The organism is Enterococcus sp. AZ197 (genome assembly GCF_050556405.1).
GTDB lineage: Bacteria > Bacillota > Bacilli > Lactobacillales > Enterococcaceae > Enterococcus > Enterococcus faecalis.
In genome coordinates, this window is sequence record NZ_CP187873.1 from 1815245 (window position 1) to 1872915 (window position 57671).

Sequence of the window (57671 nt, forward strand, 5' to 3'; positions counted from 1 at the left end):
GTCGTTACTTTATTTGGCAACCAAACGTCATCTTGATCTGCTAAAAATATTACTTCGCCTTTCGTATGCGTAAGCGCAAATGCAAAATTAGCAATCACTCCTTGCCCTGGACCTTGTAACAATTGAATTTGGGGATAATTCGCTGCATACGTTCTCAAAATTTCCAACGTATGATCAGTAGAACCATCATCTGAAATAATTAGTTCATCTTCTTCACTGACTTGTAAAAGAATACTATCTAATTGTTCCGCGAGATATTTTTCTCCATTATATGTCGCAATACAAACTGAGATCATAGATTATCCTTTCATTAACTTGAGAAATTCTGCCAATGTTTGCCGCCAAATTTGGCGATTTTTGACAGTTAAAAATTGCTTACTACTGCGTAAAAATAAATGGCGTCGATGATGGGAAAACTTTTCTTGATCATATCGACGATAAAATAACGTTTCTGCTTCAATAATAGAGCGATAACGTTGAGGACTCATTGTACGATAATCTAAAACAGACAATTCTTGTTTTAGGTGGATTGGTAAGACTTCAATCTTTTTATTGGCTTGATTCAATTGATAAAAGAACCAATGGTCTAAATAGTCCAAAGGAAATTCTTCCGAAAATCCTTCCAACCAGCGCAGTGTTTCTGCCGTAATGACTGTACCAGAATTGATAGCCATCAACGGTTGGTTGGCTATCCCTGCTGTTGGCTTTGCTCCTTTAAGTCCAACATATTGATCACTATAAACTGGCGAAATTTGTTGTCCATTTGCTTCTACAATTGGAACATAGACTGCCACAGTCGGATCTAACGGCATGATGATCAACGTATCAAAATAAGAAGCTGGCACTTCTGTGTCTTGGTCAAGGAGCAACAATAATTCACATTGATTCGTTTGACTAAAAGCAATCGCTTCATTATAAGCGGTCGCTAGTCCTGGATTATCAGGATTATGTCGATAAGTAACATTTTGTTGTAAAAATAATGCATCTTCTTGAGGAAGTGGGCTGTTGTCATAAATAAATAAGTGCAATTCGGGGTGATCTACCACTTCTTTTAATAACAAATAATTCGGCGTATCAGCCATTTTCATTTGATATAAGACGATGACTACCGCTAATCTTTGACTCATTAAAAGAACCTCCAGCCCCATTTGTTAAAAAATTTCCCCATTGATTGCATAAAGATTTTAAACAATTTTCGACTTTTATGGGCGCCCTTTTCATACATGTGAACAACCGTTTCAAAAGGCGTATAGAGAATCCGATAGCCTGCTTTGCCAAAACGTAAACATAAATCGTTGTCTTCAAAGTACATGAAGAAACGTTCATCGAACCCACCAATTTCAACGAATTTTTCACGATCAATCAACATAAAACAGCCTGAGCCCATTTTAATATCCGTTGTTTCTGTATCCGACAAATCGCGACATTCATAAATACTCAAACGTTTATCAAAAATTTTCTTTACAAATTGAAAGGGAATAAAACGTAACATATAATCGAAAACATCTAATTTTTGACGAACTAAATATTGCGTCGTGCCATCTTCATTTAGCACTTTAGGGCTAACGACTGCAATGTTCTTATCTATTTTGATACGGTCTAATAGACGATCAAGCACGTCTTTAGTAACCAAAACATCGGGATTAAAAATAATTGCATACTTTGTCGAAGCATTGAATAACACTTGATTATGACCATGACCAAACCCTTGATTTTCTTCAGCGCGATGGATAGTAATAAATGGTTCATATGTTGTTAATTTTTCAAGATACGCTGTTTCAGAATGATTGTCATAGATATGAATATCATAGATACTATCAGTACCCAGTTCGGCTTTTAATTGGTCTAGTACATTAAAAATGTAACGACTATTATAAGTGACAATCGAGATTGTTACCATTTCTTGCATGCTCATTTCTCCTTACTACTGAAACATCGTCTTAAAAAAAAAGCATATGTTTCACACATATACTTTTTTAAGTTTAATGGAATTATATCATAGGTTTACGCTCTCGCAAAGCAACCTAAAGATTTCTTTACTTTCTCTTAGAATGCTTGCCAAGTCGCTTTTTCATTTGCTCCTGACGATATTCACGATTCCCTAAAATCCGTAACAAATACATCAACGGTTGATGTCCTTCGCCAACTAGACCGATTAGTTCAATGAATAGTTCTAAGCCAATTAAACAAAAGACAATTAATAAAATTGATGCTACTGTACTTGAATAGCTGAACAATAAAGAGACAAAGGAAAAAACTAACGCTAATGCATAAATAGTCATGACCGCCCCTTTATGGGTAAAACCTAAAGATAACAAGCGGTGATGCAAATGCATTTTATCTGCTGAGGAAATGGGCTTCTTGTTCAATAGCCGTCGAATAATTGCATAAACCGTATCCGTAATTGGCACACCTAAAATCACCATTGGCGTAATTACCGTGATAAACGTAGCATTTTTTAAGCCCTGTAACGACATTACTGCAATCATAAACCCGAGGAATAACGCCCCGGTATCTCCTAGAAATATTTTAGCTGGATAAAAATTGTATGGGAAAAATCCCGCAATGCTCGCAACTAAAATAAAAATAACAATTGGAATATAGACCGTTTTAGCATGTAGGAAAAAATACCCTGTAATACCAATCGTGGTTAATCCAATAATGGATACGCCTGATGCTAAACCATCCAAACCATCAATTAAATTTACTGCATTCGTAATCGCTAAAATCCACAATAAAGTTAGTGGTAAACTAAACCAGCGCAAATCAATCATTCCAACAACTGGCAACGTCACAAAATCTATCCGAATTCCAGCAACAAAATAAATAACTAATGCTGCTAACAAAATACCGATTGTTTTTTTCATTGGAGTAATCTCTTTAATATCATCAATGAGGCCTGTCAAAACAACCATTCCACCAGCCAAAATAATCGGCCAAATATAATCTTGTGGGATAATCGAACGAAAAATCAATAAACATGAACTAGCAAAAGCAATGTAGATTGCAAGTCCTCCTGCTGTAGGCATATTTTTGGTATTGATTCGTCGCTCTCCTGGTGCATCATAGGCGCCAATCCGAAACGCTAGAAGCTTAACAAGTGGTGTTAATAGCAAAGATAAGATAAATGTCATAAATAAACGTATCAAAACTTCATAAATAAATAGTGACATAGTCGAACCCACTTTCTTCTCGTTCAGGGTATATTATACCGTAAACTGAAGCATTTACAAGCTGAAACATGTGTTCTGGCAACGGTTTAGACTTTTTTAAAGAAATCTATTTATTTTTCTTTTTAAACCATCTAAACAAGCGTTGTTCAAAACTTGGTTGTTTTTTTTCTTTATCTCCAGATAAGTATTCATCGACGACAGCGTTGACAATTGCTCCTAAAATAATAATCGTGGCAGCAAAATTCAGCCATAACATCAAGATGATAAAACTCCCGATGATTTGATAACTTGCGATTCTAGAACTAAAATATTTTACGTACAAACCAAAAATTTGTGATAATAGCATCCAACCGACTGTCGAAAAAATAGCCCCTGGCAAAATAGAACGTAACGATAATTTCCGATTAGGAACGACCGCATAAATCAAACACATAATCACTAATAAAATAACGGTCGTTAACGGCCATTTTAACGCTTGGAAAGTATCGATCACAGATGTTGAGTAATGGAAAATTGGTTGCAGTAATTCAATAATGTACTGACCCAGACCTAAAATTACTACTACACCAACAATCGCTACCATAAATAACAAAATAACTAAAAATGAGACCACTCTTACGAGAATAAAATTTTTCCTTTGTTCGACACCAAAAGCTTTATTCATCGCGTTTTGTAGTGCATTAATACTTTGACTGGCACTCCAAAATGCTGCTAAAGCGGAAACAGAAAGCAACCCGCCTGAACGTTGAGTCAGTAGTGAACGAATCGCTGGTTCTAAGTTCTTATAAACATCTTTCGGAATCGCCTCTGCAATATAAGGCAACACAGAATTAGGGTCGATTCTTAAATAAGGTAAGACATTACCTACCGCAATCAGTAATGGAAACAGCGAGAGTAATAAATAATAGGCAACAACCACTGAGCTGTTGCCTATTTCGGCTGTGACCATGTGACTTTGCGTTGTCTCAATAAAACGCATCAAAGATTGATTCTTTTTGATGTTGTCGAGAAACTTCATCACACACTCTCCTTATTAATAAGTCAATTCTTCGCCTTGTGACGTTAAGATTCTTGGACCTTCTTTCGTAATCGCTAATGAATGTTCATATTGACAACTTAGACCGCCATCTTCAGTATAAGCAGTCCAACCATTTGGGTCCATTTTCATGCGCCAAGTTCCTGTGTTAACCATTGGCTCAATAGTAATAACCATTCCCTCTTTTAAACGTAGTCCTTTACCTGCTTCACCATAATGAGGGATCATTGGACTTTCATGAATAGTTGGGCCAATGCCATGACCTACAAAGTCGCGAACTACCCCGTAGCCTTCTCCTTCTACATACGTTTGAATTGCATGACCAATATCGCCAATTCTATTTCCTACTTGTGCTTGTTCAATCCCAAGATATAGCGCTTTTTTGGTTACTTCCATCAAGCGATCAATTTCAGGTGTTGATTCACCCACGACATAAGACCAGCATGAATCAGAGATTGCGCCCTTTAAGTCGACACACATATCTACTTTGATTAGGTCGCCATCTTTTAATACTTTTTTACGAGGAAATCCGTGGCAAATTTCGTCGTTGATACTACAACAGGTAGCATATTTGTAACCTTCATAGCCAATTTGAGCCGCCACGCCACCATGACTTTCAATAAAGTCTCTCACAAATACTTCAATATCCCAGCTTGTAATGCCAGGTTTAATAAACGTCCGTAAATGACGGTGAACATCCGCTAATAATTCCCCTGATTCATCCATCATTTCAATTTCTCGTGGTGATTTTAATGTAATCATACTATCTCTCCTAAACTTGTTTCATTCAAATTATTTTATCACATTTTTTGCAAAAAAGATTGTTCAAACACCAATTTTCAAAAAGTCCCTTAATAAAAGCACTCGCTAGTCTTTTATAAGAAATGCGCATCTGCTATAATAAGTGACAGAATTGTATGAGGGGGAAGAAAGTTTATGACGTTAGCTAAAATTGTGTATGCAAGCATGACTGGGAATACAGAAGAAATTGCCGACATTGTTGCAGAAGCATTTGAAGATTTAGAATTAGAGGTCGAAATTGATGAGTGTACGCAAGTCGATGCCGCTGATTTTGAAGAGGCCGATATCTGTGTAGTAGCTACATATACGTATGGCGATGGCGATTTACCTGATGAAATTGTCGACTTTTATGAAGACTTACAAGAGATTGATTTATCAGGAAAAATCTTCGGCGTTTGTGGTTCAGGAGACACGTTTTATGATGATTTTTGTAAATCGGTGGACGACTTCGAAGCAGTCTTTACTGAAATTGGGGCAAAAAAAGGCGCCGACAGCGTTAAAGTTGATTTAGCCGCTGAAGAAGACGACATCCAACGTTTAGAAGAATTTGCGAAAAAATTAGCAACTGCCGCAGAATAACTACGTTGAAATAAATAAAATAAACACCAGAAAAAAATGGCTAGTTCCCATTTTTCTCTGGTGTTTTGATATTCCTAATTTAAAAATAAAATACTGTAATTTAATGCTGCCGCAAAAGTAACCCAAAGAATATAAGGAATCATCAACCAGCCACGCGTTATTAATTTATAACGCAAGTAGTCCCACTGTTGAACTATTAATAATAGCCATAACAATGAGATATCAATCACAGATAATAAATTATTTTGTAAAGAAAAAAAGAAAAATGTCCAGAAAAAATTCGCAATAAATTGTAAAATAAATAGCGTAATCATCCGTTTTTTCTGTTGTTTATTTGGATGAACTAAGATGAAATAAAAAGTAATGCCCATAAAAATATACAACACCAACCACACTGGTCCAAATAACCAGCCTGGCGGAGCAAAACTTGGTAATCTCAACGCTTGATAATATTCTCTCGCATTTACTGAAAATAAGCCCGACAAGAGCCCTAGTCCGGTAATTCCTACAATACTTAGCCATAAACGCTTATCTTTCACTCGGTTCATGTTTTTTGCCCCTTTCTATTTCTCTTCTTTACTGTAGCATGGTTGCGAATAATCTACCATTAATACACTTAACAAAAAAAGACCGTTCTTTTAAGAAACAGTCTTTTGCTGTAACCTCACAGAAGTTATCAGCATGAGGTTACACTTTTTTTAATTTTTATAGGTCAATATCAATTGGTTCATCTCGTTCAAGAATTGCTTCAATACTATCTTTCATTAAATGAATGATTTGTTCTTCTGAAGGATGGATAATTCCAGAAGTCATCAATGCAGCCACACCAGTAGCGACCACCCATGTTCCCATGTGTAAAGAGTCAATTTGAACATCGTTTAAATTAGCATACTCAGGATCAGCTTTTACCGCTTCAGTAAAATAGTGATAAGAGAATTCTTGCATTTTTTTGCCGCCACCATATTCTTCTAAATAAAGCGCACGGTATAACTTACTTTCACTTGTCGCAAAATGAATATAGTTTAAAGCCAAATCAACAATTGTATTCCCGGTATGTTTTACTGGAAAGACTTCTTTCGCTAAGTATTTATGAATTTTTTGGAATAAAGCATCGCGTAAATCATCCATGTTTTTAAATTCCAAATAAATCGGTTGGGTGGAACATTTCATTTTATTAGCAATATTACGTGCAGTGAACTTCGAAAATCCTTCAGTGGCGACTACTTCATAGGCAGCTGTTAAAATCTGCTCTTTCGTAATGGTTTTTTTTCTTGCCATAATTCCCTATCCCCTTTATTCATTCATATACAACGCTTCCAAATAAATGCTTATGGTTATTGTAACACGATTTTTCTATTATGCAAAATTAGAACAACTCTTTGTACAAAAGTTCACTGAGCGGGAGCACGACAACTTTTACCCCAACTTAAAATAACAGTTGATAAAGGCTTTATTTCGTTGAGTTCCCTGCTCTTCCGTGTTATGATATGAGCAGTCATTACCCATGAAAATGAAGGAGGAATCACGAATGACCTTAGAGAATTTTAATGAAAATCTAAAGAAATATGCACGTTTAATTGCTGAAACGGGTGTCAATGTTCAGGACAATCACACGGTTGTTTTACAAATCAGTGTCGATCAAGCGCCCCTTGCCCGCTTAATTACGGAAGAAGCTTATCGCTTAGGTGCGGCCGAAGTAATTGTTCAATGGAGCGACGAAACCATTCAACGTGAATTTTTAGCTCATGCTGCAACTGATCGTATTGAAAATGTTCCTCAATATAAAATTGATCAAACCGATGATTGGATTGCCAAAGGCGCAAGCCGAATTAGCGTGGTTTCTTCTAATCCTGATGCATTAGCTGGCGTGGATGCACAACGTGTAGCAGCTTTCCAAGCGGCTAATGGGAAAGCATTGGTCAACCTACGAAAAGCAACACAAGCCAACAAAGTAAGTTGGACTGTTGTAGCTGCTGCTAGTGAAGGCTGGGCAGCTAAAGTCTTTCCAGAATTAGCAACAAGTGAAGAACAAGTTGATGCACTTTGGAATGAAATTTTCAAAACAACACGAATTTATGAAGAAAACCCAGTCATTGCTTGGGATATCCATGATAAAAAATTACAAGAAAAAGCGGCTGAATTAAACGAACAACAATTTACTGCTTTACACTACACAGCTCCTGGGACAGATTTAACGATTGGTTTGCCTAAAAACCATTTATGGGAAGGCGCTGGTAGTTATAACGCTCGTGGGGAAGAATTCATGGCTAATATGCCAACAGAAGAAGTTTTCACCGCCCCAGATAGTCGCCGCGTTGATGGTTATGTTTCTAGTACAAAACCACTAAGTTATGCTGGCACAATCATTTCGGGAATGAAATTTACATTTAAAGATGGAAAAGTTGTTGACTTCTCAGCTGAACAAGGCGAAGAAGCATTGAAAAATCTCTTAGCTATTGATGAAGGTGCCAAACACCTAGGGGAAGTTGCTTTAGTACCTGACCCTTCACCAATTTCACAATCCGGTTTGATTTTTTATAATACATTGTTTGATGAAAATGCCTCTAATCATTTAGCCTTTGGTTCGGCCTATGCCTTCAACTTACAAGGTGGCACGGAGATGAGCGAAGAAGAATTAGCTGAAGCTGGTTTAAATCGTAGCCAAACACATGTGGACTTTATGGTAGGATCTGACAAAATGAATATTGACGGCATTAAGGAAGACGGGACGATTGTTCCAGTTTTTAGAAATGGCGATTGGGCATAGTCCTATCAAATGTTGAAACCAAAGTTTTTAGCTCCAAGAAATAAGAAGAAACTGCTTTTATTCAGTAGGTTCTTTTAAAATTTAGAAAGTGAGGCCTAAGTTGCAGCGATTTAGGCCTCACTTTCTTATGCTAAAAAATCAATTGCATTCGAAGGACCTTTAACGTTATAATTAAATTGAAAGCGGATTCTTTTACACGATATAAGTTTACTTTTAAATAAAAGAATTTTTTCAAAAAAGTAGAATTGGAGAATTAACATGGGATTATTTGATGGATTATTAGGGAATGCAACACAAAATAACAATGAAACAGCTGAAAAAGAATTACGGGATGTTTTAATCCCTAACGAAAAAGTAGATATGGCCTTCACTTTAGTAAGAGATTTAATTGTCTTTACAGATAAACGCTTAATTTTAGTCGATAAACAAGGAATCACAGGTAAAAAAGTTGATTATAAATCGATTCCCTACAAAGCTATTTCACGCTTTTCTGTTGAAACTAGTGGACATTTCGACCTAGATGCAGAACTAAAGATATGGATTTCAAGTGCTGAGTTACCTTCAGTAAGTCTTCAATTTAGAAAAGATAAAGATATTGTTGCTATTCAACAAGCCTTAGCAGCTGCTGTATTATCTTGAATCCACAAAAAAAGACAGGAAAGCGACCAACTTTCCTGTCTTTTTAATTTTAGATAAAATAAAAAAGGCTTCTCAGCCTTGATGCGTTCCTTATTCAATCAGACACATGGCGGCACTTGCTTAGTGCTGCTTCCTTCCGGATCTGACACAATTCACTAGCCCGCCATTGTCCTAGCCTTTCGGCAAAACCTAGTATAACGTATTTTTATTCTTTTGACTAGTCTTTCTTTTGATTTTTTAAAAGTTTCTCTTCTTTTTTCTTTGCCCGTAACTTTTTAAAGAACTGAACTAGCAATAAGCGACACTCTTCTTCTAAAACGCCTGCTTCGACATAGGCCACATGATTGAAGCGTTCATCTTCTAATAAATTCATCAATGTGCCAGCAGTGCCTGCTTTAGGATCGGTTGCGCCATAATAAACTTCTGGAATTCGTGCTAAAAGCATCGCCCCACTACACATTGGACAAGGCTCTAAAGTTACAAATAATTGGGTTTCTTCTAGACGCCAATTTTCTATCCCGCGACACGCTTCCTGGATTGCATACATTTCTGCATGCGCCGTTGCTTCTTGCCGTGCTTCTCTCAGATTATGCCCGCGGCCAATAATTTCCCCTTGCCGAACTATCACAGCTCCAATAGGCACCTCAGCCAAACCTTCTGCTTTTTTCGCTTCTGCAATGGCTTCTCGCATAAAAAATTCTTTTTCTTCTTGTGTTAACGTTGTTTCTTTTTTTCCCAATTAATTTCCACCTTTCGGCTTTTTCCCACTAAACTTCTGTCTTGCTTCATGGTACAATAAATCAGTGAGGTGTGTCTATGATTATTGAAAATTTATCTCAGCTTTATCCCAAAGGCTATTTATCAAAAACAATTGGTTCCGAAGCCACCTATTCAATTCCTGTTGACGACCAATTTTTCATTGTGAATAAAGCTTTCTTAAGTATTAAAGAACAGCATTTATTGGAAGCGCTTTTCCCAATTTCTGAAAACCCAACAATTACTGGTAACCATCCTTGGTTCAGTTACTTATTTCAACAGGCAAAATTACCTGCCGAAGGGACCTTTCGTATGTTGCAAATTCAAACGAATGTCACAAAAGAATTACAAGCTGAATGGCAATTTAATTTAACAAAGATGTTTCCAGATACAGTTGATTGTTTCAGTCCAAGTAATAATATGTATATTTTAGTTGAAGAACAGTCAAAAAATACCTTTCAACAAGAAGAAATTCAAGGGATCTTTTTAACATTAGATACAGACTTTGATTGCACTAGTGCTGTATTTGTTGGCAATTTTTATTCCTCTGAAGACATTCTCCGGCGTTGTTTCCATGAAGAACAACGTATTTTTTCAGAAGAACTTAATTCCTCTAGTCGGACGACTGTTTTTAGTTTAACTGATGTTGCCCTCCACTATTTTACCAAAGAAGCCATGAGCCAAAATGTACTTGTTGAGTATTATCGTCGTTTATTAAATAAAGACACCGATATTCAGCCAATCATCAGCGCTTTGTGGAAAAATCAAGGCAATATCAGCTCCACTGCAAAAGATTTATTTATGCATCGAAATACTTTACACTATCGGTTGGAAAAGTTTTTTGAACAAACTGGCTTATCTTTAAAAAAAATGGATGATTTAATCTTTTGTTATTTGTTATTAAGAAAGTAGTACGTCCATTTTTTACTCGTATGTTTTTTATTCCCAATTAGAAAGTAGGCGTTCCAATGAAAATTACCGCATATGTCGCTAGTGCATTTAGTAAAAACCACGAAGGTGGCAACAAAGCAGGCGTTGTTTTTATGACACAGCCCTTAACGAGAACCCAAAAAATGGCCATCGCCAAAGAACTAGGATTTGCAGAAACTGCTTTTATTTCAGACTCAAAGATTGCTGATTTCCGCCTTGAATATTTTACACCAAAAGAAGAAGTCGACTTATGTGGCCACGCGACAATTGGCGCTTTCACCATTATGAAGCACTTAAATAAATTATTGCAAACAGAATATACAATCGAAACGAACAGCGGTTTGCTCGCAATCACGGCGAACGGTGAACAACTATTTATGGAACAAACTGTCCCAACTTTTTATGATACGCTCACTTTAGAAGAATTGAGCGGCTGCTTTGATTTAAACGCAGTGGCAACTGCTTTTCCTATCCAGATTGTGTCAACGGGCCTAAAAGATATTTTGGTTCCCATTAAAAATGCGCAATTATTACAGGATTTACAACCAAACTTTGAAAAAATTAAGTTACTTAGTCAAAAGTATGGAGTTATTGGGATGCATCTTTTTGCTTTGTCTGAAAAAAATATCATTTGTAGGAATTTTGCACCCCTTTATGACATCGATGAAGAAGCCGCTACTGGTACATCAAATGGTGCGTTAGCTTGTTATCTGTACCATCACCAAATTTTACAAAAAACCAATTACACCTTTGCCCAAGGTTATACCTTAAACGCTCCTTCAGAAGTCTTAGTGCGTTTGAACACTACATCCCAAAAGACAATTGATCAAGTTCTAGTTGGTGGCAGAGGCTATTATGTTGAAACAAATGAATTATTTTTATAAAAAAAAGATGGCCTAGGCCATCTTTTTTACTTCATTGCATCTTCAATAAATGTGAAAAAGCGTTCTTTTAAAGAATCTGTATTGTCTTTAACTTTTTCGCCATATTCAGCTAATTTTGAACCGCCATCTTTCACACGATCCACAACATTTAAAACAGAATCTAATTCATCATCAGATAAATCATCGACAATCGATAATAATTTTTGGTTTCCATCAAATTTATCGTCTACAAACTTTTTAACTTTATAACGATTGGAAACATGAGATACCTTCTTAATAATTTTTTCAGAAGCGATGACTGCAACAGAGACACTTGCAACTGCAGCAATGCTTAAACCGATACCAATTTTTGTTGATGCTTTCATTTCCTTCAGCTCCTCTGTTATTTTCTACTTTAATCATAACATATTATTACTTTTATGCGTAATAGAAAGACCTTTACTAGCACTTAGTCTCGTCGGTTATTGCCACCAAATAAAATAACCAAACGTAAAAGTTGTAAAAAGGTCGAAAGCGCCGCTGCTACGTAGGTAAGTGCAGCTGCAAAAAGAACTTTTCTGGCCATTGGGACTTCTTCTTCTGTTAATAACCCACCTTCAGAAAGAATACTTAATGCACGTCTAGACGCATTAAACTCCACCGGTAAAGTCACCAATTGAAAAATCAAGGCTAATGAAAAAGCCAAAATTCCAATGTTGATTAATGTTTGATTCCAACTAAATAAAACACCAATCAAAATTAGTGGAAAGGAAATGGTTGAACCGATGTTGGCAACTGGAACAATAGCTGCACGAAGACGTAAAGGCACATAGTTCGTATGATCTTGTACCGCATGTCCGCATTCATGAGCCGCCACGCCAATAGCCGCGACCGATGTCGATTGAGCAGTGGCTTCGGATAAGCTCAACATTTTGTTTCCAGAATTATAATTGTCAGTTAAATCACCAGCAATTTGCTGAACTCCAACATCATTAATTTGTTCTTTTTGTAAAATATATTGTGCTGCCTGCGTGCCTGTAACATGTTTACTGCTTCGTACTTGATCATATTTACGAAAGGTACTGTTAACATATGCGGAGGCCGCACCAGAAATCGCAATTCCGATAATTACCAATATATAGGTTGGATCGATTCCAAAATAAAAGGGCATCATTGTCCTCTACCTCCATCTTTTTTTCTTTATTGTAGCATGATAGTGAAAAAAAGGGAGCGACAAACGTTGTCTTTTGTTTAAAAAAATGATGAATTTTTCAAGAAAGTGCCGAAACTAACAAAATTGTCACTCAATTAACGGAAAAAAATATGGCAAATTTCCTAAAAAAAAGGCATACTATTCCTTGAGGTGAGGAAAATGAAAACATTACTAAAAATATTAATTCCCATAGTCATTTTAGCCGGTGGTAGCTGGGGCGTTTATAATTACTATTACGGTGGAGAAGCCTATTATACACAAATCACAACATCTGGTGAAAAGAAAGATGAAAAAACAAATTCTGGTGAAGCAATGACCATTTATTACTATCAACAACCTGCGTTTAATAAAAACGGTGAAGAAAAAACCGTGGAATTAAACGAATCCCGTGATCAACCTTTGCGTATGAAAGCCTATCTAAAATTGAAAGTTAATCCCCGTAAAGGCGTGATCAGCTGGAATGAAGTGACAGAAAAAGAAGTCCCTGAAAAAGCTTTAGAAAAATTAAAATAAAGAAAAAACCGTTGGCAAGCGACCAACGGTTTTTTCTTTATAATTGATTACTAATTTTTTCGATATTTTTTAGCATAATGGACACTGTGCCATCTGGATTATTAACAAATTCAATTAAATCGCCATTGCGGTAAACATCTAACGGAACAATTAATTCAATACCGTTATCCATTTTTAACTTCTGTTTGCCAAATTTCTTTTCAGAAATTTCGCGAGATTCTCTGACTGGCGGTGTTTTGTCGACAAACTTCGACTCATTCACTTCTTCTTGGTAAGCTAATTTAGCTGATACATTTTCTTTAAACACTTGCTCAGCAATTTGCTCATTGTCAATCGTTCCCGTTTCCTCAATACTATCATATACCGCTTCTTTTACAGAAGCCATTAGTTCAAACTCATCTTCGTTAAATTTCTTTCCAATGCGTTTGACTGCCTTTTTAATTTCTTTGATATTTTCTTCCATGGAAGGTGCCGCTTGCGTCTCAATCACTTTTTCAGAGAAATACCAGATTTTTTCTCCTGAAAATTCATATCTTTTCTCTAGTAATTCAAACGCTAATGTATCTAAGTCAACCGTAATCCCTTCATCTGGTTTTTGTGATTTTGAAGACAAAATTGCTCGATTGATAATCAGTTTGTTATAAACGGATTCTTCTTCATAGTCGACGTAATGCGTGTAACTTTCTTTATAGTTTAATTTAATCATTGCGACATGTAACACCGTATCTAATTCATATAAAATGAACAAAATATCAGCACTAGGCGCATCTTCGCTTCCTGAATAAACATCATACCAATGTTGGGTAACTTCTTGGCTTTTCTTCACAAAATCACTAGGAATCCCACGTAACGTGTCAACAAAGGAACTATTTTCCGCCAATGTTCCAGTCTTTGTTTGTGCAGTCGAAAGTTTTGAAATTTTTGCAGTTAAATACGTTCGAATATACTCAGTGGTTAAATCTAGTTCCTTTTCAGAAAAAACCGGCGTCCCAGTTTCTCGATCAATAATGTGTAAAATTGCTTTTTTTAAATAAATATCCATTTTTACGCTCTCCTTTTCTCAACCTTTTTAGTCTAACTGAAAGAGAGAAAAAAGCCAATAGTTTCTATAAAAAGAAGAAGAATTCGTAGACAAATGTCTACGAATTCTTCTTAACTTCAAAAAGCGATTACCCTTCTTCGCTGTATAACATCCCTGTTGCTTCATCAACTGGATCGACTTTATTAAAGATGCCTTTCTTTCTGAAAATATAAGTTAAGCCCATTGGTACGATAATCGCAATCACCATTGCGACTAAAAACGGCAAGTAATATTGTGGCACAATAGATAAAATTCCTGGCAAGCCACCGACGCCGATACTTGTCGCACGAACGCCCATTAAAGTGGCAAACATTCCGGCCATTGCCGAACCAATCATGCCCGCAACAAATGGATAAACATATTTTAAGTTGATCCCAAACATCGCTGGTTCAGTCACACCTAGGTAACAAGAAATCATCGCTGGAATCGAAACTTGTTCTTCTTTTTTGTTTCCACGATGCATAAAGATAACCGCTAAAACAGCTGAACCTTGTGCAATATTTGATAGAGCAATCATTGGCCATAAGTTGGTTGACTGAAAGTCAGCAATCAACTGTAAATCAATCGCATTACTCATATGATGCAACCCAGTGATGACTAATGGTGCGTACATAAAGCCAAAGACGGCGCCAAATAACCAATTAAATGTTGACGTTAATCCTGCATTTACGATATCAGAAACCCAACTACCAATCGTCCAACCGATTGGTCCTAAAATGACATGTGCAGCCAATACTGTTGGTACTAAAGCAAACAATGGGACAAAAATCATTGAAATTGCTTGAGGAATCACTTTTCTAAAGAAAATTTCAAGATAGGCAAGCAAGAAGCCGGCTAACATGGCTGGGATAACTTGCGCTTGATAACCAATCATGTTAACTTGAGCAAACCCAAAATCCCAGAAAGGAATTTCTGCTGCTTTAGTCGTCGCAACTGAATAAGCATTCAGAAGTTGTGGTGAGACTAATGTAATCCCTAGGACAATCCCCAAGATTTGTGTGGTTCCCATTTTCTTCGTAATACTCCACGTAATCCCAACTGGCAAGAAGTGGAAAATTGCTTCGCCGATTAACCATAAGAATGAATTGACTCCATTCCAAAATTGAGAAACTTCCACGATTGTTTGACCATCAAGAAAGCCAAATGGAACCCCTTCCAAAATATTGCGGAACCCTAAAATCAATCCCCCGATAACAAGTGCAGGAATTAATGGTGTAAAAATCTCAGCTAAAACAGAAACAACTCGTTGAACAGGACTCAAATTACTTTTGGCAGCTGCTTTCCCTTCTTCTTTTGAAACCCCTTCTAAACCGGAAATTGCAGAAAAATCATTATAAAATTGTGGGACTTCATTCCCAATAATTACTTGAAACTGTCCAGCATTGGTAAAGGTTCCTTTTACAGAAGGAATATCTTCAATCACAGGTACATCCGCTTTTTTTGGATCTTTTAATACAAAACGCATTCGAGTTGCACAATGAGAAACAGCTGAAATATTTTCTTTGCCTCCTACTGCTTTCAACAACTGTTGTGCATCGCTTTGAAACTTACCCATTTTACATTCTCCTCTCAAACTTGTATATACAATTAAGTTGTATATACATCATACTTGATTATTCTTTTTTTGGCAAGCGCTTTCTTTCAAAAAAATAATTTTATTTTTTTGCAAATCCCTTGTCTTTTCTTAAAGAGTCAAACAGAACGCTTTTTTAGCTGCTTCTTTATTGCTATACTACAGAGGGAAAAAACGAAAAGGAGTATGAAAAATGTTTTTTAAAGAAATTCATCATGTGGCAATCAATGCCTCAAATTATCAAGCAACTAAAAATTTTTATGTCGAAAAGTTGGGCTTTGAAGTTCTTCGCGAAAATCATCGTCCCGAAAAAAACGATATTAAATTAGATTTAAAATTAGGCAGCCAAGAATTGGAAATTTTTATTTCTGATCAATTTCCCGCTCGCCCCTCTTATCCTGAAGCTTTAGGATTACGTCATTTAGCTTTTAAAGTTGAACATATTGAAGAAGTGATTGCTTTTTTAAATGAGCAAGGAATTGAAACAGAACCGCTACGAGTAGATGATTTTACGGGTGAAAAAATGACCTTCTTTTTTGATCCAGATGGACTACCTTTAGAACTTCATGAATAATAAATAAAGGAGAGAAACAAAATGAAAGATACCTTTCGCTTAGAAAACCAGACGATTTATTTTGGTACAGAACGGGCAATTTCAGCCAGCCCTCAAACGATTTGGCGCTACCTGACTGAGACAGACAAGCTAAAACAATGGTTTCCAGAATTAGAAATTGGTGAATTAGGTGTTAACGGGTTTTGGCGGTTTATTCTGCCCGATTTTGAAGAAACAATGCCTTTCACTGATTATGCAGAGGAAAAATATCTGGGCGTGACTTGGGATACTGGTATCATCTATTTTGACTTAAAAGAACAAGCACCTCATCAGACCCTGTTAGTCTTTTCAGAATCTCTCCCAGAAAATTTTACAACACCTCGCCATAAAGATATCGCTGGTTGGTCAATTGTTCTCAACCGCTTGAAGCAAGTAGTTGAAACCCCTGATGCAGCACCAGAAAAAATAGATTTTCCGCAAATAGAAAATCATTACTTGGAAAAATTAACGAATTTAGAAAATTAAAAAGTGTGGCACAACGGGTAAATCACCCTCTGTGCCACACTTTTTAAAAACGCAAGATACGCTGATAAACAAATAAACCTAAATCAATTAAGCAAACAACAAAAATTGCCAATAATACAAAAGAGACCCGCAACTCTGCGGCATACATCCCTCGTAAACTAATTGTTGCCAAACATAACCCAAAAATCGTTGCCATTGTCACTTGTAACACGGTTCCTGGTTTTAGGGCATAAACAAAAATGCCAATCAAACTAGAAACAACGAGGTGTGTCAGTGGCAATTGAAGCCAATTGACAACAAACAGACTAAGGAAACATCCTAAAAGAGTCCCCCAAAAACGTGTCTTAATACGCGTATTCATTTCTGCTTTCACTGGATGCAAGAGTAGAAAAACATTCATCGGAATCCAAATTATTTTAATGCCTCCTACACTCCACATTAAAATAAAACTCAGCGTAATGGTGAAACTCATACGAATAGCTAAACGAAATCGTTGCACCCTTTCGTCAGGACTTTCTAAAAATTGTTTGAAACTTGTAATCCCCAAAAAAGTCTGTTGTAAGTCGTGCCAGAAATTAACAACCGTCAATTTTTGTTGCTTCATATTTAATTGAATACTTTTATGGCCTCTACTCTTTAAGCTGGTAAGCTGACTTAATCCTGTTTGCCACCAAGCGTTTAGTGTTAAAGCCAATAAAAAAAGACCAATTAAAAAGGCCACAACTTGAGATTGCATCAAAAATGTATTTCCTTTAACCTGGATTAACTGACAAAACGTAAACATCATCAAATAACTATGATACCGCATCGGTGTCGCAGATGAATAAAATAAATAAACAATTAAAAATGTCACACTACTATTTAAAATAATAGACCAGCTAAAGGAACTACTAGCTATAAATGCTAAAAAACTGATCACAAATTGCCTGATACTCATTTTGAGCAGCGCTACAAATGAATAATCTTTTTTATAGTTAATTTTAAACATAATAGTAAATACAGGCACCATAATTAAATAGCTTGGGGAAAATAAAAAATCCAATGTATAAAAACTAACCAAAAAAAAGGCGATGACTGGGAAAATGGCCCAAACATACGCAAAAAATTGCTGACTTTTTGTACTAAAAAAATAAATAACAATCACTCCAATATCGATTCCTTATCCATTGTAACATGCTTGTCAATTCCCTCCTCAAATTGAATATACCAATTCGTTAAAAATAAATAAAAAAGCAAATAAATACGCTTTCATTTCTTGTTTTTTGTGCTATAATCAGCCTATATGATATATCATTTAAAACAAAGGAGCTACTTTCATGAATATTCAAGCGATTGATACGCGACACGGAACTGCCAACCAACATAGTTTTTCAAATGGAAATTGTCTACCCTATACTGGCGTGCCATTTGGGATGAATTTTTACGCCCCGCAAACAACTGACCAAAAAGGCAGCTGGTGGTTTCATCCAGAAGATCGAACATTTCAAGGCTATCGAGTAACGCATCAACCAAGTCCTTGGATGGGTGATTTTAGTCATTTATTAATGACCCCTGTCAGTGGTTCATTGTCGGAACTTTCTTTATTCCATGCCCAAAGTTCTTATCGTCCAGAAGAAAGCCTTTTTTCTCCTGTCGAAATTAATTTAACTCAATTACGCTATCAAATAACTTCTCAATTAATCCCAAGCATGTATGGTGGTATCTTAACCATTGATTATCAACAAAAAGATAATCACTTACTACTAACTCTGCCTGGACGTTATCAAGTAAAACAATTAGATGACCATCAAGTGGCTGTAAAAGTCATCAACTATTCTGGTTGTGAAGATCCAGATTTTAGTTTTTATTTTGTTCTTCATTTTGAACAGCCTTTAACCAAATGGTTTGCCCCTTCTTCAGGTGAAGATGGCAAAATCCTTCTTTCTTTTGGAAATATTGCTCAACAAGTTGTTCATTTTAGTAGTTCATTTATTTCTGAAAAACAAGCGCAGTTAAATTTAGCGCGAGAAATCTCTTTGCGTTCTACTGAGATGCTGCAACAAGGAATCGCAGATTGGCATAATTATTTCGATCGCCTTAAAGTAACGCATGAAAACCCTGAACATACTAAAACGTTTTATCATACACTGTATCGAACATTCCTATTTCCGCAAACCTTTTATGAATTGGACGAAAATCAGCAGCCGATTCATTATGATACGTTCTCGCAAACGGTTCGTCCTGGTGTACTATATACCAATAATGGCTTTTGGGATACTTATAAAACGGTCTACCCATTGTTCTCACTAATTGCTCAAGAAAAATACGAAGAGATGCTAGAAGGCTTTTTAAATAGTTACAACGAAACAGGTTTCTTGCCAAAATGGTTATCTCCAGATGAGCGTGGTTTAATGCCCGGCACCTTGATTGACGCTGTCATTGCTGATGCCGCCGTGAAAAAGATTCGTCCTGACTTGATGCCTCAGTTCCTAGAAGCGATGAAAAAAGGTGCCACACAACAAAGCGAACGAGAAAATTATGGACGTCAAGGAACTCTGGATTATCTAAAATATGGCTATGTTCCTTCAACCTATCATGAATCTGTCAATCATACCTTAGACTATGCGTACAGCGATTTCTGTATTTCGCAAGTTGCAAAAACACTGAATGATTCAGAGACCGCAACATTTTATCGTCAACAAGCCTTGAATTATCAACAACTTTTTAATCCTGAAACTGGCTTTATGCAAGCCAAGGACACTGAAGGCAATTTCCGTCCTAACTTTTTAGATATTCGTTGGGGCAAAGATTACGCCGAAGGAAGTGCTTGGCAATCAAGTTTTGCGGTTTATCAAGATTTTGCAGGTTTGATTAAGCTATATGGTAGCGAGTTAGCTTTCGAAAAAAAATTAATTCAGCTATGCAATCAAGCGCCTAACTTTAACGTTGAAGGCTATGGTTTTGAAATTCATGAAATGAGTGAAATGGCGGCAATTGATTTTGGTCAATTAGCCATCTCAAATCAACCCAGTTTCCATTATCCGTTTCTATTCAGCTACATCGGCAAACCAGAGATGGCTCAACCACTTTTAAAACAACTAATGCAAACATTTGATGCTTCACCAACTGGCTATCCAGGTGATGAAGACAATGGCAGCATGTCTGCTTGGTATATTTTTAATAGCTTAGGCTTTTATCCCGTCACACCAGGAACTGGTGAATATGTAATCGGGATGCCTTTAGTCCAGACGGCGGAAGTAAAACTATCAAATGGTAAACAGTTAACCATTCAGACATCACCAAACAAAGTCCAACAACAATTTATTCATGAAATTCAGTTAAACCAAGAAAAACATACTGCGCCTTATTTTACTCATCAAGAACTATTAAATGGCGGGACTTTAGATTATCAATTAGGGATCGTCCCGAATCCACAAACCACAGCAGAACGACCGTTTTCATTAAGTACGGAAAAATAATAAAAAGAAAGATGTTCATAAAAATTGAACATCTTTCTTTTTATTCTTCGACACCTGCGTAATTTGATTGGTATTGCTCTCGAAATTCTTTTGGGGTAATTCCATTTAATTTTTTAAACATTTTTGAAAAATAGTTGGTATTGTTAAATCCTACTTTTTCTGAAATTTCGTTGATTGTATCATCCGTGTACAATAATAATTTCTGGGCATGTTTGGTACGCACTTGATTCAAATATTGAGAAAAACTTCGCTTGGTTTCTTTTTTGAAAATTTGGCCTAAATAACTAGGGTTCAAATGAAGCTCATCCGCCACCGTTTTTAAGTTTAATTCTTCTAAATAGCCTTGTTCAATTCTTTCTACAGCTTGGCTAACACTTTCTGAATATTTTTTTATTTTAGGTTTATTTTTCACTTCTGCCAAGACTTGCTGCATTAACGCATACAGTGTATTAAGATTGTTGCTAGCTCGAATTTCTTCCACGATTTTTTCATAGTTTTCTTCTAACACAGTTGGATACTGACGGGAGATATCTGAAAAAAGTAAGAAGACTACATAGCGTACATATTCTGGCGTAGCGTGTTGTTGACTTAACTGATTGAAAATGGCATCTAATTCCCGTTGAATGGTCTGCATATCCCCAATCATCAAGGCTTGGTTAAACGCTAGGAAAGTAAAATCTTCTGCCGAACGATTCATTTGTTCTTTTTGATTATTTGGCAGAAATTCTTGATAGAACGTTTCAATTGCTTGCAACTGTTTTACTTTCTCATAACTTTCATAAACCGTTTCCCATTCATTCACAGATTCCCCTACAAAAATCTGACCTTGACCAGCTAGAATCGCTTCAATTTCACGAATAAATAAGAACGCTTCTTGTCTGGCCCCTTTATAGATAAGTAACAATTGGTGGTACGTACTCATCCAACTTTCAATGAATAACAGTTGGCCTTTTTTCATAAATAGTTCCTTGATTGTTTCTAAAAATGGCATCTCAGCTTCAACCAATAAAACGGTAAAATCACCTGGTTTTATAGTCGCAAATTGCTGCATTAACTCTTCGTATTCCCCTTCGCTGATTTCATCATTAAGCCAACGCATCAAGCCATTTTCTAGATATAGACGCACGCGGGCATGGGATTTTTTTTGTTGGTCCAATTCTGTTTTAATTCTCTGGATATTGGCTAATAGTTCTTGCTTATTGACTGGTTTCAAAAGATAATCTTGGACCTGCAAAGCCATGCCTTTTTTGACGTAATCAAACTCTTGATAACCTGATAAAATTAAACTAATAAATTGATGTCCTTTTTTCTTTGCTTGCTCAATTAATTCGATCCCGCTCATTTCTGGCATCGTAATATCTGTTAATAAAACATCAATGGATTCTGTTTCTAAAAAAGCCAATGCTTCTTGCGCACTACGCGCTGTTTTAACAATTTCAAAGCCTAACTCTTGCCAAGGAATAATCCATTTTAAGCCTTCTAAAATCATATATTCATCATCAACAAACATCACTCGATACATCTTTTCACCCCTTATGCTACAAACGAAAGACGAATTGTCGTCCCTTCTCCTTCTTTCCCTTCAATGGTTAAACCATAACTCTCCCCAAAAAAGCGTTGTAAACGTTCATGAACATTTCTTAACCCAATGGATTGTTCCGTGTCTATTTCTGTTTGATTTAAACGTTCGCGAATTTCCTCTAACCGATTGGCGGTAATTCCTTTTCCATTATCCACAACAGCCACAATAATTTTTTCGCCTTCTCGGTAGGCGTGGACCTTGATAGCATTGTCTTGTCGTTGATAGTCAATTCCATGCACAAAATAATTTTCGACAAGCGGCTGAATGATAAACTTAGGAATTTCAACATCAGCAATTGCTTCTTCTATTTCGAACTTATAGGCAAATTGGTCGGGATAACGCATTTGATACAAATACACATATTTTTCGCAAAATGAGATTTCCTCTGCCAAGGTCGTGGTTTTTTCTTGGTTAATATTATTCCTAAGTAACGTTGAAAAAGCATAGACAACATCAGCTAGTTCTTCTTGTTGCCGACTCAAGGCATACATGCGAATATATTCCAACGTATTATAAAGAAAATGAGGATTAATTTGCGACTGTAATGCTCTCATGTGGGCATCGCGTTGCTTAATTTCTAAAGTATAAATATCGTGAATGTATTGATCTAAACTGTCTACCATAAAATTAATCGCAGAAGCAATATCATTCAATTCTTCCTGAACTTGATTCGTGTCAATTCGTTCTTTTAAATTGCCATCGCCAATGGCTCGTGTCGCTTCTAAAATTAATTGGACTTGTTGAGAATAGCGTTTAAACAGGCGGTTTAAGCCCACTAATAAAATAACAATCAAAAGTAACCCAATCCCTAAAATGGCCGCATAATTCATAAACAATTGTTGAAATAAGACTCGGCGGCTTGTTAATAAGAGAATGGTACTCCGGCCACTGCTTTCTATTTCCGTAATATCGTAGCGATTATGAAAAACCTGTTGAATGTCACTATCGGTGTGCATTCTTTTATCTAGTTGCCGCTCTTCTTCTTTGGTAAATTGTGCTTTTTCAGAAAAAATTTGATTTCCAGCACTATCATAGATAAACGCATTAATACCTGATTTTTTCAATAAGTCTGCTTGGTTGCCTAGCAACTCTTGACTTGAAAACACAGTGTACAACTCTCCCAGCGGTTGTCCTGTATAAGGATCGGAGATAATTCGCATTAGTTGAAAGCCATGTTTTTTAATTGATGACATATCCATTTTTTTCCCATTTGTAGCTGTGCGATTGGCGAACAAAACCTGATCAAATTCATCTAAGCGAATAATCACTTCTTCTAAGTCAGGAAAGGTGCTAAATAATGTACTTAAATTATTTCCAAAGTGGGTACTGACCCGATCTTCCGACCATTGGCTGTAAGTATAGTCAAAATACTCAGGAGGAGAAAGTTCCATATATTTTCGCATGTTTTCAATTTTACTTGCAGAGCCAGCTAATTCATTAATCATATTCGTCGCCGCATTATTTTTATTCGTTACATAGCTGTCAATTTGGGAAACGGCGTTATTTTTTTGTGAATCAATTGATAAGTTAATTGTATAAGTAACATAAACGCACAAAGCAGCCACCGTTAACAAAATAATACTTGTTAACAGTAGACTGTATTTTTGTACTAATCGATTTAATAAATATTTTTTTTTAAACAGTTTTTTGAAGATTCGCTTCATTTTGTTCCAACTTTCCATCAATAAACTGGCGATTTTTACGCGTGACATAGGCACACCACATCATAATTAAGGCAAACGAAGCAAATAGTAGCAGTCCTTTCATTTTCCAAGTTAAAGCAACGATACTAATTACACCGAATAAGACTTTAAAAAATACACCGAGGTTTAAAAAGATACTGATAAATGAAAGCTTCATTAAATCAATAGTTGAGATAAAATAGCTTCCTTCATATAGTAGCATATAAATGTAAAAAATAACGAGTATTAGGGAAACAAAAAATAAAATAAATGTAATAATTAACCACATTATTCCGGTAAATTGAACGGCTAAATAAATATTATAAAAAACAAATCCTAAAGTGAAGAGAAAAAGTAAAAAATAACAGTTACTTCTTTTAAAATGTGCTTTCCATGATTCAAATGCTCGTTTAACGGTAATTGCTTGATAATTCATACCCTCTTCCAAAATGAAATCAGTCATCATTTGGAGTGCTGGACCAACACCAAAAATAATCCCTCCAGCTAAACTAAATAAAACAAACAGTAAATTTAGTTTGATTACTGTCCAGGAAAGGTAAAACAACCGTTGAATCCCTGTACTTTCCATCTTCCTCTTCCTTTCTATTATGTAAAAGGCTGAGCCAAAAGCGCTCAGCTAATGCCTCAGCCTCCTGTGATTATTTTTGAGATTGGATATATTCGTCTAATTGTGTTTGCATTTCTTTTTGAACTTTATCCCAGCCAGCTGTTTTTAGGTCATCCATTAATTTTGGAAGTGTTTCTTCTGGATCAACAGTTCCTGTATTTAAGCTTGCTGCGTAACGGTTCATAACTGTAGCAACGTTAGTGATTTCAGTTTTCACTTTATCATTTACAAAAGTAAAACCAAGAATTGGTGAATCTTTTGCTTCTTCGATGCTCTTATCACGTTCTTTAACCATTTCTTCAGTGACAGATTCTTCTGGCCAAATGATTAAGTTGTTTCCTGTGTTCCAAGCACTCAAGTGAGTTGTTGGTGTGTAATCTTTCAATAATTTCACACGATCATCGCCAACTTTTTCATATTGTTTGCCTTCTTCACCATAAACAAGTCCGTTTAACAATTCTGGATTGCTGTTTAATAAACCTAACAATTCAACAGCTTTTTCTTTGTTTTTAGACGTGTTTGCAACAACATAGTTAGCCATTTGCGCTTGTGATGTTGTTTTTAATGGTTCTGTTAGTGGACGAGAAACAAGTGGTTTGCCAGCAGCTTGTGTTAAGATTGTATCACCATAATCCATAGGTCCTTGTGTTTCTTGACGCATGAACCAAGTATTGGTATTTAAGTCATATGGTGTTGTACTTGTAGCAGCATCTGTTGGAATCAAGCCATCTTTATACCATTGATGTAAAACTTTTAAGTTATTAATCATGTCTTTGTCGGCATATTGGTTAATAATTTTTGGTGAGCCAGTATCAGTTGTTTTTACTGCAAATGGATATTGGTTACCAATAGGGAAGTCATAATTACCTGTTGCAAAGAATGTTTGGCCGATAGCAAAAGCAGCAATATTTGGTTCTTTTTTATGGAATTCTTTTAGAACTTCCGTTGCACTTTCATAACTACCATCGACTTTACTAATATCTAAATTGTATTTATCGACATATTCTTTATTAAAAGTTAAAACTTGTTGACCGTAAGAGTTACCTAAAATTGGGAACGCATACAGTTTTCCATTGATCGTATTTCCTTTAATATAGTTATCTGGCAATTGATCATAGGCTTCTTTTGCATATTTAGGTGCTAAATCAGTTAAATCAGCATAGGCGCCTTTTTGTGCATTCGTTGCATAATTTTGTGCTAATGAAATATCATAGCTTTCACCAGAAGCAACGATTGTTGACATTTTTTGGTCCCAATCGCCCCAACCAACAAATTCCATTTTTAATTTTGCCCCAATTTTTTTCTCGATAATTTTATTCGCATTATCGATTAATTGGTCATAATTATCTGGTTTGTCCCCAACACGATACATTAATAACGTTGGTGTACTATCATCACCTTTTGACGCTGCATCTTTTGAAGATTTACCGCACGCGCTTAGTCCTACAGCTAAAGCTGCTGCGCCAGCTACGGCTAATCCTTTTTGCCATTTTTTCATTCCTTATTTCCTCCTGTACAATTTTATTCTTTCACGCCGCCGATTGTTAAACCACCCACGAAATATTTTTGGAAAAATGGGTAAGTTAACGCAATTGGTAACGTAGATAAGACAACAATCGCCATTCGAGCCGATTCACTTGGTAGAACGCCTAACCCTTCTTGTGCTGCTGCACCCATATCCGTACTTCTCGATAAGAACTCTAAGTTGTTTTGAATTTTCATCAATAAATACTGTAATGGTACCAAGGTATCTTTTTGAATGTAAAGTAATGCATTGAACCAATCGTTCCAATAACCCAAAGCCGCAAATAAACTAATTGTGGCAATCCCTGGAACGGCTAGCGGTAACACAATGCTGACAAAAATGCGCATTTCACTTGCGCCATCAATACGTGCCGATTCAATAATACTGTCAGGCACGGTTTTCTTGAAAAACGTTCGCATCACTAAAATATTAAATGGTCCTAAAGCTAAAGGCAAAATTAACGCCCAAATTGTATCTTTCAATTGCAATAAGTTTGTCATTACTAAATAGTTCGCAACCATCCCTGGTGAAAATAACATTGTAATTAACGCAAACAATGTAAAGAATTTTTTAAATGGAAAGTTGGAACGAGAAATGACATAGGCATATAATGACGTCATTGTTGCATTGACAATCGTCCCTGTCACCGTAATGAAGACCGTTACCCCTAAGGCATGAATAATGCGTTGACTCATTGCCCCTTGGAAAATGTAACGATAGGCCTCCAATGAAAATTCTTTTGGCCAAAACCGGTAGCCGTTTGCTGCTAATGATCCTTCACTTGTCAATGAAATCATAATAACAAAGAAAAACGGAACCACACAGGAAATAGCAAAAATCGCAATGACAATATTGAAAATCAAATTCGCTGTCGGGTTGAAGGATCGAACGTTAACGCTAGTGACTTTTTTCTTTTTCATAATCCTTCCTCCTAAAATAGTGCTGAATCTGGTTCAATTCGACGAACAACTAAATTCGCAATTAATAACAAACATGCCCCAACGACAGATTGATATAACGCTGCAGCTGCCGTCATGCCTACATCACCAGTAGCCGTTAAGCCATTGTAAATATAGGTATCTAACACACTTGTCACATTGTAAAGCGCACCTGAGTTTCTTGGTACGATGTAGAACAAACCAAAGTCTGCTCTGAAGATACCGCCGATGTTTAAAATTAATAAAACAGACATCATTGGTAAAATTTGTGGAATCGTAACATTTTTTATTTGTTGCCATTTGTTGGCACCATCTACCATCGCTGCTTCATAGTATGTCGGATCAATCCCCATCACAGAAGCATAGTAGATAATACTGTTGTAGCCTAGACTCTTCCAAACATTTAGGAAGACAAAAATTACTGGCCACCAACGTGGATCTGCATACCAGTTAATCATTGTGCCGCCATTACCAGTAATCCATTGATTCAAAATCCCTTTATCTGGACTTAAAAAGGCATAAACAAAATAGTTAATAACCATCCAAGATAAGAAATATGGTAGCAATGACATCGTGTGATAAACTTTAACCAAGCGACGATTTCTTAATTCACTCATAATAATAGCAAAAGCAATCGCGAAGAATAAGTTAAAGGCTAAAAAGACGACATTGTACAAAATGGTGTTTCTAGTAATTAACCAAGCATCTTTTGACGCAAATAAAAATTTAAAGTTTTCAAAACCAACCCAAGGACTTTCTCTTAGACTAGCTAAGAAACCATCTGGTGAAATATGAAAATCTTTAAATGCGACCACATTGGCTAAGACTGGTATATAGAAGAAAAATATAAACCAGATAAATCCTGGTAACGCCATAAGGATTAAGGCCTTATAACGCCATACATTTTGAAAAAACCCGTTTTTCTTCTTCATTCGTTTCGCTCCTTTCATAAATATAATAGCGTTTTCATAATATCTTTTTAAGGAACAAATTATAGGATTTGAGAAACAAATTATAGATTTTGTGTCATTTTAAGGTAAAAATTTACCGAAATGACTGTTCTTTGTGAAAACGTTTATCTGATATTTTTTTTACAACTGTTTAAGAACCTTAAAAACAATTGGCTAAACCTCACTCATAAAGCGATTTTGCTAGCGTGTATTTGTTTTATAAAATCTGAGAACTTGATAGTTTCACAGAGGATATCCTCTAATTATTTTTGAGGAGGACTATTTTTGAATTTTATCCGTAAAAAACACTAGAGCAATTCGTTTAATTGTAGTTTATTTTTTTGCAGTTTTAATGCAAGCTGGTTCTTTATTATTACTAGCTATTTCACTACTATTTTTCTATTTGCCTTTATGCACACACAATATGTTGGATTTCTTGTTATAAATCAAAAAGAGTTGACGACATAGGTCATTTTGACTTATGTCGTCAACTCTTAAATTTTCAGCTAATTAGTCGTTCTAAAACAATCGATTTTGTTTACTCCTCTTTTTCTTTGTTTCTCTTTATAACATAGAGAATTAATACAATTAAGATCAGTCCTACACCCAGATACGCAAATATTTTTTGGACTTTTTCTCCTGTTTTTGGTAAATAGGATGATTTAGACGTTTCTTTCTTGTTTATGGCAATTTCATTTTTACTATTTTTTGTAGGTTTGTTCTGGTCTGTAACAACTTTTTTTGTTTCCTTTTTATTTTTCGCTGGTTCTTCAGGCGTAATGGGCACTTCTGGTTCTTCTGGTGGATTGATGCCATCATCTACTTTGGCTTTGTTGAGAATTGTTTCGCCCGCTTTGGCTTCTTCGTTAACGATCACTTTGAAACGAATACTCCGTTCTTTCGTATCGGTGATACTTGGGTATTCCGCTGTGATTGTGCCGTTAGCTTCTTTCAAGCTGGTTGGTTTTGGTTCATCACCGACACTTGTTAGGCTATCTTTGACATACGTCAGTCCTTTTGGTAGTTGGTCTGTGATAACTACTTTGTTTAGGACGCCGTTTTCGATGGTGTTGCGGAAACTGATTGTGTACTCGATTTCTTCCCCTAGTTTTGGTTTAGAGTTATTAACGGTTTTTGTTGCGGTTAATTTGCCTTCTTTCGCTTCTGGTACCACTGGCACCTCTGGTTCTTCGGGCGGATTAACTGTGTCATCTACTTTGGCTTTGTTGAGAATTGTTTCGCCCGCTTTCGCTTCTTCGTTAACGATCACTTTGAAACGAATACTCCGCTCTTTTGTATCAGTGATACTTGGGTATTCCGCTGTGATTGTGCCGTTAGCTTCTTTCAAGCTGGTTGGCTTTGGTTCATCACCGACACTTGTTAGGCTATCTTTGACATACGTCAGTCCTTTTGGTAGTTGGTCTGTAATAACTACTTTGTTTAGGACACCATTTTCGATGGTGTTGCGGAAGCTAATTGTGTACTCGATAGTTTCGCCTAGTTTTGGTTTGGCGTTATTAACAGTTTTTGTTGCGGTTAGTTTGCCTGCTTTTACTCGAGGTGTGATTGGTTCTTCGGGTGTAATGGGCACCTCTGGTTCTTCGGGCGGATTAACTGTGTCATCTACTTTGGCTTTGTTGAGAATTGTTTCGCCCGCTTTCGCTTCTTCATTAACGATCACTTTGAAACGAATACTCCGTTCTTTCTTATCGGTGATACTTGGGTATTCCGCTGTGATTGTGCCATTGGCTTCTGTCAAGCTGGTTGGTTTTGGTTCATCTCCAACACTTGTTAGGCTATCTTTGACATACGTCAGTCCTTTTGGTAGTTGGTCTGTGATAACTACTTTGTTTAGGACACCATTTTCGATGGTGTTGCGGAAGCTAATTGTGTACTCGATAGTTTCGCCTAGTTTTGGTTTGGCGTTATTAACAGTTTTTGTTGCGGTTAATTTGCCTTCTTTTACTCGAGGTGTGATTGGTTCTTCGGGCGTAATGGGCACCTCTGGTTCTTCGGGCGGATTAACTGTGTCATCTACTTTGGCTTTGTTGAGAATTGTTTCGCCCGCTTTCGCTTCTTCATTAACGATCACTTTGAAGCGAATACTCCGCTCTTTCGTATCGGTGATACTTGGGTATTCCGCTGTGATTGTGCCATTGGCTTCTGTCAAGCTGGTTGGTTTTGGTTCATCTCCAACACTTGTTAGGCTATCTTTGACATACGTCAGTCCTTTGGGTAGTCGGTCTGTGATAACTACTTTGTTTAGGACACCGTTTTCGATGGTGTTGCGGAAGCTGATTGTGTACTCGATTTCTTCCCCTAATTTTGGTTTGGCGTTATTAACAGTTTTTGTTGCGGTTAATTTGCCTTCTTTTACTTGAGGTGTGATTGGTTCTTCGGGCGTAATGGGTACCTCTGGTTCTTCGGGTGGATTAACTGTGTCATCTACTTTGGCTTTGTTGAGAATTGTTTCGCCCGCTTTGGCTTCTTCGTTAACGATCACTTTGAAGCGAATACTCCGCTCTTTCGTATCTGTAATACTTGGGTATTCCGCTGTGATTGTGCCATTAGCTTCTTTCAAGCTGGTTGGTTTTGGTTCATCACCGACACTTGTTAGGCTATCTTTGACATACGTCAGTCCTTTTGGTAGTTGGTCTGTGATAACTACTTTGTTTAAGACGCCATTTTCGACAGTGTTGCGGAAGCTAATGGTGTACTCGATAGTTTCGCCTAGTTTTGGTTTAGCGTTATTAACGGTTTTTGTTGCGGTTAATTTGCCAGTTACTTGTTCGTCTGCAATTTTCGCTTCTACTATATTAGAAGTTTCGTTGACTTTTGCAGATGTTAAAATATCTACTGCCTCAACGGTTGCGCTATTAGGCACTAATTCATTTGCTTTTGCTCGTTCATTTATCTGCGCTTTAAATTCGTAAATTGTTTCAGCTGTATCAGCTTTGTAGCTACCTCCTTGTGTAGCAGTTGCACCATTGCCGACACGGACTATAATTTGTTTATTGGTTTCATCATATTCAGCTTGATCATCGCCTGAAGCATCCGTTTTTTCACCAGAATTTGGTCCACTAATAATTTTTAAAGAGCCTGGCAAATAATTTAAGCGACCATCTAGTGCATCCTTCGAGACTGAATTTATCGCTTCAGAATCAGCTTTTGTATTTTTTAGTGAGACACGATACGTGATTGTTTCACCAACTTTGTAAGTTTCTTTTGGTTCCACAATTTCTTTCTTAATTTCAAATTCAGGCGTTTCTGCGTTTACAGCAAAACCAATCGCATTCGTAGAATAATCGTCACCACTACTTGTTGTTCTAAAATTAATTTGGTTTTGTCCAGCATTTAAAACACCTTCGGGAATTGCCATACGATCGATATCAATATCTAAAAAATTAGGATGATCCGGCGCAAATTTCCCTGGATACTTGTCTACCATATGTTCATCGTTATCTGTCACAGTTGCGTTCATAGCATTGTTAACTGGATTGAGCGTGTTCGAAATATTTACCCAAGTTCCTGCACTATTTTTAATTTGTGCGTTGTCTCCAGTCCAGTATTTATCTCCTTGAACAGTAAACCAGGTCACAATTGGATCAAGATTTCCTTGTTTTGCTGTTAAAAAGTTGCTCATAGTAAATTCATTATTGGTTCCAGCAGCATTACCACGTGCTCCATAGTAAATACTAAAAGCTCTTGACTTACTTGCCTGATCCTTTGTAACAACAAACAAACTCCAACCACTAAAGTTATAATATTGATATTGACCATTTAAACTACTTGTCATAGGAATATCTGCCAACGTATAACTCCCTGTCGCACTTTTATCCCCTTGTAAAATTGAAGTTACATCTGCATAATTAGAAAATCCAGTGTTATTGTACCCGAAACGTTGTCCTGGGTTTGTTGCATCTTGATCGATACGATGGTACCTTTGGGGCGAAACACGCTGTACGGTTCCATTTGGTGTTGTAAATTGAACTGGTGCACTAATTTCTTCATCAGAAAGATTTGTTCCGTAAGCAGGGCCTTTATATCTAGATGCACTCCAAAATAAGCCCGCCCAAGCAATCTCTTTTGCACCATTTAAATCAATATAAGCCCGACTAGAGTTATACGTATTTGGATCATTGTCAACATCTGCAAATTCTAAAGGAAAATTGTTAATTGCATAACCACTACTTGCTCCCCGTGTGTTTAAAAATGTTTGTGCAGCCGCCGTATTTTCATTCGCAATTTTTAAGTTGGTATTTCCCGTTGAAAAAAGTTCTCCTTTATGAACGCTTTGATAAATCGGTGTATTAAACCCCCGACCAGGTGTTGGTGGCACTAACGGACCAGTAGGTTGCGCCTTTAATGGAGGTTGCTCAGGACTTTCGGTAGCCTGCGTTAGTGCTGTCTCTTGAATACTTTCTGTCGACTTTCCTGCTTCAGGCTTTGTTTCGTTACTAGTAGTTGCGGTCATTTCATTTGTAGAAGAGGCTGTTTCGCTTGCCTGATTTTCTCCTTTTGTTTCTGAAGTTTCCTGTTTTTCCTTCGAAACAAACTCTTTATCTGCTAGCATATCTTTACTAGGTAAATCAATTACTAGTGTTCCTTTTTCATTATCTTCTATTAGTACGCTGGCCAATAACTTGCTCGACGCTTTTGTAGTTATTTGCCCATTTATGGTAATCTTTCTTGTCGAATTTGGTTGAAGGTTAAGCAGTTTAATATCGGTTGTTTGATCTTTCTCATTTGTTTCAACCTTTGCTTGTTCTTCTAAAGACGTAGGTCCTCGCTCTTCACTTAAAGTATCTAAAACAAATTTGATTGGACTATCATTGGTATTTTTTTGTTTTAAAATGAGATCTTTGATCGGTACATCTCGTGTATTTGTTACTTCGTAAGTGACCGTTTTAATATCTTCTTGAGACGATGTATCTTCTATTTTCCCTATTACTTTGAGCCCGTCTTTTTCAACAGTCTTCTCAGCATCACTTGTTACTTCTTGAGCAAACGCGTTCATCATTGGTAACAAATTTAAAATAAACAGCATGGTAATCATAAGGTAACTCACAAAATTTTTAACTGCTTTATTCATTTACATTCTCCTTCGTTCTTTTCATTTACTTAAACAAATCATCTTCAAACAACTTTTACAATTACTAATTGTTTCTCAACATCCACCTCCATAAAATACTTTTCAACCTTCAATTCTTTCTTTATTTAGCTACAACAACTTTTTTTAACGTACGATTTTCCGTTTCTCCTTATAATCAAAAAGTAACACATTATATTAGCTAAAAAAAGAAAAAAACCCGATATTTCAACAAAAAATCGTGAATTAAATAACACGTTTTATATGAAGCAAATATATTGACTTTCCCTAAAAAAATACAAACATAGGTAAGTTCTAGCTTTAAGAGTAATTTTTTTATTGTTTTCCCTTTAATAACATTCGTTCTAAATTGTTTTAAAAACTAAAACTTTTTTCATGTAATTTTCATTACATTTACCAAAAAAAGAAACTAGCTTAGCTACATTTGCTATTGCTAGTTCCTTTTTTTAATTGTTTTACTTTTCCCCTAAAATTTCAATCCAACCATAATAATATTCAATATATTGGTTTTCCTCTTCTAGTTGTGTCAAGATATGCTCTCCGACAACGATGCCTGTTTCAAATCCTTGTTTTGCTAAACGCTTTTTTACTTCTTCGATATTATTCAAACGGGTATCTTGTGTATTGACTTTTAAAATAAAGCCTTTGTATTGGCTACTTGATTCTTTGACCCAAATCACTTTATCTAAACTTTTTTTATTCACATGATTTGCCAAACAAATCCCATACGTCAGTTCATTGGATTCACTTAAATCCCCGTAAATACCTAAAGTTGAAATGTGTTCCATGTAAACTTTCATCTCTTCTGGATCCTCAATATCAACAACAACAATTTTATCAAAAGGAATTGGTTCATCTGAAAAAACCAATGTTTCTAAATCAATTAACGCATGTAAATGTAATTTTCTTTTCTTGATTTCTTTGTATTTATGCTGAAGCCTTTTTATTTCTTGCCCCAGTTGTTCTTCTGTTGCTTCCATGGTGGCATAGAGATCGGTAGGTGTCTTTTTATATAAATTCAACATATCTTTGATAGGAATCCCCATTTTTCGATAAAAATCAATATCATATATTTTGAACAAATCTTCTAAATCAAAGGTTCGATATCCGTTTTCTTCATTGCGTGTTGTACTAATCAACCCTTGCTCGTCCCAATAACGAATCGTGGACTTAGGGATATTTAACAACTCAGAAACATCTTTTATTGTGTAATTTTTTTCCATACTGTTCCCTCCATCAAAAAGTTTAGCATTTCTACTGTTGACATTCAAGTTACTTGAACGTGTACAATGACTCTTTGTAACAGCTAAAACGGTATTGTTTAAGGAGGAAATTTCATGAAATTAATGAAAGAGTTTATTAAAGAAAATAAATGGATTGTTCTTGCGACAACTTTAACCATCTGTTTGCAAATCGCAGGAACCCTTGGCGTCCCTAAATTAGTTGGCAAGTTGATTGATGTGGGCATCGTTAGCGGTGACCAACAAGTAATTAAAACGATTGGCATACAAATGTTTCTTGTGGCATTCATTGGAACAATTGCCGCAATTATTTCTAGCTATTTGTCTGCTTTAGTAGCTGCTAAATTTGGTTTTCAAGTTAGAGGATTGTTCTTTAAAAAATTTCAACAATTCTCGATGAAAAATGTTGATAAGTTTGGTTCAAATTCTTTGCTAACTAGAATGACCAACGATGTAGATAATGTTCAAACAATGATTGTGCTATTTTGCCAATTAATCTTTCCAGCGCCTATTATTAGTTTATTTGCCTTAGTGATGACATTTTCTTATTCAGTTTCACTCGCTTGGGTAACATTGGCTTCCATCGTATTTTACTTAGTCGTTGTTTATTTTTTAATGAAAAAAGGTACCCCTTTATCTTTAAAAATTCAACCAAAAATGGATCGAATTACTACGACTTTACGAGAGTTCTTTACTGGAATTAATATGATTCGTGCGTTCAATAATCAAGATTTTGAAGAGCAGCGAACCAATCAAACATTTAAAAATTATGCTGAACGCATGAGTAAAGTGAATCAAATCTTTGCTTGGATTACTCCCGTTGCCTTTTTATTAATGGGCGTTGTGTACGCCTCTATTTTGTGGTTTGGCGGTAATTTAGTTGCAGTAGGCACCCTACAAATTGGCACCGTTACAGCTGTGATTGAATATACGCTTCTAACTTTGGCCTACTTAATGATCGCGGCTATGGTATTAGTTGTCATTCCACGGTCCGTTGCTTCCTTGAATCGCTTGCAAGAAGTTTTGTCAGAAGAAATTGAAATTAGCGATCCTCACACTGAAGCAACCATTGCTTATCATCCTGAGAAAGCCTTGATTTGCTTCGATCACGTCACGTTTCAATACACAGAAACAGCTGATCCTGTTTTAGAAAATGTTAGTTTTGTCATTCCTAAAGGAAAAACAACGGCGATTGTTGGAGCAACTGGCGCTGGTAAAAGTACTTTAGTTAAGTTACTTTTACGAATAAATGAGGTCACAGCCGGCACGATTAGCTATTCTGGCACAGATATCCGCTCATTATCTCAGCAAACGATTCGCCAAGTCATCAGTTATGTGCCACAAAAAGCCTTTCTTTTCAGTGGGACAATCTTATCAAACTTATTAATGGGAAATGCCAAAGCAACTACAGAAGAAATAAGAACGGCACTAGAAATTTCACAATCTTCTGAATTTATCGATTCCTTACCACAAGGGATTGAAAGTTTCGTAGCACAAGGCGGGTCCAACTATTCTGGTGGTCAAAAACAAAGAATGTGTATTGCACGAGCCTTAATCAAACCGGCAGACGTTTATATTTTCGATGATAGCTTTTCCGCATTAGATTACAAAACTGACGCCGCTCTACGTGCCGCTTTACATGCACAAATGTCGGACAAAACTTTACTCATTGTTGCTCAACGGTTAAGTACAATCATGAACGCTGACAATATTATCGTCCTAGATGAAGGAAGGATTGTTGGTCAAGGCACCCACGCTGATTTACTTACCACTAATAGCTATTACCAAGACTTTGCTAAATCGCAAGGTATCTTACCCAAGTAATTAAAGAAAGGATGTGACTGCTTGAAAGAAAGTTTTCTTTTCAAGCCATACAATGAAAAAAACAATGAATCTTCAAAGCTTTAAACGTTTCTGGAAAATGATTAAACCTGAGCATCCAATCTTTTATGGTCTAATGATCTGCAGTTTAATTGGAAACTTATTAATTGTTGCCATGACCTATATTATGGCAATCGGGATTGATAACCTCTTAGAAGCTATCAAGCGTGTCGGGCTCAAAGGTATGACACTTCCTTTAGTTGAAGAAGCGCTCTTAGGTCCCGTCTTACTTTTAATTCTCTTTTCAATCATTAGTAGTATCACTTCTTTTATTCAGGAACGAGCAATGGCTTCTTTAAGCGAACGGGTTACTTTAAGAATTAGAAAAGAAGTGACAAAAAAGTTTAAAACTTTACCAATGGCCTTCTTTGACAATCACCAAGTGGGCGATATCATTAGTCGTTCAACAACTGGCTTAAACCAATTGTCACAAGTTCTTTTAACAGGCATCAACCAATTTTTCACTTCCGTCGTGACTATCCTTTTTGCAGGAATTATGTTGTTCTATATTGATGCAAAATTAACCATTTTAGTGTTGCTGCTAATTGGCGGCAGTACTTTCATGACGACAAAAATCGCGAATAAAAACAAGGTGTTTGCTGATCAAAGTCAAGCTGAATTAGGTCAATTAAATAATAAGATGGAAGAATATTTAGCAGGAAATTTGGTCACAAAGACCTTTAATCAACAGCAAAATGCTGAAAAAACAATTGCTGCTGTTAATCAACAACATTATCGTGCCTTTAAAAAAGCACAGTTTCTAAATTTTGCGATTTATCCAGCTATTCGTTTTATTAATCAGTTGGCTTTTATTATTAGTGCTATCTTAGGCGCAATGCTCGTTTTATCTGGTGGTATTACGATTGGTTTCTTGCAAGCGTATTTGCAATATATCAACCAAATTTCTGAGCCGATTTCTACCGCTTCTTATGTCATTAACTCAATTCAAGCAGCGATGGCTTCCATTGATCGGATTTTTGTTATCTTAGATGAAGCTGATGAACAGCCAGAAGCAACTCATTTAGAAACTATTTCTTCTCCTAAAGGAGCCATTGAATTTAAAAATGTTCAATTTGGCTACACACCAGAAAAAATTTTAATGAAGAATGTTGATTTTTCTGTTCAACCGAAAAAAACAGTGGCCATTGTAGGACCCACCGGCGCTGGTAAAACAACATTAGTCAACTTATTAATGCGTTTCTATGAAATAAATCAAGGTGCCATTACTTTTGATGGGATTGATATTACGAAACTTTCTCGACAAAATCTAAGAAATTTATTTGGCATGGTTTTACAAAACACTTGGCTATTTGAAGGAACCGTAGCAGATAATATTGCCTATGGAAAAAAAGATGCTTCTCGTGAAGAAATAATTGAAGCAGCTAAAATTGCTCAATGTGATCATTTTATTCGGACCCTTCCTCAAGGATATGACACAATTATTTCTAGCGAAAATGGTGCATTATCACAAGGGCAACAACAGTTATTAACCATCGCCCGAATCATTTTAGCAAATCCGCCCGTTGTTATTCTCGATGAAGCAACTTCGAGTGTGGACACACGAACAGAAGCCCATATTCAAAAAGCGATGGAAACTGTCACAGAAAATCGAACAAGCTTCGTTATCGCTCATCGATTATCCACGATTGAAAATGCTGATTTAATTTTAGTGATGAAAAATGGCGATATTATTGAAAAAGGAACGCATCAGGAACTATTACAAGCTCCGACTCTTTACGCCAGCTTATATAATAGTCAATTTCAAACCACTTAAAAAGAACTGGAACAAGTCATTCTTCTTTTGACTCGTTCCAGTTCTTTTATTGCTTAGAAATATTGAATTCCCATCGCTTTTTTGACTTCTGTTAAGGTTTGTGCTGCCACTTTTTCAGCAGCAAGACTTCCTTTATGCAACATTTCCATAATCGCTTCTGGATTTTTAGCCAGCTCTTCACGACGTCGACGAATCGGTGCGAGTTCTTCTTCTAGGACATCAATTAAGTAACGTTTAATTTTCACATCTCCTAAACCGCCATGGCGATAGTGCTCTTTTAATTCTTCAATATATTCTTTATTTTCCCCAAAAACATCCAAGTAAGTAAAGACCATATTTCCTTCAACTTGTCCTGGGTCCTCTATACGAATATGATTTGGATCGGTATACATACTCATTACTTTTTTCTGCACCACTTCAGCTGGATCTGAAAGATAAATACCATTGCCTAAAGACTTACTCATTTTTCCGTTGCCATCAATTCCTGGCAAGCGTCCCATGCCTTTTGGTGGTAACACAGCTTCCGGTCTAACTAAAACTTCACCGTACGTCTGATTAAAACTATGCACAATTTCTTGCGCTTGTTCCAACATTGGTTTTTGGTCTTCCCCAACTGGGACTAAGTTCGCTTGAAAGGCAGTAATATCAGCAGCTTGTGAAACGGGATAAATAAAGAATCCTGTCGGAACACCTTCCCCAAATTTTTTTTGCTCAATTTCTGCTTTGACCGTTGGATTCCGACGAACACGTGACGTGGTCACTAAATTTAGATAGTACATTGTTAATTCAGCTAACTGTGGAATTTGCGATTGGATAAAAATTGTTGTTTTCGTAGGGTCTAAACCAACTGCTAAATAGTCCAAAGCAACTTCTAAAACATTGGCTGAAACTTTTTCGGGATTTTTTGCATTATCTGTCAATGCTTGTAAATCTGCAATCATGACAAATAATTGATTTGTAGGGTCTGCTTGCATTTCTACTCGTTTTTTTAAGGAACCTACGTAATGTCCTAGGTGCAATTTACCAGTTGGACGATCACCTGTTAAGATAGTATTCATTGTCTACACACCTTTATCGTTTACTTTCATTTATTATTTTACCTTGTTTTAAAAAGAATGAATAGTAGGCAATAGAATATTTATTGATTCTAGATAATCGAAGAGACTAGAAAGATTGCAAGCTACAGCAATTCTTGTTCCAGCCTCTTCAAACAGTTTATTTATTTTGTGACTTTAATTGAAAATTGTGCAGTCACTATCGGCAAAACTTTGCTTGTTACTTTGATTTGATAATTTCCTGCAGCAGTCGTTGCTTCTGTCCTAATCAGACCGTTTTCATCTACACTTACTGTATTGCCAGCATCTGGTGTAACCAACTCATACGTTACTTGCGAGCTCCAAGCATCCGTTTCTGTGTGCGGCGCTTGACCAACCACTTTAGATTGAATTTGATAATTTTCACCTGATTTTATAGTAGCTGCTTCTGTAGCAAATTGAATTCTTTCAGGAATCGCATGAGTTTGCACGACTTGGAAGATTTTTCGTTCATCGGGATTCGCAATTCCTATTTTTTCTTCTACTGCAGCAGGGAACTGGTAAGTACCTGGCGGGCTACTTGGCGAATAATTACTAACATCGTCATCCCAAGAAATAACCTTCAATTTCGTTTCGCTACCATCATCTAATTTTGCAATTACTTCAGTTGGCAAATTCAGTTCGCCTCGCGAGGTGCCTGTTAGTCGATCCAGCGTAGGCAATTCCTTGAATCCAACAATATGTTTAGCGGTGACTTTTACATTGGCAATAATTGGCATTGAGATACCTGCTGCTCGTCCTACAACAGTGAATGTTCCTTCTTTTTGATAAGAAGATGCTGGAACTTCTGACCAATTGACAGTCACTTCTCGTTTTGAACCATCCGAATAAAAAATAGTTGTTTTTTCTGGTAGATTAGGGGCTTGACCCGCTTCTGTCGTGACCTCAATCGACTCATGTTTGACTTCGAAAACATTCGATAAAACAATTTTAGGAGCTAAACTATCCTCTGTTAGCTGTTGACCAGTTGGCAAGGTCAATTTGCCTGTTAAAAAGTCTTGATAGGCCTTTTGTGCGCCTTCTTTTGAAAAAGCATCAAACCCAGCATTATCAGAATCATAACCAGGCAAACGACTGTCTGTAATCGCTAATAAGAAACTTAACTTGGCTGGAATTTTCTCACCACTTTGAATTAGCTTCCGTAGATAGTTACTAATATCAATAGAGATTGTATTTTGATTATTCATAATTGAGCTATTTGTAAAAGATTGTCGAGCAACAAATTCTTCATTTGGTACATTTAAATTATTTGGACCATTGTTCCAAGTAATGGTGTTACTCATCCAATTAGTATCTGTTCCATAAACATCTACTTGGAACTGCGTATTTTTCAAACGTTCATCATTTGTATTTCCAGCACCATTCCACGCATCATAACGCATCACATTTAGTTCTAAATTGGCACTTTTTAGTGATTGATAGTTCTTCAATTCTTGTGTATCAATTTCAACGTAAATCCGGCGATTATACCCCGCAGAACTAGCATTTTTTAATTTTAATGCGTAATTGCCCGTATAGTTTACTCCATAAGGATATTTATAGGCGTCTCCTGAACTAATGGCAGCAGTACCGCCTGCTATAGCAGAGTATGCTCGGTTACCATCACTCTTTTGAACATAGGCAGTTTGAGCTGTTTTTAGTTTAACGGTGTCTTTTCCTTCACCAAGTTCACCCTCAAAAGAGACCTTGGCTGTTACTTTGACAGCATCTATCGGTAAGCCGATAACTGTTGCTGCAACTTCAACTGTGCCTGCTGTATTAATTTTTTCTTGAGGGATTGCTTCCCATTGTAACTTAAATTCTTTTTTGCCTGTCGCAACCACTTCTTCATTAACGACTTCTTCGTACGTTAATTCAACTTGCTCTGGCAAATTAGGATACACACCTGTTGCCGAACTAATTTCTAACACTTGATTTTGATAACGAATACTTTTTTCAATTGTGGATGCTTGTTGCGCACCAATATCTAAAACTTTATTTTTCAAGCTATTTCCAAAGAAGTCTTCGGCCGCACTGTTCACTTCCGACAAGCCTTTACCAATCGCTGGAGAGGTTTCTTTTAATTGGAACATTTGTGCTCGCTGACGTAAGCGTTCTTTGGAAGTAAATTCAACCACATTATCTTTTGTTGGTTTCATTGTCGTAAATTCTTGCTCTGCCAACTCTTTCACTTTTTCAGGGTTATCTGTGATTTCTAATTGTGGTTTTTCAAAAATGTTTCCACTTGATACTAATTTTTCAACAGTTGCACCACTTTTTTCTGTAGCAATTTCTTTTGGCCAAATAACATTATTTTTGAAATATTTTTCTGGATTATCGACCATTTTACGTTCAATTGGTTGTGTCCCATTTGTTGGATAATTAGATAAGAATTTTAATTGTCCGGTACCTTCTTTGTATAAAATATTATTGTAAAAATTGGCTACTGTACCACTGTTGTCAGAACTATTTCCTTCACCAAATAATGACGTTGAAATACCGTCGCCAACATAAATCGTATTATTGTGGATAGTTGGCATTGCCGCTCCATCATTTTTCACCCAATAATGGAAAATGCTTTGTTCTTTATAATTGTAGCCACCAGCTCCGCCTGGATTGTCTTTACCTGTTCCTCGGTTACCACCGCCGTCATTAGCTGAGATATTGTAACGAATAACCGAATTTTTTTGATCAGACATAAGCAATAAAAAGCCGCCAGTATTATGATGTGAATAGTTATATTGATAAATAACATTGTTTGACTGCATGTCCACATCATAAGCTTCAGCATCGTTAAATCCATATTTGATTCCGTATACTTCGTTATATTGGAACAGTCCGTCATCTACAGACATTGCCCAAACGCCCGCGTAATTTTGTGTACCATAATCGGCATTGCACATTCGGACAGCAACATTTCCTTCGACGACACCGCCACTTTTGGCTTCTGACAAGACAATCCCGTCGCCAGCAATATCTTCTAAATAGTTATTACGAATCGTAATATTAGAAAACGTTTTGTAGAAAGTGTTGCCTCTTGAGGTATCTGAATCAGCTTTTGTTCGAATTCCTTCAAGTCCCACTCGTTGAATCACATTATTTTCAATCAAAATATCATTAAATCCAGTCGTTGTTCGATGATCATTGGCTGCCGTTACTACATTGCCATTCTCATCAAACCAACTTCCTAAAACAATAATTCCACCTACCGCTTTTAATCGTTTGGTTGCAGTATTCCCACTTAGATTCAAATAATATTCTGTTTGAACATCATGAACATAGTTATTCCGTATCGTGACACTATTGAACGTTCGATTTTGTTCATATCCTAGGACTAATATCCCCGCTCTTTGAGCATCTCCTGGTTTCTTATAGCCTTCGAGATTATCTAGCTCTGGTGTATTTGTCACTTCTAAGTTTGAAATATCCCAATATTCTTGGTTCACTAACTGCACGGCCCCTGAGATTGCACGTTTGAAAGTCCCTGTGCTGTAGGTGCCACCACCGTTAATAATCGGACGCCGTGTTGTTTCAAAAATGGTTTCTCCTTTGTCATTCGTATCATAAAAATCAATGACAATCTTTTGTGCCGCTGTCCCATTCCCTTTTGGATGCAACAATTGGTTATTCCAGGTACTTTGCGCATTCAGCAAAAGATGGTCGCCTGGCTGAAACTCCGTCTGATTCACTTTTTCAAAATCACGCCAAGCACTGGCTGGAGACTGCCCATCATTGGCATTATTTCCTCCTTCCCCATCCACATAGTAGGTCGTTCCATTTTGAGCGATCCCTACTGAACGAAAAAGCAACGGTTGATCACTCACTGTTTCCCCATAAGCAGGAAGACTAAATAATTGAAGCTGGGAAAAAACAAGCAAAATAGAAAGGAAGATGGTTACACTTTTAAAATACGCTTTTTTTCTCATTTTCTGCTCCTTAACTGTTTTTATTTTGATAATTTTGAAAAAACTTTTCTCTGTCTTTCTCCAACAAGTCTACTTTGGTTGCTTGTTGATACGTAGCTAATTTCTCTTTGTAGCGTGTGTTGATATAGGCATTTTTGCCAAATTGTGGTGCTTCTTCAAACTGTAAAAGTTGCCCTCCTTCCTTATTAAAAATATAAAAGTATTGGTTTTCGTGGTATCCTTTCACCACGGTACCAACAGCTTTTTCACTAAGAATCTCCCCAACAGACAACGAATAAATATCCTCTTTTTGGATTTCTGCACTCTTCAATTGATACGATTCAATAACAAGATTAGGTAATTTATTTTGCCACTCCAATAACGTCTCCTCATAAGATAGATTCGGAGAGATTGCTTCGGCTATTTTTTCTAATTCTGCTTGCTTACCTGAAAAAGTTGGAATTTCAATTGCTTCAACAAAGTAATCGGTCTTTTTATATTTATCATCCAATTGCTCAAAGGCCTGCCGCAATTCTTTTTGCGTTGGCTTTTCTTTCTCCATTAATTTCTCTTTTATTTGGTCCTGTAATTGTTGATCTTTTGCATCTAAAAATTGCCAGAGCGTTAAACTGCTCTTTTGGTCTTGCCATTCTTTTTTTTCTTGCCCAAATGTTTGTGAGTGGGCTATTTCTAACTCCGTTGCCAGCTGTTTAATCATTTTATGTTGTACTAAATCCTCCGTTGCAACCTTCAGTAGTTCCTGAGTGGGTGATTTTCCGTTATACGTTTTGCGCCAGAAATTTTTCCCAAACGAAGTTAAATTATTCTGATCAGAGAATTGCTTCGCTACACGATTCATATTTTTATCGCCATAAACAATTAATTCTTCGACTTGGATTGCTTCGTTATTAATCATACTTTGCTGGCTGGTAGTAAAAATAACGAGCACAAAAATAGCACCTATCAAAAAGCTACTTAAAATAATTATTTTTTTCTTCATTCGTTCGCTCCCTCCACTTTAATAAACAAGGCAAGAACAAAATAAGCAACCCCACCTTCATTCATTTTCCTGAAAATCGAGATTACTTATTATGTAAAAATTATTTATTCTTTTTTTGCTTTTCATGCAATTTCCCAGTATTTAAATAAATAATCCCTAGGAAAAGGACAGGGGTTACAACAAACCCAAACTGTGGCTTCAAAAACATCATTGCAAACATTGAGAATAGTAAAAAAACATTTAGACAGCTGACATACCATTTCCGCAGTCCATAGTAAACAGAAATCCGAAACACATCTTTAAAAGAAGCTTGCGGGTTTCGTACTTGAAAATACCAAGCATTCAGCATAATAGCTAACCCAAAAATTAGCAGAAGGACCATCAATGGAATAAACCATTTACCAATCGTTGTTTTGGCAAAAAAGAATATATCTGTCACACTGATGATGCTACTTCCTAAGCCTAGCAAGCTGATAAGAAAGCCTCTTAACCCAAACTGACGAAACTTTTGGAAAAAAGTTTTAAATGGATCCAGCTCCTTTTCTTCTTTAAAAGTATCGATTAAGCCTAAAAGTGCAATCATCCCTGTCCCCATCGGCAACAACGTTACTACAAAAAGTGGGAGGTTTCGTGGATCAATGTCTAAGCTAATCACCGCTATGAAAAAAGGAATGTTCACTAAGAGAAGCCCTAGATTACCGATAAATAAAATGTAAAGCCAGCGAAAAATTTTCATATAGATATTATTATCAAAGGTTTGCTTAGTAAACATTCAAACTTCCTCCTAATTCTTCATTCCAGATGTAGCAATACCTTCAACAAAGTATTTTTGCATTGCTAAAAAGACAATCCCTACTGGTAAAATAGAAACCACTGATGCGGCCATGATTAAGGCATATTCAGCATCAAATAAACCGACGAACATTTTCAAACCTAACTGAATCGTTTTATTCTCAGTAGAAGATAAATAAATGAAAGGTCCCATATAGTCATTCCATGTATTCACAAAAGTAATAATCGTGAGACTAGCTAAAGCTGGTTTAGTTAATGGTAAAATAATTTTCCAATAAATTCCCCACTCACTTAACCCATCAATCCGCGCGCTTTCACATAGTGAATCTGGAATACTGCTGTAATATTGTTTCAGTAAAAAAACCCCAAATGCATTAAATGCTTGTAATAAAACAAGTGACCATAACGTGTCAGTCAAACCTAATTGACGCATCATAATAAATTGTGGAATCATATACGATTGCCAAGGAATAGCAATTGTTGCGATGTACGTAATAAAAAGTGTATCTCTTCCTCTAAAATTCATTTTTGAAAAGCCATATGCTGCAAAACTTGAAGTAAATAGTTGAATAATCGTAATCACAATACTTAAAAATAATGTATTTTTAAAGAAAGTTAACAACGGAATGCGTTCCCAAATAACGGAATAGTTTTCTGGATGCCAACTTTTAGGAATCCATTGAATTGGAATGGTGAAAACTTCATTGTTTGTTTTAAATGATGCTGAAACCATCCAAATGAAAGGCACCAAAGTAATTAACGCAAGTAAAGTTAAGAGAATGATTACAAGGATCCCACCAGGTGTGACTTTTTCTGCTTTTTTCGTTTTTGCTTTTCGAGTATTTTCTTTTTTTGAAAAAGTTGCTTCCATCTTTTCTCCTCCTAAACTTTCTCTTGATGTTGATTCCATTTAAATTGGGCCACAGTAATCGCTAGAACGATGATGAATAAGACCATCGCAATGGCTGATGCATAACCAAAATTAAATTTGACAAAGGCTTCATTGTAAATTTCGTAAACTAACACATTCGTTGCACGTCCTGGTCCACCACCAGTCATAACTTGAACTAAGTCAAACACTTTGAAACAGTTAATTACAAGCATGATAGTCACGAAAAAGGTCGTTGGTCGTAGTGAAGGTAAGGTAACATTTAAAAATTGATTCCATTTACCCGCGCCATCCATTGACGCTGCTTCATATAATTCTCTTGGCACACTTTGTAAACCAGCTAAATACAAAATCATATAATACCCCATAAAGCGCCACACACTAACGATGATAATTGCTGGTAAAGCCCAAGTAGAACTAGATGTCCAGCCAGGAGGATTTTCAATAAATAATTTCAAAAATTGATTAATTGGTCCCATCGTTGGATGAAATAGCATATTCCAAACGACCGCAATCGCAACTAATGACGTTACATAAGGAAAGAAAAAAGCCGTTCTAAAAAATTTCATCCCTCTAATTTTACGATTCAACAAAATCGCTAGTCCTAATGAGCAAATCAATGTTAACGGAACAACACCAATCGTATAGATAAACGTTTGTTTTAACGAAATCCAAAACGTATCATCATGAATCATTTTGGTGAAATTTTTCATTCCGACAAATTCAGGGGTTGAAAAAGAATCCCAACTCATAAAAGCTAAAATCAGTGAACAGATAACCGGGATTAAAGTGAAGAGGAAAAAGCCAATAAAGTTTGGTGCGATAAAAGATAACGCAGTCCACGTATTTTTTCGTCTCAATTTATTTGCTGTTTTTGTTTTTGAAGTAATTTCCATAATTGTATTCTGTTAAGTGAACTTAACAGGCCCTCCTTCCAAACTCAAGCTACATTCTTTATTTAAAAAAATAAGCTGAAATTCATTGTAGGTTACTCATTTCAGCTTATTTTTTTCATCAATCTTTTGTGTTTTTGCAGAAAATAATAATTAGTCTATCTCTGCTTTGACACGTTTTTCCATGTTAGCAATACCATCTTTTGGTTTTTCGTCGCCGACCATAATTAAATCATGTTCTTCTTGTAATACTTTATCAATTGCGGCACCGTTTTTATCAGATGGGAATTCTAAATTAATTGTATCTGGGTTAAAGGCTTTTTGTGAGACTTCGTCTGAAGGCATTCCTTTTCTTGCAAAGTAGATTTTATCAATTTCATCTGTTTTATAAGAAGGAACCACCCCTACTTCTGCTAAAAGTTTTGCACCTTCTTTACCTGAAGCAAAGTCTAAGAATTTTTGAGCAGCTTTTTGTTTTTTACTGTTTTTATTAATTGCAAAACTTGTCGGTGAGCCAAAGGTAGTTGCTTTGCCTTTTTCTTGTTGTGGTATTTCGGCAATCCCCCATTCGACATTTGTTTTGCCATCATCAATGTTGGTTAATAAAGTCCCCATGTACCAGCTACCCATGTACATCATCGCCGCTTTTGAATTTTCAAATTGTGATTGATACGTTACTTTTGTTGATTTTGCTGTTCCAAAATCCATTTGTGATTGATCTTTTTGCATTCTCAATGCGCGATCATAATAAGTTTCCATATAATTGTATTTTGGTTCAATCAAATTGGCATTGTTTTGAGCAGCAGCAATCGCTTGAACGGTTGAGCGCCAAGTATGTTGATAGGCACCATATACTTGTTCTTCTGGTTTAGATAATTTTTTCGCTAACGCTTCATATTCATCCCAAGTTAAGTTATCGGGATAGGCAATTCCGGCTTCATCAAACATTTTTTTATTGTAATACAATACCCAGAAATCTGTACGGTAAGGCTGAGCATAGGTTTTACCATCGATTTCATACATCTCGTAACTTGCTTTGGCAGGTTCGATATCTAAATCTTTAACGTGATCGGTTAAATCCACCAATTGATTGCGTAGCGCGTAATTAGAATATGAAAGTAAGTTTTTCATGGTTAAAATATCCGTCGTATCTCCTGATGAAAGCATCGTTGTTACTTTTGTGTCATAATCATCTGAAGCAATGTCCACCGGTTCAATAGTGATATCAGGATTTTCCGCTTCAAAAGCTCTGAATAATTTCTCAAATTCTGGGGTCGTGTCATAATTCCAAGTAGTTACTGTTAATTTTGTTTTGCCATCTTCACTCTTTTCAGTTGCTTTCTTTTCACTTGAACCACCACATGCTGTTAAAGTTACTGCCGCCACTGCTAACAACGCTGCCGCTGTTAAGCCTTTTTTCCAAAATTTCATTTGTACTACCTCCGCTATTTATTATTTTTTAGGAGTTTTCCTCCATGAATTACCAAAAAGAATACCAGCTTTTCGCTAAACGAGTTAACGCTTCCAAATAAAAGTAGTCGCCCCAAATCATGCATTCATCGACTCCTGTATTTGTTTTTTTATCATAGACACCATGAAGCAATAGGCCGTTCGACTCTGGTCGTAAAACCGTTGTATACTTTTCCGCTAATGCTTGTAATAGTTCTAGCGCAACCTTTTCATAATAGCCATGTTTTTCATCATTTAATGGAAGCTGACGAGATAATTCTAGTAAGCCACATGCAGCAATTGCAGCAGATGAGCTATCACGTTCTTCTTCACTCCCTTCATTGAAAATTAAATCCCAGTAACAGATTTTGTCTTCTGGTAATTCTTGAATAAAGTAATCAGCAACATTTTTTGCTGTTTCCAGAAAACTACTATCTCCTGTATATAAATAACTTAACGTAAAGCCGTAAATTCCCCAGGCTTGGCCGCGAGCCCAACAAGAATCATCTGAGTATCCTTGCTGCGTCTTACCGTATAAAGCTTCGCCTGTTTCCGTATCAAAATAATACGTATGGAACGTGGTGTGATTTTCTCGCACAATATATTTTTGTGTTTGTTTCGCATGATTGTAGGCAGCTTCATAATACTCTTGCTTGCCAGTCATTTTTGCTGCAAAGTATAATAATGGTAAGTTCATTAAACAATCAATAATCATTCTACCTCGTTGCTCTGGATCGTCTAAATTCCCCCAAGCTTGAATAATCTTGGCTTTTGGTGAATAACGTTTCATTAATAAGTCCGCAGCTTGCAAGGCCATTTCTTTTGAGGCCTCATGACCATTGACTTGATAATCTGCAATGGCTGTTAAAATATACAAAAAGCCTATATCATGTGTTTCCAGCTCAATTTGTTCATCCAAGCGATGTTGAAAAGAAGCCATCTGTGTGGTAATCACTTCATCGAACTCTGTTGAATTTGTTAATTCCTTTGCTAAAAATAACATTCCTGGCCAAAAGCTGGCCGTCCAGTCAATATTTTCTTCAGGATAATAAATTTGATTTAAACTTGCCGCGGGTGGAACTAATTCTTTAAATGTCTCTAAATTTCCTCGAACTTTGTTTAAAGCAAAACTGATTTGCTTCGGCAACCACTCAATCTGTCCATTTTCTGTCATTGTGTATTTCTCCCCCTAATTCCCCAAAATTACAACTTTTTCTTCAACTAAAAGCTGATTTTCTTTTAACCTAACTTTAACTGGCTCAATTTGTTCATTCGGTAGTACGCCTGTCACCAATGAAATTAAAAGATGTTTCCCTTTCGACAAGTTTGCTTTCAAATATGGCAACTCCGTTAATGGATAAAGTAAATTTGTATTCGGTTCTGTTCGAATAATCGCAGCTTCAGAAAAGCCGTTGATATTTTCTACTTTTGACACACCTTTTGCATTTTTTACCTCAGCCATTTGATCAGAAACGCAAGTGACCTTTTCATCGAAGAGCGGGATTGAAAAGCCACCTTCATAAGCCACTAATGCACGTTGTGTCTCAATTTCGTGGATCCGTAAATGCTGGCCTTCTAATGGTACAATTGTCGTTTTGATTGCTACATCGGACCAAGGATGCCATTGATGAATGATACGATCATCAAGAATTTCGCACTGATCATCTAATCCTTTCGTGCGGAAATAGTGGTCGTCTTCAGCTAAAGCCAAGCAATTATCATAAGCACCTTCGTAATACCAATAATCACTCTTTATAGTACTGAAACCAAAATGGGAAGAATAAACAAATTTACTATATTTATCATGCGCATGAGCTTGATAATTAATAAATTGTCCCGCTGGAAACATTAAACCATGTGTCCCTGCATCATTTACTTGATAGTAGTTCCGACTTTCTGGTGAAGGTAAGTGTTTTTCTGGAAAGCTAATAGGCTGTGTTTCTGCTTGCCAATAAGGATGATCTTTTGGAACCGCTAACAAAATGAATGCTTTAAAGGCCCAATAAGGTGAACCAGGACCATTATAGCCTTCGGCAAAGACCATATTTTGATAATCATAACCTACCGACAATAATCCATCTGTTGTAAAAATATCTTTGTTCATCCATTGATGAAGATGTCGGCTGATTAGACCTTTGATCTCACCCCACGGCAATGCTTCAACATCTGCAAAAACTAAGGCACTAAAAAATGACACTTGAGCAAAACGATACGTTAAGCTACGTCCAAAGGGAATCGCTTCTCCTGGCTGAGTAAACCAATATTTAAACTCTTGCGCGAACAAAGTTGCTCGTTCCTTCATAATAGCCACTCTTGCGGTATCTTCCGGGGCAAAACGACAATACAATAAACTATAATAATGAATAGCGAAAGAAACATAATAATCAACTTGTGTCTCGACTCCGTCATAATACCAACCATTACCGACATAAAAACGATCAATTACAGCCAAATCAACAGCGATCTGTTCTTTTGAATACGGCATTTCACAATGTTTCATCGCTAAATTCAGCAACACTCTAAAGAAATGCCAATTATTTGGCGGAATAATGTTTTCATTGGCTTGTATCAGCCAACTGTGTAAATTGTTTTGCTGTTCTTTTGTTAACTGGTCCCACGTTTTTTCTTTGTTTAACAAAAGAAATGTACTTAATGCTGCCATCTCAACAATCAATTGATCATAATCTTTTGTTTTTCCCCAATAAGATGAACTCTCAGGATCGGTTCCTTCGATAATTCCCGTTAGAAAGTCATTCAAATACTCACTTTCATTTTGCGTTACATAAGGACCTAGTCCCCATAATGGTCGTAAAAATGCCTCCGCATCACGTGTCCCTTTAGAATAAACCGTTCCGTGTGTCCCTAAATCCAGATGACCTTGATACTCTCGATCAAAAAACAATTCCAGTGGCGCTAATAAATCTTCAAATCCTTCTGCAACTTCTTCGTATGTTTCAAAAGGATTCTGTCTAATTCGTGGCTGAATCATGATTCTCCTCACTTTCAATTAATGTCCCTTTCAAAAAGCCGTAATATTCTCCGTAAACTGTCACTTCGTCACCAATCTTCAATTTTTTCTTTTGCTCATTAAAAACTTGATATTTACTAGAACCACTTTTCAAAATAAAACGATCACCTTTTTTTATTAAACTGGAACGACTGTCACTCTCAACAATCTCCCCTTTCAAAGAAATATATTCATTTAAACGAACGTCACCATTTTGTAATTCTGTTTCTGAATAAGACTGTGCCGTTTCCTTTAGATTTTGAAGAGATTCTTCATCAAATTCTTTTTCACCGGATTTACAACCTGTTAAAGCAAGTAAAATTAGTAAAAAAAATGAAAATCTTTTCACTAAACCACCTTCTCCATCGAATTAAAGCGCTTTCTTTGACTTTATAGTATATTTTTTTAGTCAAAAAATCAATAGTTTTTGCTAAAAAAAAGTAAAAAAAGCTTTTTCTTGCTTTTTTTTACTAAAAAGAAATATACTATATGCTATAATAGTACTTGAGAAGGAGGCATTTAGAATGGCAACTATCACAGATATCGCAAAAGTCGCGAATGTTTCAATTTCAACTGTATCGCGAGTTCTGAACTATGATCCAAACTTATCCGTTACAGAGGAAACCAAGCGAAAAATTTTTGAAGCAGCAGAAACCCTGAATTATACGAAATATAAAACTAAAAATAAAAACAAACAGCAGGAGCAACTGACACCTAACCTTTCCGTACAAACAGCTCCGCAAGAGCCTTCGATTGCCGTCGTTCAGTGGCGTTCAGATGACGAAGAACTAACGGATATTTACTATATGTCGATTCGTTTAGGCGCTGAAAAACGGGCCGAAGAGTTAGGTTACAATATTCTCAAAGTTTCTCAATTGGAACAACATAACCTTCAAGGGATTGATGGCATTTTGGCAATTGGTAAATTCACTCAAAAGACGTTACAAGAGTTGCAGCAACTGCATCCCAATCTTTGTGTAATTGGCAGTAATTTCCCATTGGAAGAATTTGATTCTGTAAATACTGATTTTTATCAAGCAACCGAGATTGCCTTAACCCATCTTTTGGAATTGGGCCACGAAAAAATTGCCTTTATTGGTGCCGAAGAAAGCGAAAACATGTATGGTTTCCGTCGCTATAAAACGCCGACAACCAATGCTTATCTTGACATTATGCAGCATTATCACTTGTTTAACGAAGATTATTTTATCTTAAAAGAAAATGGCATGTTGGATGTCAAAACGGGGGAACAATTGACAGAAGAAGCGTTAGAGAAATGGGGAAATGATTTACCTACTGCGATTCTTGCTTATAATGACGCCTTTGCAATCGGTGTGATACATACGTTAGCCGCACACGGTATAAAGGTTCCTGAAGAAATTAGTGTCATGGGGATCAATGATATCTCTATTTCTCAATATGTCTCACCACCGCTATCCTCTGTCCATGCCTTTACTGAAGAAATGGGCGAGACAGGCATTAATTTATTGCACAAACGAATTCAAATGCCTAGCATTCCTCGTAGAGTCCTGTTAAACACAGAATTGGTTGTCCGCCAATCAACAACTAGCCCACGCCAGAAATAAAAAATAAGGACCGCTCCTATAAAGGAACCGTCCTTATTTTTTATTTGTTTTGACCAAATAATTCAATTTGTGTTAATGCTGGAAATGGTGATGGTTCATCTGCTTGAATTAACTCTGTTAGTATCACCCACTCCGCTGCCCGTTTCGCAAAGGTAAAGCTCTGGCGTTGCTCAGTCTTAACAGTTTTAAAGACCTCATGTGTACCGTCGGAAAATTTTAAAGTCACTTGTTGCCAATAATTATCATGAGGAAAGTCCGCTCGTAATGTTAAGATCACTTTATCCAACAAGACTTCACGCCCAAATTCAATTTTTAATGCGGCATCTAATTGCTGATTAATCCCCCATGATTGATAAGGATACGACCCATGATAAAGATTAGCGAAGGTACCGTCAATCGCATTGCAAGCAAAAAAAGTGGCATCATTTCGCGTTTCCACGTTGGCAGATGCATGAGGATACGCACCAGTAAAATGTTGTAAATCATGCGGATTTAACGCCCAATTACGATAACTCTTAATTTCTTCTTTAGTGGCAATACGCACACTTATATAAGGTTTCTTGGTTTCAAAACGATACGCTGCTCGCGCTTCGATAGCGTTTTCATTTTTTATGATTGGAAACGTCCATTTTTGTTCTGGAACATAAATTAAACTGCTATCAAGCGTAGCATCTAACTTCACCATTAAATAAGTATTGGGCGTATCTAAACAAACTTGAATCACATCGCCGTCTTGTAATTGACAATCCCGAGCAGCTAAACAAACAAAATCTTTTCCTGTAATAGTTAACTCTTTCAAAGAATCTGAATCATCTATCTTAGCTTTTCTAACTTCTTGTTCTTGATTTAAAATCGATAATGAAATACACGTCATATGCTTCCCTCCTAGTTTTACCTTTATTATATATTATTTTAGTAAATTAATCTATTTTTTACTAAAATAATAGCTGATTAAAGAATAAATGTTTAGATCAAAAAAATAAAAAGGCTTTTCTTAAAAGTCTTCTTTTGTTCAAACTGATTATCTTAAGAGTTAAAAAGTGGGATATAAGTTGAGCCGACCCTCAAAAGTTAGATTTCTAGGTCTAACTTTTTGGAGTCGGCTCAAGTCGAAATGACTAATGTCCCACTTTCAATAAAAAAAGAATAAATTTATGATTTTTTCTGATCATCTTCATCCATTTTCAGAACCGCCATAAAGGCTTCTTGAGGAACTTCCACGGATCCAATTTGTTTCATCCGTTTCTTCCCTTCTTTTTGTTTCTCTAACAATTTACGTTTACGAGAAACATCGCCACCATAGCATTTAGCCAGTACGTTTTTGCGTAAGGCTTTAATATCTGAACGAGCCACAATTTTTTGACCAATCGCCGCTTGAACTGGGACTTCAAACTGTTGACGTGGAATTAGTTTTTTCAGTTTCTCAACAATCGCTTTACCACGCTCAAATGCGAAATCTCGGTGAACAATAAAGCTTAACGCATCCACTTTTTCAGCATTTAATAGAATATCCATTTTCACTAGGCGGCTGGTACGATAGCCAGCCATTTCGTAATCTAAGGATGCATAGCCTTTTGTACTTGATTTCAATTTATCGAAAAAGTCAAACACGATTTCAGATAACGGAATTTCATAAACTACGTTTACACGATAATCGTCTAAGTAATCCATTGTAATGAATTCGCCACGTTTACGTTGTGATAATTCCATTACTGCTCCTACATAATCGTTTGGCACCATGATTTGCGCTTTAACATAAGGTTCTTCCACAGATTCAATCGTTACTGGTTCTGGAAATTCAGCTGGGTTGTCAACAACAACGGTTGTTCCGTCAGTTTTATTAACGTGATAGATTACAGACGGTGCTGTTGTAATTAACTCTAAATTAAATTCTCGTTCCAAACGTTCCTGAACAACATCCATGTGCAGCAAACCTAAGAAACCACAACGGAAACCAAACCCTAAAGCTTGCGATGTTTCCGGTTCAAATTGTAACGCCGCATCATTTAATTGTAATTTTTCTAATGCTTCCCGTAAATCATTGTAGCGCGACGTATCAATTGGATATAAGCCACAATAAACCATTGGATTCATTTTGCGATAGCCTGGTAGTGCTTCTGCTGCTGGATTGTCGGCCAAAGTCACTGTATCCCCGACCCGTGTATCTTGAACCGTTTTAATGCTAGCGGTGATATAGCCCACATCACCAACCATTAAATAATCACGAGCAATTGGTTTCGGTGAAAAAACGCCGACTTCTGTTACATCAAACGTTTTACCGTTACTCATCATTTGGATTTTATCCCCAGGACGAACGACACCGTCAATTACACGGATGTTTAAAACGACCCCCCGATAACTATCGTAAATAGAGTCAAAAATCAAAGCCTTTAAAGGAGCCTCAATATCGCCTGATGGAGCTGGTACATACTCCACCACTTGTTCTAAAATATCTTCAATCCCAATCCCTGCTTTTGCACTTGCTAAAACAGCTTCCGATGCATCAATTCCAATTACGTCTTCAATCTCTGTCCGAACACGCTCTGGATCAGCGGCGGGTAAATCAATTTTATTAATAACAGGTAAAATTTCTAAGTCATTATCCAATGCCAAATAGACATTTGCTAGCGTTTGCGCTTCAATTCCTTGCGCCGCATCAACAACTAGAACAGCCCCTTCACAAGCTGCCAAGCTACGAGAAACTTCGTAGGTAAAATCGACGTGCCCTGGTGTGTCAATCAAATGGAAAGTATAGGTTTCACCATCTTTGGCTGTATAGTTTAATTCAATTGCGTTCAATTTGATGGTAATGCCGCGTTCTCTCTCTAAATCCATTGAATCAAGTAATTGATCTTGCATTTCTCGACTGCTAACTGTATTTGTTTTTTCCAAAATCCGGTCGGCTAAAGTTGACTTCCCATGGTCAATGTGGGCAATGATCGAGAAATTACGAATTTTCTCTTGTCTTGCTTTCATTTCTTTATTGTTCATTTTTTGCCTCATTTCTTTTAAGAAAAGCTAGCTTCCTGCTAGCTTCATCAATCAATTGTTATATTTTAGTTGCCTTTTTTATCAAATTATCATGTTTAAAGGTCTAGGATAATCAGCACTTTTCATTATACCAATTTTTGAAGAAGATTTAAAGCACTTCCCTTTTATTCTTTTGGTTTCGAAAGGCTAACAGAGTTTCGAAAAATTTGGTATACTAAAAACAGTAAATTTATTGGAGATGGAAAAATGGATGAACAAGAATTTCGAAAGCAACTGACCTTAAAGCCTGTTGAGGAAGAACACATTGATCAATTTAATGAACTTCTTTCCTATGTTTTTCAAGTAACTGAAGCAGATATTGAAGAAAGTGGTTTTGAAAACAAACGCGCATTTATCAAATCAAAACAACCGATTTTAGAACTTTCAAAAGTATTTGGCTGGTTTCACGAAAATCAATTAATTTCACAAATTGCTATCTATCCATGCGAAGTCAATATCCATGGTGCTTTGTATAAAATGGGCGGCGTTACTGGTGTCGGTACCTATCCTGAATATGCCAACCACGGTTTAATGAAAGACTTGATTCAAACGGCATTAGAAGAAATGCGCCAAGATAAACAGTGGATTTCTTATCTTTTCCCTTACAACATTCCTTATTACCGACGTAAAGGTTGGGAAATCATGTCCGACAAGTTATCTTTTAAAATTCGGGATACGCAATTACCAAAAACCGTTCCTGTTCCAGGAATGATTGAACGGTTAGCTGTCGATCACCCAGATGTCTTTGATGTCTATGCGCGATTCGCTCGTCAAAATCACGGCGCGCTCATTCGTAGTGCCTTCAACTGGGAAGAATATTGGCGTTTCGAAAACGAGGAAGAACGGACTGCTGCTGTCTATTATGGTGCCAATCAAGAACCTTTAGGAGTACTTTTCTATTGGGTGGCCGATGAGGTATTTCATATTAAGGAAATGTTTTACTTGAACCAAGAAGCCCGAAATGGCTTGTGGAATTTTATTACTGCGCATTTTTCGATGGTTTATTGGGTCAAGGGCGATATCTATAAAAACGAACCATTAGCCTTTCTTTTAGAAGACAGCCAAATTAAAGAAAGCATTGAGCCCTATTATATGGCGCGAATTGTTGATGTCAAAGCCTTTTTAGAAAACTTTCCTTTTGAAAGTACAGCTAAGCCATTCCATTTTGTCGTTAAAGATCCTGTTGCTGAGTGGAATAATGGTATTTTTGGCTTAATTTGGGATGAAAATGATCAAGTAACCATTACGGATGAACCTCTAGGCACCGCCGTTCACTTAGATATTCAAACACTAACTTGTTTAGTCATGAATTACCGACGCCCTTCGTACTTACATCGAATTGAGCGTATTGATACAGATAAAGAAACTTTAAATTCTTTGGAACGGATTTTTCCTGACCAAGAAGCTTATTTCAGTGATTATTTCTAAAACCTTGGATTGGAGACAGACAAATGACAAAAATTTATTTTGCAGGACCTTTATTTTCGCAAGCTGACTTACGTTATAATGCCTATTTAGTCGAACAAATTCGACAATTGGATAAAACAATCGATCTTTATTTACCACAAAAAAATGCGGCGATTAACGACAAATCTGCTTATGCCGATAGTAAAATGATTGCCTTAGCAGATACAGAAAACGTCCTTGCTAGCGACTTATTGGTTGCTTTATTAGACGGTCCAACCATTGATGCGGGCGTAGCTTCCGAAATTGGTGTTGCTTATGCCAAAGGAATCCCGGTGGTTGCCCTTTACACAGACAGCCGCCAACAAGGTGCTGATAATCACCAAAAGCTTGATGCTTTGAACGAAGTCGCTGAAAATCAATTCCATTATTTAAACCTTTACACAGTTGGTTTGATTAAATTGAATGGTCGGGTTGTTTCTTCAGAAGAGGATTTGTTGGAAGAAATTAAGCAACGATTGTCATAATAAAAAAAGAACGAGCGAATTCGCTCGTTCTTTTTTTATACTTCTTCTATCGGTTCATTTTCAAAAACTAATTGATTGTCTAATAGACTAATCGTGACTTTTGTTTTTGGCATTACTCGACCAGAAACAATTTCTTTTGCTAATGGTGTTTCGACTTCGCGAGTAATGAAACGTTTTAACGGACGAGCTCCATAAGCTGGCTCATACCCATTTTCAGCAATCCATGTTTTAGCTTCATCAGTGATTTCCAACACAATTTCTTGTTGCTCTAAACGATGAGCAAGTTGTGCGGTCATTTTACCAATGATTCCTTTCACATTATCCAAGCTTAATGGTGTAAATAAA

General features: G+C 36.5%; 49 protein-coding genes and 1 other RNA gene (2 of these 50 running past the window's edge). 14 read left to right on the plus strand and 36 right to left on the minus strand.

Annotated elements, in window-relative coordinates:
- The 6 genes from IGK82_RS08795 to map all read right to left on the minus strand — a co-directional run.
- Nucleotides 1-296 carry the beginning of a glycosyltransferase family 2 protein gene (locus IGK82_RS08795; protein WP_002362119.1) on the minus strand. The gene continues 418 nt to the left of window position 1, outside the view, so the window shows 296 of its 714 coding nt (coding positions 1-296); it begins with the start codon at nucleotides 294-296; its stop codon lies beyond the left edge, outside the window.
- A 3-nt stretch (nucleotides 297-299) separates the two neighbouring features.
- The gene (locus IGK82_RS08800) at nucleotides 300-1127 is read right to left on the minus strand and encodes a glycosyltransferase (RefSeq protein ID WP_002370382.1); all 828 of its coding nucleotides are present in this window, start codon (nucleotides 1125-1127) and stop codon (nucleotides 300-302) included.
- Nucleotides 1127-1915: a glycosyltransferase family 2 protein gene (locus tag IGK82_RS08805; RefSeq protein WP_002359892.1), complete on the minus strand. Its 789-nt coding sequence runs from the start codon at nucleotides 1913-1915 to the stop codon at nucleotides 1127-1129. Before IGK82_RS08805 ends, IGK82_RS08800 begins: the two co-directional genes overlap by 1 nt.
- A 121-nt stretch (nucleotides 1916-2036) precedes the next feature.
- Nucleotides 2037-3173 (minus strand): MraY family glycosyltransferase, encoded by a 1137-nt coding sequence (locus tag IGK82_RS08810; RefSeq protein WP_002366956.1) that lies wholly within the window; start codon nucleotides 3171-3173, stop codon nucleotides 2037-2039.
- Nucleotides 3174-3279: 106 nt separating this feature from the next.
- Nucleotides 3280-4191: a YihY/virulence factor BrkB family protein gene (locus tag IGK82_RS08815; protein ID WP_430605083.1), complete on the minus strand. Its 912-nt coding sequence runs from the start codon at nucleotides 4189-4191 to the stop codon at nucleotides 3280-3282.
- Between the two features lie 15 nt (nucleotides 4192-4206).
- Nucleotides 4207-4971, minus strand: coding sequence for a type I methionyl aminopeptidase (gene map, locus IGK82_RS08820; protein ID WP_002356886.1), 765 nt, complete (start codon nucleotides 4969-4971; stop codon nucleotides 4207-4209).
- 174 nt (nucleotides 4972-5145) lie between these two features.
- Here map and IGK82_RS08825 point away from each other — a divergent pair, with 174 nt between their 5' ends.
- Entirely contained in the window at nucleotides 5146-5589 is a 444-nt protein-coding gene (locus IGK82_RS08825) for a flavodoxin (protein WP_002407656.1), read from the plus strand.
- A 74-nt stretch (nucleotides 5590-5663) separates the two neighbouring features.
- On the opposite strand, the gene IGK82_RS08830 is transcribed toward IGK82_RS08825, so the two are convergent.
- Both IGK82_RS08830 and IGK82_RS08835 read right to left on the minus strand, forming a co-directional pair.
- Nucleotides 5664-6137 (minus strand): TspO/MBR family protein, encoded by a 474-nt coding sequence (locus IGK82_RS08830; protein WP_002356884.1) that lies wholly within the window; start codon nucleotides 6135-6137, stop codon nucleotides 5664-5666.
- 157 nt (nucleotides 6138-6294) lie between these two features.
- On the minus strand, nucleotides 6295-6867 hold the full coding sequence (locus IGK82_RS08835) for a TetR/AcrR family transcriptional regulator (protein WP_002356883.1): 573 nt from the start codon (nucleotides 6865-6867) through the stop codon (nucleotides 6295-6297).
- Between the two features lie 250 nt (nucleotides 6868-7117).
- Here IGK82_RS08835 and IGK82_RS08840 point away from each other — a divergent pair, with 250 nt between their 5' ends.
- On the plus strand, nucleotides 7118-8356 hold the full coding sequence (locus IGK82_RS08840) for an aminopeptidase (protein WP_002362125.1): 1239 nt from the start codon (nucleotides 7118-7120) through the stop codon (nucleotides 8354-8356).
- Between the two features lie 258 nt (nucleotides 8357-8614).
- On the plus strand, nucleotides 8615-8995 hold the full coding sequence (locus tag IGK82_RS08845; protein WP_016622455.1) for a PH domain-containing protein: 381 nt from the start codon (nucleotides 8615-8617) through the stop codon (nucleotides 8993-8995).
- A gap of 91 nt (nucleotides 8996-9086) precedes the next feature.
- Here the strand turns inward: IGK82_RS08845 and ffs are convergent.
- Both ffs and tadA read right to left on the minus strand, forming a co-directional pair.
- Nucleotides 9087-9173: signal recognition particle sRNA small type (gene ffs / locus IGK82_RS08850), an RNA gene on the minus strand.
- Nucleotides 9174-9212: 39 nt separating this feature from the next.
- On the minus strand, nucleotides 9213-9734 hold the full coding sequence (gene tadA / locus IGK82_RS08855; protein ID WP_002362126.1) for a tRNA adenosine(34) deaminase TadA: 522 nt from the start codon (nucleotides 9732-9734) through the stop codon (nucleotides 9213-9215).
- Nucleotides 9735-9811: 77 nt separating this feature from the next.
- Here tadA and IGK82_RS08860 point away from each other — a divergent pair, with 77 nt between their 5' ends.
- Nucleotides 9812-10663, plus strand: coding sequence for a PucR family transcriptional regulator (locus IGK82_RS08860; RefSeq protein WP_002383772.1), 852 nt, complete (start codon nucleotides 9812-9814; stop codon nucleotides 10661-10663).
- 56 nt (nucleotides 10664-10719) lie between these two features.
- The gene (locus IGK82_RS08865; RefSeq protein ID WP_016622456.1) at nucleotides 10720-11565 is read left to right on the plus strand and encodes a PhzF family phenazine biosynthesis protein; all 846 of its coding nucleotides are present in this window, start codon (nucleotides 10720-10722) and stop codon (nucleotides 11563-11565) included.
- A gap of 26 nt (nucleotides 11566-11591) precedes the next feature.
- Here IGK82_RS08865 and IGK82_RS08870 read toward each other — a convergent pair whose 3' ends face one another.
- Both IGK82_RS08870 and IGK82_RS08875 read right to left on the minus strand, forming a co-directional pair.
- Entirely contained in the window at nucleotides 11592-11930 is a 339-nt protein-coding gene (locus IGK82_RS08870) for a hypothetical protein (protein ID WP_002356871.1), read from the minus strand.
- 83 nt (nucleotides 11931-12013) lie between these two features.
- Complete coding sequence (locus IGK82_RS08875) at nucleotides 12014-12718, minus strand: zinc metallopeptidase (RefSeq protein ID WP_002384290.1); 705 nt, start codon at nucleotides 12716-12718, stop codon at nucleotides 12014-12016.
- Between the two features lie 198 nt (nucleotides 12719-12916).
- On the opposite strand from IGK82_RS08875, the gene IGK82_RS08880 reads away from it, so the two are divergent.
- On the plus strand, nucleotides 12917-13270 hold the full coding sequence (locus tag IGK82_RS08880; protein ID WP_002387247.1) for a YxeA family protein: 354 nt from the start codon (nucleotides 12917-12919) through the stop codon (nucleotides 13268-13270).
- Nucleotides 13271-13307: 37 nt separating this feature from the next.
- Here IGK82_RS08880 and IGK82_RS08885 read toward each other — a convergent pair whose 3' ends face one another.
- Together IGK82_RS08885 and treP are read right to left on the minus strand one after the other, a co-directional pair.
- Complete coding sequence (locus tag IGK82_RS08885; RefSeq protein ID WP_002356866.1) at nucleotides 13308-14312, minus strand: nucleoid-associated protein; 1005 nt, start codon at nucleotides 14310-14312, stop codon at nucleotides 13308-13310.
- Between the two features lie 127 nt (nucleotides 14313-14439).
- Nucleotides 14440-15906 (minus strand): PTS system trehalose-specific EIIBC component, encoded by a 1467-nt coding sequence (treP, locus tag IGK82_RS08890; protein WP_002388267.1) that lies wholly within the window; start codon nucleotides 15904-15906, stop codon nucleotides 14440-14442.
- A gap of 211 nt (nucleotides 15907-16117) precedes the next feature.
- Here treP and gloA2 point away from each other — a divergent pair, with 211 nt between their 5' ends.
- The gene (gene gloA2, locus IGK82_RS08895) at nucleotides 16118-16498 is read left to right on the plus strand and encodes an SMU1112c/YaeR family gloxylase I-like metalloprotein (RefSeq protein ID WP_002356864.1); all 381 of its coding nucleotides are present in this window, start codon (nucleotides 16118-16120) and stop codon (nucleotides 16496-16498) included.
- A 21-nt stretch (nucleotides 16499-16519) separates the two neighbouring features.
- Nucleotides 16520-17002 carry an SRPBCC family protein gene (locus tag IGK82_RS08900; protein WP_002356863.1) on the plus strand — a complete coding sequence of 161 codons (483 nt, stop codon included), beginning with the start codon at nucleotides 16520-16522 and terminating at the stop codon, nucleotides 17000-17002.
- Nucleotides 17003-17045: 43 nt separating this feature from the next.
- On the opposite strand, the gene IGK82_RS08905 is transcribed toward IGK82_RS08900, so the two are convergent.
- Nucleotides 17046-18146 (minus strand): FUSC family protein, encoded by a 1101-nt coding sequence (locus IGK82_RS08905; RefSeq protein WP_010820960.1) that lies wholly within the window; start codon nucleotides 18144-18146, stop codon nucleotides 17046-17048.
- A gap of 172 nt (nucleotides 18147-18318) precedes the next feature.
- Here IGK82_RS08905 and IGK82_RS08910 point away from each other — a divergent pair, with 172 nt between their 5' ends.
- The gene (locus IGK82_RS08910) at nucleotides 18319-20460 is read left to right on the plus strand and encodes a GH92 family glycosyl hydrolase (RefSeq protein ID WP_010819516.1); all 2142 of its coding nucleotides are present in this window, start codon (nucleotides 18319-18321) and stop codon (nucleotides 20458-20460) included.
- Nucleotides 20461-20500: 40 nt separating this feature from the next.
- Here the strand turns inward: IGK82_RS08910 and IGK82_RS08915 are convergent, their stop codons facing one another.
- From IGK82_RS08915 to IGK82_RS08950, 8 genes are all read right to left on the minus strand, one after another.
- Nucleotides 20501-21982 carry a response regulator transcription factor gene (locus tag IGK82_RS08915; RefSeq protein ID WP_002359882.1) on the minus strand — a complete coding sequence of 494 codons (1482 nt, stop codon included), beginning with the start codon at nucleotides 21980-21982 and terminating at the stop codon, nucleotides 20501-20503.
- A gap of 11 nt (nucleotides 21983-21993) precedes the next feature.
- Nucleotides 21994-23724, minus strand: coding sequence for a sensor histidine kinase (locus IGK82_RS08920; RefSeq protein ID WP_002398203.1), 1731 nt, complete (start codon nucleotides 23722-23724; stop codon nucleotides 21994-21996).
- A complete protein-coding gene (locus tag IGK82_RS08925; protein ID WP_002362905.1) occupies nucleotides 23678-24313 on the minus strand; it encodes a YesL family protein in 636 nt (211 codons plus the stop codon). Before IGK82_RS08925 ends, IGK82_RS08920 begins: the two co-directional genes overlap by 47 nt.
- Before the next feature lie 70 nt (nucleotides 24314-24383).
- Complete coding sequence (locus tag IGK82_RS08930) at nucleotides 24384-25850, minus strand: ABC transporter substrate-binding protein (RefSeq protein ID WP_002359878.1); 1467 nt, start codon at nucleotides 25848-25850, stop codon at nucleotides 24384-24386.
- 23 nt (nucleotides 25851-25873) lie between these two features.
- A complete protein-coding gene (locus IGK82_RS08935; RefSeq protein ID WP_002359877.1) occupies nucleotides 25874-26797 on the minus strand; it encodes a carbohydrate ABC transporter permease in 924 nt (307 codons plus the stop codon).
- Between the two features lie 11 nt (nucleotides 26798-26808).
- Nucleotides 26809-27765, minus strand: a complete 957-nt coding sequence (locus IGK82_RS08940; RefSeq protein ID WP_002356852.1) for an ABC transporter permease — start codon at nucleotides 27763-27765, stop codon at nucleotides 26809-26811.
- A 538-nt stretch (nucleotides 27766-28303) separates the two neighbouring features.
- Nucleotides 28304-32857 (minus strand): isopeptide-forming domain-containing fimbrial protein, encoded by a 4554-nt coding sequence (locus IGK82_RS08945; RefSeq protein WP_430605084.1) that lies wholly within the window; start codon nucleotides 32855-32857, stop codon nucleotides 28304-28306.
- Nucleotides 32858-33330: 473 nt separating this feature from the next.
- Complete coding sequence (locus IGK82_RS08950; RefSeq protein WP_002402574.1) at nucleotides 33331-34146, minus strand: MerR family transcriptional regulator; 816 nt, start codon at nucleotides 34144-34146, stop codon at nucleotides 33331-33333.
- A 66-nt stretch (nucleotides 34147-34212) separates the two neighbouring features.
- On the opposite strand from IGK82_RS08950, the gene IGK82_RS08955 reads away from it, so the two are divergent.
- Nucleotides 34213-35940: an ABC transporter ATP-binding protein gene (locus IGK82_RS08955; RefSeq protein WP_002359874.1), complete on the plus strand. Its 1728-nt coding sequence runs from the start codon at nucleotides 34213-34215 to the stop codon at nucleotides 35938-35940.
- A gap of 52 nt (nucleotides 35941-35992) precedes the next feature.
- Entirely contained in the window at nucleotides 35993-37771 is a 1779-nt protein-coding gene (locus IGK82_RS08960) for an ABC transporter ATP-binding protein (RefSeq protein WP_002388273.1), read from the plus strand.
- Nucleotides 37772-37824: 53 nt separating this feature from the next.
- On the opposite strand, the gene trpS is transcribed toward IGK82_RS08960, so the two are convergent.
- From trpS to IGK82_RS09010, 10 genes are all read right to left on the minus strand, one after another.
- Nucleotides 37825-38829 carry a tryptophan--tRNA ligase gene (gene trpS, locus IGK82_RS08965; RefSeq protein ID WP_002372105.1) on the minus strand — a complete coding sequence of 335 codons (1005 nt, stop codon included), beginning with the start codon at nucleotides 38827-38829 and terminating at the stop codon, nucleotides 37825-37827.
- Nucleotides 38830-38990: 161 nt separating this feature from the next.
- A complete protein-coding gene (locus IGK82_RS08970) occupies nucleotides 38991-42770 on the minus strand; it encodes an Ig-like domain-containing protein (RefSeq protein WP_016622083.1) in 3780 nt (1259 codons plus the stop codon).
- Nucleotides 42771-42780: 10 nt separating this feature from the next.
- Nucleotides 42781-43749: a hypothetical protein gene (locus tag IGK82_RS08975; RefSeq protein WP_002362893.1), complete on the minus strand. Its 969-nt coding sequence runs from the start codon at nucleotides 43747-43749 to the stop codon at nucleotides 42781-42783.
- Between the two features lie 100 nt (nucleotides 43750-43849).
- The gene (locus tag IGK82_RS08980) at nucleotides 43850-44521 is read right to left on the minus strand and encodes a hypothetical protein (protein ID WP_002383583.1); all 672 of its coding nucleotides are present in this window, start codon (nucleotides 44519-44521) and stop codon (nucleotides 43850-43852) included.
- A 12-nt stretch (nucleotides 44522-44533) separates the two neighbouring features.
- Nucleotides 44534-45451, minus strand: coding sequence for a carbohydrate ABC transporter permease (locus IGK82_RS08985; RefSeq protein ID WP_002383582.1), 918 nt, complete (start codon nucleotides 45449-45451; stop codon nucleotides 44534-44536).
- The gene (locus IGK82_RS08990) at nucleotides 45424-46326 is read right to left on the minus strand and encodes a carbohydrate ABC transporter permease (protein ID WP_002356840.1); all 903 of its coding nucleotides are present in this window, start codon (nucleotides 46324-46326) and stop codon (nucleotides 45424-45426) included. The genes IGK82_RS08985 and IGK82_RS08990 overlap by 28 nt, the downstream gene beginning before the upstream one ends.
- Before the next feature lie 150 nt (nucleotides 46327-46476).
- Entirely contained in the window at nucleotides 46477-47754 is a 1278-nt protein-coding gene (locus IGK82_RS08995; protein WP_002359868.1) for an ABC transporter substrate-binding protein, read from the minus strand.
- 49 nt (nucleotides 47755-47803) lie between these two features.
- On the minus strand, nucleotides 47804-48946 hold the full coding sequence (locus IGK82_RS09000; protein WP_002356837.1) for a glycoside hydrolase family 88 protein: 1143 nt from the start codon (nucleotides 48944-48946) through the stop codon (nucleotides 47804-47806).
- 15 nt (nucleotides 48947-48961) lie between these two features.
- The gene (locus IGK82_RS09005; RefSeq protein WP_002413633.1) at nucleotides 48962-50761 is read right to left on the minus strand and encodes a DUF2264 domain-containing protein; all 1800 of its coding nucleotides are present in this window, start codon (nucleotides 50759-50761) and stop codon (nucleotides 48962-48964) included.
- Entirely contained in the window at nucleotides 50742-51128 is a 387-nt protein-coding gene (locus tag IGK82_RS09010; protein WP_002359865.1) for a membrane lipoprotein lipid attachment site-containing protein, read from the minus strand. The genes IGK82_RS09005 and IGK82_RS09010 overlap by 20 nt, the downstream gene beginning before the upstream one ends.
- Before the next feature lie 175 nt (nucleotides 51129-51303).
- Between IGK82_RS09010 and IGK82_RS09015 the strand changes: the two genes are divergently transcribed.
- Complete coding sequence (locus tag IGK82_RS09015; RefSeq protein WP_002356832.1) at nucleotides 51304-52365, plus strand: LacI family DNA-binding transcriptional regulator; 1062 nt, start codon at nucleotides 51304-51306, stop codon at nucleotides 52363-52365.
- 40 nt (nucleotides 52366-52405) lie between these two features.
- On the opposite strand, the gene IGK82_RS09020 is transcribed toward IGK82_RS09015, so the two are convergent.
- The gene (locus IGK82_RS09020; protein WP_430605085.1) at nucleotides 52406-53239 is read right to left on the minus strand and encodes a hypothetical protein; all 834 of its coding nucleotides are present in this window, start codon (nucleotides 53237-53239) and stop codon (nucleotides 52406-52408) included.
- Between the two features lie 278 nt (nucleotides 53240-53517).
- Nucleotides 53518-55356: a translation elongation factor 4 gene (gene lepA, locus IGK82_RS09025; protein ID WP_002362887.1), complete on the minus strand. Its 1839-nt coding sequence runs from the start codon at nucleotides 55354-55356 to the stop codon at nucleotides 53518-53520.
- Nucleotides 55357-55602: 246 nt separating this feature from the next.
- Here lepA and IGK82_RS09030 point away from each other — a divergent pair, with 246 nt between their 5' ends.
- On the plus strand, nucleotides 55603-56823 hold the full coding sequence (locus IGK82_RS09030) for a GNAT family N-acetyltransferase (RefSeq protein WP_002356813.1): 1221 nt from the start codon (nucleotides 55603-55605) through the stop codon (nucleotides 56821-56823).
- A 23-nt stretch (nucleotides 56824-56846) separates the two neighbouring features.
- Nucleotides 56847-57326: a nucleoside 2-deoxyribosyltransferase gene (locus IGK82_RS09035; RefSeq protein WP_010825395.1), complete on the plus strand. Its 480-nt coding sequence runs from the start codon at nucleotides 56847-56849 to the stop codon at nucleotides 57324-57326.
- A 35-nt stretch (nucleotides 57327-57361) separates the two neighbouring features.
- Here the strand turns inward: IGK82_RS09035 and clpB are convergent, their stop codons facing one another.
- Nucleotides 57362-57671 carry the final stretch of an ATP-dependent chaperone ClpB gene (gene clpB / locus IGK82_RS09040; protein WP_002362158.1) on the minus strand. The gene runs 2297 nt beyond the window's last position, so only the last 310 of its 2607 coding nucleotides appear in the window; the start codon falls outside the window, past its right edge; it ends in the stop codon at nucleotides 57362-57364.

Excerpts from the sequence above, each read along its gene's own strand:
- IGK82_RS08910 (WP_010819516.1), top strand. The coding sequence starts at position 18,319 with ATGAATATTCAAGCGATTGATACGCGACACGGAACTGCCAACCAACAT.
- IGK82_RS08955 (WP_002359874.1), top strand. The coding sequence starts at position 34,213 with ATGAAATTAATGAAAGAGTTTATTAAAGAAAATAAATGGATTGTTCTT.
- IGK82_RS08900 (WP_002356863.1), top strand. The coding sequence starts at position 16,520 with ATGAAAGATACCTTTCGCTTAGAAAACCAGACGATTTATTTTGGTACA.
- IGK82_RS09035 (WP_010825395.1), top strand. The coding sequence starts at position 56,847 with ATGACAAAAATTTATTTTGCAGGACCTTTATTTTCGCAAGCTGACTTA.
- IGK82_RS08885 (WP_002356866.1), bottom strand. The coding sequence starts at position 14,312 with ATGGATATTTATTTAAAAAAAGCAATTTTACACATTATTGATCGAGAA.
- map (WP_002356886.1), bottom strand. The coding sequence starts at position 4,971 with ATGATTACATTAAAATCACCACGAGAAATTGAAATGATGGATGAATCA.
- IGK82_RS08805 (WP_002359892.1), bottom strand. The coding sequence starts at position 1,915 with ATGAGCATGCAAGAAATGGTAACAATCTCGATTGTCACTTATAATAGT.
- gloA2 (WP_002356864.1), top strand. The coding sequence starts at position 16,118 with ATGTTTTTTAAAGAAATTCATCATGTGGCAATCAATGCCTCAAATTAT.
- IGK82_RS08970 (WP_016622083.1), bottom strand. The coding sequence starts at position 42,770 with ATGAGAAAAAAAGCGTATTTTAAAAGTGTAACCATCTTCCTTTCTATT.
- IGK82_RS09000 (WP_002356837.1), bottom strand. The coding sequence starts at position 48,946 with ATGACAGAAAATGGACAGATTGAGTGGTTGCCGAAGCAAATCAGTTTT.
- treP (WP_002388267.1), bottom strand. The coding sequence starts at position 15,906 with ATGGGTAAGTTTCAAAGCGATGCACAACAGTTGTTGAAAGCAGTAGGA.
- IGK82_RS08925 (WP_002362905.1), bottom strand. The coding sequence starts at position 24,313 with ATGGAAAGTACAGGGATTCAACGGTTGTTTTACCTTTCCTGGACAGTA.
- IGK82_RS09030 (WP_002356813.1), top strand. The coding sequence starts at position 55,603 with ATGGATGAACAAGAATTTCGAAAGCAACTGACCTTAAAGCCTGTTGAG.
- IGK82_RS09005 (WP_002413633.1), bottom strand. The coding sequence starts at position 50,761 with ATGATTCAGCCACGAATTAGACAGAATCCTTTTGAAACATACGAAGAA.
- IGK82_RS08995 (WP_002359868.1), bottom strand. The coding sequence starts at position 47,754 with ATGAAATTTTGGAAAAAAGGCTTAACAGCGGCAGCGTTGTTAGCAGTG.
- IGK82_RS08875 (WP_002384290.1), bottom strand. The coding sequence starts at position 12,718 with ATGATGCCCTTTTATTTTGGAATCGATCCAACCTATATATTGGTAATT.
- IGK82_RS08840 (WP_002362125.1), top strand. The coding sequence starts at position 7,118 with ATGACCTTAGAGAATTTTAATGAAAATCTAAAGAAATATGCACGTTTA.
- IGK82_RS08940 (WP_002356852.1), bottom strand. The coding sequence starts at position 27,765 with ATGAAAGGAGCGAAACGAATGAAGAAGAAAAACGGGTTTTTTCAAAAT.
- IGK82_RS08920 (WP_002398203.1), bottom strand. The coding sequence starts at position 23,724 with ATGGAAAGTTGGAACAAAATGAAGCGAATCTTCAAAAAACTGTTTAAA.
- IGK82_RS08880 (WP_002387247.1), top strand. The coding sequence starts at position 12,917 with ATGAAAACATTACTAAAAATATTAATTCCCATAGTCATTTTAGCCGGT.
- IGK82_RS08810 (WP_002366956.1), bottom strand. The coding sequence starts at position 3,173 with ATGTCACTATTTATTTATGAAGTTTTGATACGTTTATTTATGACATTT.
- IGK82_RS08830 (WP_002356884.1), bottom strand. The coding sequence starts at position 6,137 with ATGAACCGAGTGAAAGATAAGCGTTTATGGCTAAGTATTGTAGGAATT.
- trpS (WP_002372105.1), bottom strand. The coding sequence starts at position 38,829 with ATGAATACTATCTTAACAGGTGATCGTCCAACTGGTAAATTGCACCTA.
- IGK82_RS08985 (WP_002383582.1), bottom strand. The coding sequence starts at position 45,451 with ATGGAATCAACATCAAGAGAAAGTTTAGGAGGAGAAAAGATGGAAGCA.
- IGK82_RS08945 (WP_430605084.1), bottom strand. The coding sequence starts at position 32,857 with ATGAATAAAGCAGTTAAAAATTTTGTGAGTTACCTTATGATTACCATG.
- IGK82_RS09020 (WP_430605085.1), bottom strand. The coding sequence starts at position 53,239 with ATGACGTGTATTTCATTATCGATTTTAAATCAAGAACAAGAAGTTAGA.
- IGK82_RS09015 (WP_002356832.1), top strand. The coding sequence starts at position 51,304 with ATGGCAACTATCACAGATATCGCAAAAGTCGCGAATGTTTCAATTTCA.
- IGK82_RS08990 (WP_002356840.1), bottom strand. The coding sequence starts at position 46,326 with ATGGAAATTACTTCAAAAACAAAAACAGCAAATAAATTGAGACGAAAA.
- IGK82_RS08865 (WP_016622456.1), top strand. The coding sequence starts at position 10,720 with ATGAAAATTACCGCATATGTCGCTAGTGCATTTAGTAAAAACCACGAA.
- IGK82_RS08870 (WP_002356871.1), bottom strand. The coding sequence starts at position 11,930 with ATGAAAGCATCAACAAAAATTGGTATCGGTTTAAGCATTGCTGCAGTT.
- IGK82_RS08815 (WP_430605083.1), bottom strand. The coding sequence starts at position 4,191 with ATGAAGTTTCTCGACAACATCAAAAAGAATCAATCTTTGATGCGTTTT.
- IGK82_RS08935 (WP_002359877.1), bottom strand. The coding sequence starts at position 26,797 with ATGAAAAAGAAAAAAGTCACTAGCGTTAACGTTCGATCCTTCAACCCG.
- IGK82_RS08980 (WP_002383583.1), bottom strand. The coding sequence starts at position 44,521 with ATGTTTACTAAGCAAACCTTTGATAATAATATCTATATGAAAATTTTT.
- IGK82_RS08915 (WP_002359882.1), bottom strand. The coding sequence starts at position 21,982 with ATGTATCGAGTGATGTTTGTTGATGATGAATATATGATTTTAGAAGGC.
- lepA (WP_002362887.1), bottom strand. The coding sequence starts at position 55,356 with ATGAACAATAAAGAAATGAAAGCAAGACAAGAGAAAATTCGTAATTTC.
- IGK82_RS08960 (WP_002388273.1), top strand. The coding sequence starts at position 35,993 with ATGAAAAAAACAATGAATCTTCAAAGCTTTAAACGTTTCTGGAAAATG.
- IGK82_RS08845 (WP_016622455.1), top strand. The coding sequence starts at position 8,615 with ATGGGATTATTTGATGGATTATTAGGGAATGCAACACAAAATAACAAT.
- IGK82_RS08825 (WP_002407656.1), top strand. The coding sequence starts at position 5,146 with ATGACGTTAGCTAAAATTGTGTATGCAAGCATGACTGGGAATACAGAA.
- IGK82_RS08930 (WP_002359878.1), bottom strand. The coding sequence starts at position 25,850 with ATGAAAAAATGGCAAAAAGGATTAGCCGTAGCTGGCGCAGCAGCTTTA.
- IGK82_RS08975 (WP_002362893.1), bottom strand. The coding sequence starts at position 43,749 with ATGAAGAAAAAAATAATTATTTTAAGTAGCTTTTTGATAGGTGCTATT.
- IGK82_RS08800 (WP_002370382.1), bottom strand. The coding sequence starts at position 1,127 with ATGAGTCAAAGATTAGCGGTAGTCATCGTCTTATATCAAATGAAAATG.
- IGK82_RS08835 (WP_002356883.1), bottom strand. The coding sequence starts at position 6,867 with ATGGCAAGAAAAAAAACCATTACGAAAGAGCAGATTTTAACAGCTGCC.
- IGK82_RS08860 (WP_002383772.1), top strand. The coding sequence starts at position 9,812 with ATGATTATTGAAAATTTATCTCAGCTTTATCCCAAAGGCTATTTATCA.